This window comes from Nocardia vermiculata NBRC 100427 (assembly GCF_001613265.1).
GTDB classification, from domain to species: domain Bacteria; phylum Actinomycetota; class Actinomycetes; order Mycobacteriales; family Mycobacteriaceae; genus Nocardia; species Nocardia vermiculata.
This window is the reverse complement of the sequence record NZ_BDCA01000005.1, coordinates 287,561-333,794: the sequence shown is the minus strand read 5'-3', so window position 1 is coordinate 333,794 and position 46,234 is coordinate 287,561. Positions and strand designations below refer to the sequence as shown.

The following is a 46,234-nucleotide window of genomic DNA, read 5'->3' as shown; positions in this document are numbered from 1 at the left end:
TGGCCCGTCGTCGGACCGACTAGGTACCACGGTAAACCCTGAATGGGCAAGAGTCTATGTGCCACGCCAAATTTCATGTGGCGTGGCACACGCGCAGCAACCTCGATTGGTTGCTCTCAGCTAACGCTCGAGACTCTTTAGGCCGGTGAAATAGGCTCCGGAATGGTGATCGGTTTCCAAGCCGGCCTTGTCTTTTCGAACTGCCCGATCGCGTCGGCGCGCCGAAGTGTCAGTCCGATGTCGTCCAGGCCTTCCAGTAGCCGCCACCTGGTGTAGTCGTCAATATCGAAGGGCAACACGGTGGTTCCAGCGGCCACAGTGCGCGCCTCGAGATCGACGATCAATTCCAGCCCAGGGTGTTCTTCGATCAACTTCCAGAGCAATTCGACATCATGTTGTGACATCTGCGCGGCCACCAAGCCACCCTTACCGGCGTTGCCCCGGAAGATGTCGGCGAAGCGTGAAGAGATCACCACGCGGAAGCCATAGTCCATCAACGCCCAAACGGCGTGCTCTCGTGACGATCCGGTACCGAAATCCGGGCCTGCCACCAGTACCGAACCCCGGTCGAACGGGCTGGTGTTCAGAATGAACGACGGATCCGAGCGCCAGGCCGCGAACAGGCCGTCCTCGAATCCCGTTCTGGTCACCCGCTTGAGATAGACGGCGGGGATGATCTGGTCGGTATCGACATTCGACCGGCGCAACGGCACGCCGATCCCCTTGTGCACCTTGAAGGCTTCCATGTCTGCTCCTGTGGTCCCTGTTGGTCGTGTGTACGGATATTTCCGGCCGGTCAGTTCAGGTCGGCCGGCGCCGACAAAGTGCCGCGGACCGCGGTCGCGGCCGCCACCAGCGGCGAAACCAGGTGGGTGCGGCCGCCTTTACCCTGCCGCCCCTCGAAGTTGCGATTCGACGTCGAGGCACACCGCTGACCGGGAGAAAGCTGATCCGGGTTCATCCCCAGGCACATCGAACAGCCGGCCTGACGCCATTCCGCGCCCGCCGCCGTGAAAATCTCGCCCAACCCCTCGGATTCGGCCTGTGCGCGCACCCGCATGGAACCGGGCACAATCAGCATCCGCACCCCATCGGCGACCTTACGGCCGTCCAGCACCTCCGCCACGGCGCGCAAATCCTCGATTCGACCATTGGTGCACGAACCCACGAAAACCGTGTCCACGGCGACGTCGCGCAGTGGAGTTCCCGCCTCCAATCCCATATAACTCAGCGCCTTCTCGGCGGACGCACGCTTGGTCTCGTCGAGGATCTCGGCCGGATTCGGCACCGAATCGCCCAGCGGGGCGCCCTGCCCCGGATTCGTGCCCCAGGTGACGAAGGGGGTCAGGGTGGAGGCATCGATATGCACCTCGGCATCGAATTCCGCACCGGGATCGGTCCGCAGCGCATCCCAGGCCGCCACGGCCGCATCCCACTGCTCAGCCTGCGGCGCATGCGGGCGCCCCTTCAGGAATTCGTAGGTGATCTCGTCGGGCGCCACCATGCCCGCCCGCGCACCGGCCTCGATCGACATGTTGCACATCGTCATCCGGGCCTCCATCGACATGGAGCGCACGGCCTCACCGCGGTATTCGAGGACATAGCCCTGACCGCCACCGGTGCCGATCTGCGCAATGACCGCCAGGATCACATCCTTGCTCGTCACGCCGGCGGGCAACGCACCGTCGATATTGATCGCCATCGTCTTGAACGGCCGCAGCGACAGCGTCTGAGTGGCCAGCACGTGCTCGACCTCGCTGGTGCCGATCCCCATCGCCAGCGCACCGAATGCGCCATGGGTCGAGGTGTGCGAATCACCGCATACGACGGTCGTACCCGGCTGCGTCAGGCCCAGCTGCGGACCCACCACATGCACAATGCCCTGCTCGATATCGCCCATCGGATACAACCGCACCCCGAATTCGGCGCAATTGCGACGCAGCGTTTCCACCTGAGTGCGCGAGACCGGATCCGCGATCGGTTTATCGATGTCGACGGTCGGCACATTGTGGTCCTCGGTCGCGATCGTGAGATCGGGCCGGCGCACCGGACGACCCGCAGCCCGCAGCCCGTCGAACGCCTGCGGACTCGTCACCTCGTGCACCAGATGCAGGTCGATGTAGATGAGATCGGGCTCGCGCTGCGCCCCCTCACCCTCACCTCGCACGACGACATGCTGGTCCCACACCTTCTCCGCCAGCGTGCGTGGCCGTTCAGCCATTGCTGTACTCCTTAACTTCGGCGGCGGCTTCGCCACCGCGGGTTTGCGGCCCCCTGGGCCTCGATTTTTCACTCCTCCGCTCAGTCGCTGCGCTACCTCGCTCCGTCGCTGCAAAATCGAGGCGGGCCGCAAACCTTGGGGGTGGGCTGACTACGAGTCCAGTGGCTGTGGGGCCGGGGTTGTGACACCCGGGTTGTTGTGCAGTGTTGTGCGAACGTCCGCCTCGTCGGCTACCGGGTTGCAACTTGCGTTTCCCACTATGCGAGACGCTAATATCGTTCTATGAGACAGCATAGCGGTATCGGAGTGCTCGACAAAGCCATGGCGGTCCTGCACGCGGTCGCCGAACAGCCCTGTGGCCTCAATGAGCTGTGCGCACGTACCGGACTGCCGCGGGCTACCGCCCACCGCTTGGCCGTCGGCCTGGAGACCCATCGGATGCTCGCGCGCGATCCCGCCGGATCCTGGCGCCCCGGACCGGCACTGTCGGAACTCGCCACCACCGCCGTGGATCCACTTCTCGACGCTGCCGCAGTCATCCTGCCCCGGCTACGTGAGATCACCGGGGAGAGTGTGCAGCTCTACCGGCTCGACGGTCACTCCCGCATCTGCGTCGCCGCGCTGGAACCCACCTCGGGTCTGCGCGACACGGTACCGGTCGGCGCCCGGCTGCCGCTCACCGCCGGATCTGCGGCGAAAGTATTGCTGGCCTGGGCAGATACAGAACTGCAGCAGAGCGTCATCAGTGACGCGGTCTTCGGCGAACGCGCACTGGCGGAGGTCCGGCGTCGCGGCTGGGCGCAGAGCGCGGCGGAACGATCGGCCGGTGTGGCCAGTGTCTCCGCACCCGTTCGCGACGGGGCCGCCCAGGTCGTGGCCGCGGTCTCGGTGTCCGGTCCGATCGACCGGATGGGCCGGCGCCCGGGTGCCCGCTGGGCCGCCGATCTCGTCGCAGCCGCGGATGCCCTGCACAAACGGCTCGGAGCACCGGTACCCAGCGAGATGTGATTCCGGCCATACGCCGTAAAGTATCGTGACCCGCATGGGAGTGAACCAACGCGCACAGATCGTGATGTCCGATACGGAGATCACAGAATTCCTGGAACGCAGCCGCATCATCACACTGGCATCGCTGAGCAAGAACGGCACACCGCACCTGACCGCCATGTGGTACGGCCTGATCGACGGTGAGATCTGGTTCGAGACCAAGGCCAAATCCCAGAAGGCCGTGAATCTACGGCGCGATCCCCGCATCACCGTCCTGGTCGAGGCCGGCGACACCTACGACCAGCTGCGTGGCGTCTCCATCGAGGGCCGCGCGGAGATCGTCGACGACGCCGAGGCGCTGTTCAAGGTGGGTGTCAGCGTCTGGGAGCGCTACACCGGGCCCTACACCGAGGAAATGCGGCCGATGGTGGAGACGATGCTGGCCAAGCGCATCGCGATCCGCGTCGTGCCCGAACGAGTCCGCAGCTGGGACCACCGCAAGCTGGGGATGCCGGAAATGCCGCCCGGTGGCTCGACCTGGCCTGTCCAGGACTGACAGCCGCACAGAAAAAGAGCCCTCCAGCTGTTGCCGGAGGGCTCTTCACGTTGTAGCCCCGACGGGATTTGAACCCGCGCTACCGCCTTGAGAGGGCGGCGTCCTAGGCCGCTAGACGACGGGGCCAGAGGACACGCTCATCTGCTTCCACCGAGCGATCGAACGACCAGTGGAAGCAGAATCGACATTCTCCGCTGGGGTACCAGGACTCGAACCTAGAATGGCTGAACCAGAATCAGCTGTGTTGCCAATTACACCATACCCCAATGACCTGGGCTTTCGTCCTCTCCCCTCGCGGTTCGAGGCCCTCGTTCCCGGCCGAGAAGAAGAGTACCAAACCTCTACTGTATTTATACAAATCGGCTGGTCAGACGGGGTAAAGTGCGGGTTTTCCGGGCGCCGTGGCGAATCCGGGACCCGCACGCGGTCGGCGGCGGCCCCGGCATGCACCGAAACCATCCGCCGACCGGCCGAGTCACGCCAGGGCCGCGCGCAGCCGCCGCATGGTCACCGAACGCCCGAGCAGCGCCAGCGACTCGTACAACGGTGGGCTGATATGCGACCCGGTCACCGCCACCCTTACCGGACCGAACGCCTTACGCGGTTTGAGCCCCAGATCGTCCACCAGAGCCTTTTTCAGCGCCTCCTCGAGCGCCTCCGGCGTCCACTCCGAAACACCGTCCAGCGCCGCCACGGCGGCCTGCAGTACCGGAGCCGATTCCGGCCCCAGGTTCTTTGCCGCCGCGGCCTCGTCGACAACGAACTCCGAATCCGGAATGAACAGAAACTTCAATAGGCCCCACGCATCACCGAGTACGACGATGCGCGTCTGCACCAACTCCGCCGCAGAAGCGAATACTCGCTCATCCACTTCCGCACCGATGTGACCGTGCGCCGTCAGGAACTCCCGCAACCTATGGGCGAAATCTCCGGGCTCCAGCAATCGAATGTGTTCGGCGTTGATCGCATCCGCCTTCTTCTGGTCGAAGCGGGCCGGATTCGAATTTACTTTCGATATGTCGAAGGTCTCCACCATCTCTGCCATCGAGAAGACATCACGATCGTCGGTGAGGCTCCATCCGAGCAAAGCAAGATAATTCAGCAAACCTTCAGGAATGAACCCGCGATCCCGGTGAACGAACAGATTCGACTCCGGATCACGTTTCGACAACTTCTTGTTGCCCTGCCCCATCACGAACGGCAGATGACCGAACTCAGGAGTGAAATCGGCCACCCCGATCCGTTGCAGTGCCGCATAGAGCGCAAGTTGCCGTGGAGTAGAGGAAAGCAGATCCTCACCGCGCAACACATGTGTGATTTTCATCAATGCGTCGTCGACCGGATTCACCAGCGTATAGAGGGGATCGCCGGTGCCGCGGGTGAGTGCGAAGTCGGGCACCGTACCCGCCTTCGCGACGATTTCGCCGCGCACCAGATCGTTCCAGACCAGATCCTGATCCGGCATCCGCAGCCGCACCACGGCGCCGCGTCCCTCGGCCTTGTGGGCGGCAATCTGCTCGGCGGTCAGCTCACGATCGAAGTTGTCGTAACCGAGCTTCGGATCGCGCCCGGCGGCCCGGTGACGGGCCTCGACTTCGTCTGGCGTGGAGAAGGACTCGTAGGCTTCTCCCGCCTCCAGCAACCGCGCGACGACATCGAGATGAAGTTCGCGACGCTGCGACTGGCGGTACGGTTCATAGGGCCCACCGACCTCCGGCCCCTCGTCCCAGGTAAGTCCCAGCCACCGCAATGCATCCAGGATTGCTTGGTAGGAATCCTCGGAATCGCGTGCGGCATCGGTGTCTTCGATACGGAAGACGAAGGTGCCACCCTGGTGGCGAGCGAACGCCCAGTTGAACAGTGCGGTCCGAATCAGGCCGACATGCGGCGTACCGGTGGGTGACGGACAGAAGCGGACCCGTACGTCAGTCATTTTCCTTCTCTCGATCAGCGTTTGGCGGCAACGGGATTGGTGAGGGTGCCGATACCCTGGACCGTCACCGATACGGTTTGCCCATCGGTCATCGGTCCTACACCCTCGGGCGTACCGGTGAGAATGACATCGCCAGGCAACAGTGTCATCACCCGGGTGACCCATTCGATCACCTTCGGAATATCGTGCAGCAGAAGTGAAGTCCGGCTGCGTTGCCGCACCTCACCGTCGAGCTCGGTCGTGATCTCGAGGTCGCCCGGATCGAGCTCGGTCTCGATCCACGGCCCCAGCGGGCAGAAGGTGTCGTACCCCTTGGCTCGGGTCCACTGACCGTCGTGGCGTTGTTCGTCGCGGGCGGTGACATCGTTGGCGATGGTGTAGCCCAGCACGACGTCGGCGGCCCGGGCGGCAGGAACGTCCTTGCACGGCCGGCCGATCACGATTGCCAGTTCGCCCTCGTACTCGACCTGTGAAGAGCTGGGCGGCAACATGATCGGCAGGTTGGGGCCGACGATCGAAGTATTCGGCTTGAGGAAGATCACCGGATCCTCGGGCGCCTCCCCGCCCATCTCCGCGGCGTGCGCGGCGTAGTTCTTGCCGACACACACGACCTTGCTGGCGAGAATCGGAGCCAGCAGTCGCACATCGGCCAGTGGCCACGTGCGGCCGGTGAATGTCGGTGTTCCGAACGGATGCTCGGCGATCTCACGAGCGATCTCGGCGGAACCCTCGGTTTCGATGCTCACGAACGCGACCCCATCGGGGCTGGCAACACGACCTAGACGCATGGATGGAGTCTATCCACCCACCGACACCCGGCCGACCACCCGGTCTGCGACCGGCAGCTGTGACCCATTCCGCGTTGCGGTGACCTCGCATCCTGGGTGTACGGTACAAATCTGTTCACAGAATAAGATTTGTGTCCCAATATATGAGATCGAGGTGAGGGAGATGGCCACCATGACACAGCGGCGCACGCCCCGGCGGTGGACCATGCTCGGCCTCGGAGTGTTCGCACAGAGTTCCTGTGCCGTCATGGTGCACGGCACGCCTTTCCTGCTGCCCGCCCTGACCGGCCGCGGCATGCCGCTGCCCACCGCGGGCCTGTTGGTGGCCATGCCGACCGTCGGCATGGTCTGCACGCTGATCGCTTGGGGCTATCTGATGGACCGCATCGGGGAACGTGCGGTTCTGGTGGCCGGCCCGGCGCTGATGTGCGCCGCGGGTGTGGCAGCGGCCACCGTGACCGATTACGCCGTACTGGGATTGCTGTTGTTCCTGGCCGGAATCGGCGCCGCCAGCACGAACGGTGCCAGCGGACGCGTCATCGTGGGCTGGTTCCCGCCGCAGCAGCGCGGGCTCGCGATGGGTATCCGCCAGGCCGCCCAGCCGCTCGGGGTCGCGATCGCGGCGCTGTCCATCCCGGCAGTTGCTGCAGCACACGGGTTTTCCACCGCGATTCTGGTACCGGCCGTCATGGCCGGCGGGGCGGCCCTGGGGTGTCTGATCGGCATCGTCGACCCGCCGCGAACGGCCGGCGCCGGTCCGCATCCGGACAACCCCTACCGGGGCGAGTCCACCTTGTGGCGTATTCACGGGGTGTCGATCCTGCTGGTGATTCCGCAAGCCACGCTGTGGACCTTCGCGCTGCTGTGGCTGAACCGCGACGCCGGGCTGTCGCTGCCGGTCGCCGGCGCAATAGTGACATGTACGCAGCTGCTGGGTATCGCCGCCCGGATCGGCGCCGGAAGCTGGTCCGACCGGGTCGGCAGCCGGCTACGCCCGCTGCACACCGTCGCGATCGCGGCCGTGATCTCGATGACGGCCCTGGCCGGCGCGGCCTGGTTGCACTGGTGGTGGGCGGCGATCCCGATCCTGTTCGCCGCATCGGCCATCACGGTCGCCGACAACGGCCTGGCCTTCACCGCCGTCGCCGAGATCGCGGGACCGTACTGGAGCGGACGTGGCCTGGGTATCCAGAACACCGGTCAGCATCTCGCATCCGCCGCTGTCGCACCGGTTTTCGGCGCCTTGGTCGCCGCGGCCGGATTTCCGATCACCTACATGGTGGCAGCGGTGACCGCCGCGGTAGCGATCCCGCTGGTGCCGGTGCGCAGCGGGCGCTGACGCCCCGGTCATGCGACGGAAGCTATTACTCACTGAGGCAATTAGACGGAATCTGCGTATTATTTGCGCGATCGGCTTTCCGTTCGATCAGAAGAATTTTTCCTGAAGAAGGACGAACCGTGTCAGTTTCGATTTCTACCCTCGGCCGCAGCATCGCTGTAGCCACGATCACCGCGGGCGCCGTGCTCATCGGCTCCGCGACGGCCGGTGCCGCGCCGGCCCCGGCTCCGGCGCCCGCCGCCCAGTCGCAGGTCACCACGACCACCGATGCGGACGCGCACTCGCTCACCGCCACTCTGGCGTCCGGACACTTCGTCGCCAACGAGGTCGCGCGGTCGATCGACATCACCGATGCCGCCGGTCAGGTCACCGAGTCGATCCCGCTGACCGCCGACGGCAGCGAGGTTCCCGTAGCCGCCGACATCAGCTCGGACGGCACCTCGGTGACGTTGAAGCAGATCGCCTTCACCGACACCGCCAACGCGCTGGTCAACCAGTGGGTGTGGGGCGTGCAGCACGGCGGAGCGGTCGGCGCCATCCTGGGCTGCCTGCTCGGCTTCTGGTTCTTCGTCGTCCCCGGTTGCGCGATCGGCGCGGCCATCGGTGGTGCCGTCGGCAGCCCGAACAGCGGCGAGATCAACGCCACTTTCTTCCGCCTGCTCAGCGGAAACTGATCGGCGAACAACACAACAGCCGCCGCAGCACCCGGTTCGGGGCTGCGGCGGCTGTGTGCGTATCGAGTGCTACGCGACGCGGGCGTACTCGGGTGCGACGCGGGCTTGCGGGTCCGGCGCCGGGCCGGAGCGGGCGACGCTCAGACCGCGGCGGCGATCCGGTCGCCGATCTCGACCGTGGACGCGGTGCCGGTGCGCGCTGCGAGATCCTTGGCGATCGCAGCCTCGATCCGTGCGGCCTCGTCGGTCTTGCCGAGGTGGTTGAGCAACAACGACACCGACAGGATCGCGGCGGTCGGATCGGCCTTGGACTGGCCGGCGATATCGGGAGCGCTACCGTGCACCGGTTCGAACATGCTGGGGTTGGTGCCGGAGGCGTCGATATTGCCGGAGGCGGCCAGGCCGATTCCGCCGGACACCGCGGCAGCCAGGTCGGTGATGATGTCGCCGAACAGGTTGTCGGTGACGATGACGTCGAAACGCCCCGGATCGGTGACCATGTGGATGGTCGCGGCGTCTATGTGCTGATAGGCGGTCTCGACGTCGGAGTATTCGGCACCGACCTCGTCGACCGTGCGCTTCCACAGCGAACCGGCGTAGGCCAGCACGTTGTTCTTGTGTACCAGGGTGAGATGTTTGCGGCGGCTGCGCGCGGTCTCGAAGGCGTAGCGCACGACACGTTCGATCCCGAAGCGGGTGTTGGTGGAGACCTCGGTGGCGACCTCGTGCGGGGTGTTCACTCGAATCGCACCGCCGGTGCCGGTGTAGGGGCCCTCGGTGCCTTCGCGTACCACGACGAAGTCGATCTCCGGCTCACCGGCCAGCGGGCTGGTGACGCCCGGGAACAGCTTCGACGGGCGCAGGTTGACGTGATGGTCGAGTTCGAATCGGGTCCGCAGCAGCAGCCCGCGCTCGAGTACGCCACTGGGCACGGACGGGTCACCGATCGCGCCGAGCAGGATCGCGTCGTGCTGCTTCAGTTCGGGTAGCACGGTGTCGGGCAGGATCTCGCCGGTGGCATGGAATCGCTTGGCTCCCAGGTCGTATTCGGTCTTCTCGACGCCCGGGACCACCACATCGAGCACTTTGAGCGCCTCGGCGATGACCTCGGCACCGATACCGTCGCCAGGGATGACAGCGAGTTTCATGACAACAAAGCTCCGTTCGCAATGGGGGTCGGCGCCACGATAGCCGGTGCCCGCACAGCCCCTGCCACCAGGGCGAACGACTCCCAGCACGTGAGACGGGGCGAGCGCACCGGTAGTTTCGGGGCATGTTCGACAACCACCGACTCGAACGCAGGATCAACCGTCTCGAGCGCAAGCTGGACGCGATCATCGACCATCTCGGAATAGCCGAAGGCGGTGCGCTGCCCGGTTTTCCGGAGATCGACTACCGGCGGATCGACCAACTCCTCGTGCAGGGCAAGAAGATCCAGGCGATCAAGGTCTATCGGGAGCAGGTTCCGGAGGCGAGCCTGGTGGAGGCGAAACGGGTGGTCGAAGCACGGGAGGGCTGAACGAGCCCGACCGACACGACGCGCCGCCCTCCACACCTCTCGGAGATGCGGACGGCGGCGCAACAGTCGTGTGCCGCAACAGCTCCCGGAGACCGTCATGGCTCCGGGAAGCCGGTCAGCTCAGGTCGACCTGGACCACCTTCGCCGCGCCGACCGCCTCGGCGATCGCGGAGCGCACATCGTCGGCGACGGCTTCGCTGACCCGCAGGATGACGGTGGCACCTTCCTGGTCGACGTCCTGGCTCAACTGCGCGGCCTGGATATCGACACCCGCTTCGCCGAGCTTGGTGCCGACCTTGCCGAGCGCGCCCGGACGGTCGTCGTAGTTCAGTACGGCCAGGTTCTGGCCCTCCGCCCGCATGTCGTAGTTGCGGCCATTGATATTGACGATCTTCTGTACCTGCTGCGGCTCGGTCAGGGTGCCTGCCACGTTCAGGGTGCGACCGTCGCCGAATACGGCCCGCAGGTCGACGACGCTGCGGTGGCTGGGGCTCTCGGGCACGGTGGTGACCGACGCCTCGATACCGCGCTCCTTCGCCAGCTGCGGTGCGTTGACAAAGGTGACCGGATCCTCGATCAATGCCGAGAAGATGCCGCGCAGAGCCGAGAGCTCCAGCACCGCAACCTGTTCGGAGGACAGCTCACCGCGCACCTGCACCTCGAGACTGACCGGCAGCTCGGAGGCCAGCGCACCCAGCAGCACACCCTGCTTACGCACGATCTCGAGCCACGGGGCGACCTCTTCGCCGACGGCACCGCCGGTGACGTTCACCGCTCCGGGGACGAACTCGCCGGCCAGGGCCAGCAGGACCGACTTCGCGACATCGGTGCCGGCGCGGTCCTGCGCCTCGGAGGTGGAGGCACCCAGGTGCGGGGTCACCACGACCTGCGGCAGCTCGAACAGCGGGCTGTCGGTGCACGGCTCGGTCTCGAACACGTCGAGTCCGGCGGCGCGCACCTGGCCGGAATTGATGGCGTCGGCGAGTGCCTGCTCGTCGACCAGTCCACCGCGGGCGGCGTTGACGATGATGACGCCGGGCTTGGTCAGCGCCAGCTTCTCCTTCGACAGCAGCCCCTTGGTCTCGGGTGTCTTGGGCAGGTGCACCGAGATCAGATCGGCACGGCCCAGCAGCTCGTCCAGGCTCAGCAGCTCGATACCCAGTTGGGCGGCGCGAGCCGGAGAGACATACGGGTCGTAGGCGACGATCTTGGTCTCGAAGGCCGCCAGGCGCGCCGCGAACAGCTGGCCGATGCGGCCCAGGCCGATGACGCCCACGGTCTTGCCGAAGATTTCCACGCCGTTGAACTTGCTCCGCTGCCACGTGTGCTCACGCAGGGTGGCGTCGGCGGCCGGGATCTGACGGGCCGCGGCCAGCATCAGGGTGACCGCGTGCTCGGCAGCAGTGTGGATGTTGGAGGTCGGCGCGTTGACGACCATGACACCGCGCTCGGTGGCGGCCGGTACGTCGACGTTGTCGAGTCCGACGCCGGCGCGGGCGACGATCTTGAGGTTCTTACCGGCGTCGAGCACCTCGGCATCGACAGTGGTGGCCGAGCGGACCAGGATCGCGTCGGCCTCGGGCACAGCGGCCAGCAGCTCGGGACGATTAGGGCCGTCGACCCAGCGAACCTCGACACCGTCACCGAGCGCATCGACGGTCGACTGGGCGAGCTTGTCGGCGATCAGAACAACAGGACGGCCATTTTGGCTCACGATTGGGCACTCCTGGAGGGAAAGGGTCGACATTTACCGCGCTCCAGCTTAATGGGCCCGGTTCCGCGCTGATGTACCGCCCGGTAGGCAGCTGCCCTCACACCGGCACCGGCCCTACCGCCACCGGACACACAGAAGGGCCCCGCACCTCGAAGGTGCGGGGCCCCAATGTAAGTCGTGATGTCAGGACGTTCAGAGAACGTTGACGCCCTGGGCCTGCGGGCCCTTCTGGCCCTGCCCGATCTCGAACTCCACGCGCTGTCCCTCTTCGAGAGAGCGGAACCCGCTGCCGTTCACAGCCGAGTAGTGCACGAACACATCCGGACCACCGTCATCTTGAGCGATGAAACCGAAGCCCTTCTCGCTGTTGAACCACTTCACTACGCCTTGCGCCATTTCATACCTTCTGTAGACGAGCCACGTCGACCAACTTGACGGTCGCCGCAGTCTCGTTGCTCCAGAGTGCCATGCCTCGGGGCCGTGCGCCACTGCCGTGTGACCGGCACCGCATCCACCGACCCGAACAGAGCGAAAATACACGTTTTCCGACCACCCGGCCGTGATAATTCCGTGATTGACGTCACCGCACTCGCGGCGACTTTTCCGAGCACGGCAGGAATCGGCCCGCACAATTCGGACACCGGAAAACGAGGCGACCCCGGACGCCATCGCCCGGGGTCGCCTCGAGGTCGTGTCACACGACCGAAGTCAGTGGTCAGCCACCGAAAGAGCCGGTCCACAGGGTGTCGACCAGGCCGTGGAAGGCTGCGCCGAAGGTGTGGAACAGTCCGCCCAGGGCAGCGCTACCGGTGTCGATGATCACGGGAATCATGAATTACCTCTTCGCATTCTTGTCTGTCGTTTCAATGACAACCGGCTTATCGACGATCCACGCCGGCGCGTTAGCTCGGAAATACCCGAAAGTGATGCGCACTACAGCTGCGGCGTCACTGTGCCACGGCACACAGTTACCATCGCGGCGTGGTTCGCGCACCGGCCGCTTCGGGCCCGGCCTTGGTATGGCAAACCTCGAACTCCACCCGCTGCCCCTGCTCCAATTGCCGGAAACCTTCGCCCTGAAGGGCGGTGTATTCGACGAAGACCTCCGGCCCACCACCGTCGGGGATTATGAAACCGAAGCCTTTCTGAATGTCGAACCACTTCACCGTGCCACGCAGCTCTACTCACCTACTTCTCGATGTCGGAAAGAGCCGAGGGTAGCCCGGGCCGCGCCGGAGCCCGCGACCGCCTCATTCCGGCTCGGAGCGGCGCAATTCGTGCTGCAACGCTTCCAGTTCCGCACCACCGGCCATCTGCCGGGTCAGCTCGGCCAGATCGATCTCGTCCTTGGCATAGCTGCCCAGCGCCGCACCACGGCGCAACAGCAGGAACCGATCACCGACGGGGTAGGCGTGATGCGGATTGTGCGTGATCAATACGACGCCCAGCCCACGGTCGCGCGCCTGCGCGACATAGCGCAGCACCACCCCGGACTGTTTCACGCCGAGCGCGGCGGTCGGCTCGTCGAGAATCAGCACTTTCGCGCCGTAGTGGACCGCGCGGGCGATGGCCACGCACTGCCGCTGACCACCCGACAACGTGCCCACCGGCTGCTCCAGGTCACGAATATCGATCCCCATATCCGACAGCGCCGCGCGCGTGATCCGCCGCGCGGTGCTGCGGTCCAGCAGCCGCAGCGGTCCCGCCCCGATCGTGGGCTCGGATCCGAGAACGAAATTGCGCCAGACGCTCATCAGGGGCACTACCGCGAGATCCTGGTACACGGTGGCGATACCGCGGTCCAGCGCCGCACGTGGTGAAGGGAACCTGGTCGGCTCCCCCTCGATCCGCAATTCCCCCGTATCGTGCTGATGCACCCCGGCCAGGATCTTGATCAGGGTCGATTTACCGGCGCCGTTGTCGCCGAGCACACAGACAACCCGACCCGGCTCGACGGTCATGGAAATATCGCGCAGGGCGACCACACCGCCGTAACTCTTTCCGATACCGACGGTCTCGATCAGTGCGGTCATCGGCGCAACCTTTCCGCTCGTCTCGCGAACGCGTTGTTCACCAGCACCGCGGCCAGCAGCAGGACACCCAGAAACAGCATGAACCAGTCGCTGTCCCAGCGCGCGAACACGATGCCCTGCCGGGCCATCCCGAAGATCAGTGCACCGATGGCCGCGCCGAGAACCGAGCCGAAACCACCGGTGAGCAGGCAACCACCGACCACCGCCGCGATGATGTACTGAAACTCCAGGCCCACGCCCTGATTGGCCTGCACGCTCGCGAAGCGCAGCAGATTGCAGGAGCCGACGATCCAGCCGGCGAAGGCGGTGCCCATGAACAGCAGGATCTTGGTACGGGCCGCGGGCACACCCACCGCACGGGCGCTGGGCAGCGAACCACCCACCGCGTAGATCCAGTTGCCGAACCGGGTGCGCACCAGCACCAGCACGGCCACCGCGGTGACCGCGATCCACCACAGCACCGAGGCCTGGATCCGGGCCTCTCCCAGATCGGTGGTGGCGGCGAATACCCATCCGGCCGATTCGTATCCGGACGCGGCACGGATACCCGACACCTGAACCGTTCCGGTGACCAGTCGCGTCACTCCCAGGTTGAGTCCCTGCAGGGCGAGAAAGGTTCCCAGCGTGACGATGAAGCTGGGCAGCCCGGTGCGCATCACTACCCAGCCGTTGAGCGCACCGACCGCGAGCGCGAAGACCAGCGAGACCGCCAGCGCCGCCCACACGTTCCAGCCCGCGTGCACCGCGAGCAGGGCCGTGACCAGGGCAGTGGACGCGGTCATCACACCGGCCGACAGATCGAACTCACCGCCGATCATCAACAACGCCACCGCAACCGCCATGATGCCGAGCGTGGAGGCGTCGTCGAGCCAGGTCGCCACGCCGAGCGCGCTGAGGAAGCGGTCGGTGATCATCGCGAAGAAGACGAATACCACCAGTGCGCCCAGCCCGGCCCCGAGCTCGGGCCGTGCGATCAGTCGCCGAAACATCGCATCGGGCGCCCGAGAGGAAGCCGTCGAGTCGGAAGTGACTGTGGTATTGCTCTTTTCACTCATCGCAGGCACTCCTACCGCGTCCCGCGGGCCACGAGTTCGGCGATCGCGTCGACGTTGTTCCGATCCACGAATGCGGGCCCGGTCTGCACGGGGGCGCCACCGCCCACCGTGTTGAGATTGCGCCGGTACAGCTGCAGCATCACCACCGGCAGATACCCCTGTTCGTACTGCTGCTGATCGACGGCGAACAGCAGCGAGCCGTTGCGAATCGCCTCCACCACATCGGGATTCAGGTCGAAGGTCGCGACCGATGCCCGCGCATGCGCTTCCCGGACTCCGTCCACGGCACGCGCCGCGATCTGCGAATTCAAGGTCAGCACCGCATCTATCGAATGATCTGCTTCCAGCGCGCCCTTGATCCGCGATTGCGCATCCGTCGGGTTGTTGATGTCGACCTGCAAGGTGGTGGCTCGGCCCGCGAACCCGTCGGTCGCGCCGGCGCAGCGCTGGTTGGCGCCGATATTGCCCGCTTCGTGGATGACGCAGAGCATCGTGGTCTTCCCGGCGTCGTGCAGCCGCCGCCCCGCCGCGGCGCCCGCCTGACGTTCGCTCTGCCCGACATGCCCGATCGCTCCGACCGCCGCCGACTCCGCCTCGCCGGAGTTTATGGTGACGACCGGAATCCCCGACGCCACAGCGTTTTCGACCGAGCGGCGCAGCGCCTGCGGATTGGCCATCGACACCACCAGTCCGTCGACATGCTGGGCCACCGCGTTGTCCACGAGTTTCGCCTGCTCCCCCGGATCGCCGGAGGAGTTGTATTCCACGGCGACGCCGAGATCCGCACCGGCCGCCTCCGCGCCGTTCTTCACGACATTCCAGAAGGCGTCACCGGGACTGCCGTGGGTGACGACCGCGACCGATTTCAAGGGTGTCGCCGCGACCGGTGCAGCGGTGGGTGATTCCCCCAGGTCGGCGCTCGGGCCGCTACATGCAGCGAAGGCGGCCGTCGCCGCCACGAGTATCGCGATACGGCCCATTCGACTCCGCCGCATGCGCGCGACAGGTGGAATTCGGGCCGGCGGGGCGGTCATCATGCCTCCGGACAGTCGACGGTGAAAGCCGGCGCTCGCCTGTTCGGCACAGCTGCGGCGCTCCCGATATTGAACACCACCCCGCTGTGCGCATGCGGGCAATATCCGGCCGCGTCGCGACGATGCGCACTCCGGCCGTGGCGTAGATGCGACGTCGGTGCGGACTTCTCAGTACTGGGCCCACCACCGCAATGCCGTCGGCGGGACAATCGATCAGGGTGGTGGACATGCGAGGCACCAGGGGCAGTGCGGTTCCGCGATCGTCGAATGCCGTTCCGGGACAACCCTGAGACTCCGTCAGCCCTGGGGTCGATTATTCCCTGAACCTCGTGCTCACCCCCGTGACGCGGTACCCGATCCGGGAGACACTGCGTACGGTGTAATCGATCGAAAGGATTCACAGTGATTTCCAGAACTGAAAAGGGCAGCAAGCGGACCGCGATGCGGCTCGCCGTGGCCGGCGTGATCGTCGCCGCGCCACTGGCCGTGCTGGCCGTTCCGGCGCAGGCCGAGACCGCCGCCACCCCGGCAGCGACCGAGGTCGCCCATCCCCGCGGCGGCCACCACGGCCACGGCAACTGGGACCGGCGCGGCGACCGTGGCCGCCACGGCAACTGGGACCGGCACCGCGGGTGGGACCGCCACGATCGCGGGCCGTGGGATCGCGGCTGGAACGGCTTCCGCCACATGGTTCCCCCGGGCGCCTTCGGCAGCAGCTAGTCCGCACCGCAGCTGATCGGCCCGATTCCCACACCGGTTTCGGGCCGTTCGCCGCGGTGGCCCGCTGGTCACCGCGAGGGCCGGCTCGCTAGTCTCGTCGACATGGTTGCCGGATCACACGGCGGTGCGCTCGACAGCCCCGGTTTCGAACTGCCACTGCTGCTGTTCGCCGGGTTCCGATCGCTGATCGACGAACTACATGCCGAGCTCGCCGTGCGCGGCCATCGGCAGCTGCGCCCCGCCTACGGATTCGCCATGCAGGCGATCGGTCCCGACGGTGCCACCGCCAGCGAGATCGGCCGCAGCCTGGGCATATCCAAGCAGGCGGCCGGTAAGACGGTGGACAAGCTCACCACACTGGGATATGCCGAGCGCGGTGCGGATCCGCGCGATGCCCGCCGCAAAGTTGTTCGCCTGACCCCACACGGGATGGACGCACTCCGGCAATCGGCCGAGATCTTCGACCACCTTCGTATGCGCTGGATGAACGAGCTCGGCGCCCAGCAGGTGCGCGATATGGAGTACGGCCTGCGCAGGATGGTTCCGCCGGAGTCGTTCCGACTCGACGTCGCCGGCTGGTTCGGCGACTGAACAGCACTCCCTGAAGTAGCCCGGAACAAGCAGGCGCCATGGTTGCCATACAAGACAACCCGGTTTACCTTAATAGACAACTTGGTTGTCTATTAGAACGGCTCCCCATGCACTTCCCGGTCCATACCATCGACTCCGCACCCGCCGACGCCCGCCGAGCAATGACGGCAAGCGCCGCCCGCCTCGGCCACCTCCCCGACGCCGTCGCACAGATGGCGACCTCACCCCGGCTGCTCGACGGATTCCTGAAGATGAGCGCCCTGTTCGAGACGGCCACGCTGGACCAACTGTCTCGCGAGGTGCTGATCATGACGGTCGCGACCCGTAACGAATGCCATATCTGTATCGCCATGCACACCGCGAAACTCACGGACCTGCGCGCCGATCCCGAGGTGATCAGTGCGTTGCGCGACCAGCGCCCGCTGCCCGACCCGCGATTGGCCGCACTGCAGGAATTCACCCTGGCCGTCCTGGATACCGCGGGCGGCGTGTCCGACGAGCAGCTGGACGCATTCCACCGGCACGGCTACACCGCGGAGCAGGCGCTCGAGGTCGTCCTGGGAATCGGCACGTACACCCTGTCCACCCTCGGTAATCGCCTCACCCGAGCACCTCTCGACCCCGCCCTCGGCGGCCCGTAGGGCAGCCCACGACGAACAGCCTTGACCTCGAGTCGACTTCAGGTTCTACGCTGACCCGCATGACCTTCACCCCAGCCGAAAGCGCTTATCTGGCATCCCAACACCTGGGCCGATTGGCCACCGTCACCGCGGACGGCAAGCCACAGATCGTCACGGTGGGGTTCCGGATCAACGAGGACGCAACCATCGATATCGGCGGTCCGACCCCGACCCTTCAGCGATACCGCAATGTCCGCGCGAACCCCCACGTGAGCCTGGTGATCGACGACATGACACCGAACGACCCCAACGAGCTGAAACCCGGCTGGGGTCGCGGCGTGGAAATTCGCGGAACCGGCGAGATTCTCGAGGTGGAGACACCACCGGTGAATCCGGAGTGGTTCTCGCACACAGTTATTCGGGTGCACGCGAACCGCATCCGAAGCTGGCACATCGATCCCGCCGATCCGGACGGGGGCGCCCGGGACGTGTCCTGACCACTCACCCGGCCGCCGCGGCAACAGCCGCCGCCACACCGTCGAGTACCAGTTCCAGCCCGAAGGCGATATCTCCGTCCGGATCGGCCGCGGGATCGATGTCGTCGAACAGGCCGGACGCCAGCAGTGCGGCCATCTCGGGCATCCGCTCCGGATCCACGAGGACACGAAGCGTGCGACCGTACTCACGCAGCAACTCGGCCTCGTTCATATTCGCCGCCGCCCTGCCTTGTTCGAGTTGCCGGCTGGTGACGAATGCCTCGCGCACGTAGCCACCGACCACCATGATGGCACCGACCTTCTCCTCCCAGCCCAGTGCCGTATCAGCCAGCGCGGCCAGGCCGGCATCCATCCAGGCCACACTGTTGGGACCACTGGGCGGTCCGGAGATCGGCAACTGCACGAGCCAGGGGCGGGCGCGATGTACCGCGAGCTGAGCCATCGCCCACGAGCGCAACGCCGGACGCCATAAGCCGGAGGAGCTTTCGGGTGGTGTTCCCAGCCCGGCGTCGGCCATCAGCACGAGCAGTTCCTCTTTGGATCCGATATGGCGGTACAGCGACATCGGCGTAACCCCCAGGGCTGCCGCGATCTTCGGCAGTGTCGCTCCCGCCAGGCCGTTGCGGTCGGCCAGCTGGACGGCCGTGCCCACTACCCGGTCGACATCGAGCGCAGCCGGACGGCCCAGCTTGGCGTCCGCGGGCAACCGCCACAGTCGAGCCAGGTGATCGGGGACCTTCCGGTCGGTCATGGTGGACATCCTGTCGTCGACGAATCAGCCTTCCGCAGTTTAGTATGGCGTTTATAGTATAAATGATATACTAACCATTGGCCTGGAAGGACATCGCGTGGATACCCCTACACTCCGCCGCACCGCCGGAATCGCGGCTACCGTCGGCGCCGCCCTCACTCTGGTCGAACTACCGCTCTACTTCGTCTACGAGGGTCCTCCGCCGGACTCGAACATCCTCGTCCGCGGCTATCTGGGCGTCCTCGGGATTCTCGGATTCGTCGTCTTCCTGTCCGCATTCGGCCACCTCATCAAGAGCGCCGACCGCCGATACGAATGGCTCGCCTCTCTGACCAGCACGGCCGGGCTGATGTGGACGACGATCGCCTTCGTCTCGATGGGCCTCGAGATCGGCGCCACGATCCAGGCACCCGATCCGATCGACCCGACCATCACGGTCTCGGGTACCTACGTCCTCTACGGCACCATCAGCAGACTGCTGACCGCGCTGTTCATGGCGACGGCGGCGATCGCGATCCTGCGCACCCACATTCTGCCGGTATGGGCCGGACGTACGGCCGCGGTACTCGCGGTCGTGAATATCGCGTTCACACCGTCGATGTTCTTCGGCAATACGCCGGCGAACTTCTACGCCGCCAACGGCTGGGGCACCACCGCGACCGCATCGGGTCTGATGATTCTGTGGTTGCTCGCGGTGGGAATCGCACTGCTGCGCCGACCGGCTCCGGACACCGGCACCCCGGCCATCGAGGAACAGACGCGAGCCGTGGCCGCACCGTAACCCGGTGCAGCCACGGAATCCCCCGTCGCGCGGATGTCAGACCTTCTTGCCGACCGCGCCGTAGAGCGACACCTGCTTGTCGTGACCTGCGGGGTGCTCGATGCCCTCGTTACGCCAGCGGTGGATGACCCGGACGCCGGGGTCGACCAGTTCCAGCCCGTCGAAGAACTTCTCGACCTCGGCCCGGGTGCGCGGGCGCACGGGGATCCCGCGGTCGATGTAGACCTGCAGCAGACGCGCCATCCCCTCGGGATCGTCGGGACCGTCGTCGAATTCGGTGGTCACATGCGACATCGCCAGGTACGAGCCCGGTGCGAGCGGTTCCATCAGCGTCCGAACCACCTCGTATACGTCGCCGGGTACGAAGTGCAGCAGTGCCATCAGCGACACCGCCACCGGCTGGGACAGATCCAGTGTCTCCAGCAGTTCCGGCGCCGAGAGAATGTCCGCCGGCTTCCCCGCATCGGCCTGGACGTAGGCCGTACGCCCCTCCGGGGAGCTCACCAGCAGCGCCCGCGCATGCGAGAGCACGATCGGATCGTTGTCGACGTAGACGACCCGCGCCTCCGGAGCCAGTTCCTGGGCGACCTGGTGCAGATTCGGTTCGGTCGGAATGCCCGTGCCGATATCGAGGAACTGGCGGACCCCCTGGCCGGCCAGGTAGCGGGTGGCATGGCGCATGAAGTCGCGGTTGGTGCGGGCGGTGACGCGGACTGCCGGGAACTCCTGCAGCGCCTTGTCACCGGCCTGACGATCCGCTTCGTAGTTGTCTCTGCCGCCGAGAAAGTAGTCGTACATCCGGGCCGAGTGCGGCACATCGGTGCGGAGGTCGATCGGACCGGACACGCAGATTCTCCTTGCAGATCGAAGTCGGTGAAGCCTCCCTACGAAGATATGCGGTAACCGGCGAGTACGCACCGAATCCATCGGAAAACCATTGCCACAGACCGGTTCTCCGACCTCCCGCACGGCCGTGCGACGCAGCGCGATCCAGTCGGGGATCAGGCCCGATCGGCGGCAGTCGCCCGCTCTCCCAGTCGATTCGGCGACCAGCCCGGTGGCGCGAAGACATAGCCCAGCCTGGCGCGGACACCGCGCGCACCCCGCACATCGCGAATGATGTTGCCGAACTCGTGATACTGCAACGTGAGCATGTTGTAGGTGCCGACCTGCTTGGTGAGCCCGTAGGTCGGGCGGTGCAACTCGGCCTGGAACGTGCCGAACAGGCGATCCCAGATGATCAGGATTCCGGCGTAGTTCTTGTCCAGATACTCCGGATCGCTCCCGTGGTGCACCCGATGATGCGAGGGAGTGTTGAAGATGTACTCGACCGGCCGCGGCAGCCTGCCGATCGCCTCGGTGTGGGTGAAGAATTGGTAGATCTGATTCAGCATGAACGCCACGTAGATCGTCCACGGCGAGAACCCCAGCAGTGCCAGCGGCGCCCAGAACAGCGCCTCCGACCATGGATTCCACTTCTGGCGCAGCGCGGTACCGAAGTTGAAGTACTCACTCGAATGATGGGCCTGATGCGCCACCCACCCGATCCGCACCCGGTGCGAGAACCGGTGGTTGCAGTACCAGGCGAGGTCGATCGCCACCATCAGCAGCAGCCAGCTCCACCAGGTGTCGGCGGGCAGATGCCAGGGCGCGGCGTAATGCCAGAGGAAGACGAACACCACCAGTGTCAGCACCTTGAACACCAGGGTGAACGCGAGCGAGATCAACCCCATCCCGATGCTGGTACGGGTGTCGCGAGCGAGATACCCCTTGGATTCGCCGTCGCCGCGCAGCGCGAAGATCTCGACGACGATCGACAGCACGAATACGGGAATCGCGTACAACACGGGGGTGTTGATCTGATGCCACACCTGCGACAGCATCGAGCCTCCTCGGAGCCTGATCCACATATTCCGGACCAAGCGGTCTCACTCGATGAGAAGATACCCGCGCGTAGCCGCATCCGGGAATTCGCAGATCTCCGGCAACCGCCCTGATCGGCCGCGCTGCGCCGTAAGCTCGAAACATGAATGCCGAGGTGCCACCGGCTGACCTCGCCGAGGCCGTCGCGGAGTTCGATCTCGCCTACCTCGTCACCGTGAGCGCGGAGACACTCCCGCACGTGGTGACGGTCGCGCCGGTGGCCAGCACCGGCACCCTCCAGGTCGCAGCACCCGGCCGTCACACCCGCCGCAATGTCGCCACCCACCCCGTGGTCACGCTGATATTCGCCGCACCCCGCCCGGCGGACTACTCACTGATCGTCGACGGCCGCGGCGTCCTCACCGACGACCACCTGATCATCACCCCCACCCGAGCGATCCTGCACCGGCCCGCGACACCGGCCCGCATCCCCGCCGCGGACGAGTGCGCCAACGACTGCCGCGAGATGCCATTGTGAGAACCCCGGCCGGTCCTATCGATCCGGCTGCGCCAGGGCTGCCACACACGCGGCGAGATCGGCCCGCAATCGCTGCTCGCGGGCGGCACCGAACCCGCCGAGCATCTGCCGTTCGACCTCGGCCACGGCACGACTGGCGGCCCGCAGTGCCCGCTCACCGTCAGCGGTGAGCCGGCTGGGCAGCGCACGCCCCCGCGTGGTCACCGACGGCCGCTCCAGCAACCCGCGCTCCTGCAATCCACGCAGCACCTGATTCATGGCCTGCCGGCTGACGAATGCGCCACGCGCCAACTCTGCGCTCGACAGCCCTTGTCGCTGACCGAGCAGCTCGAGACAGGCATATTGCGGCACAGTCAATTCCATGGGGCGCAGGACCGCGTCCATCCGCCCGCGTAACGCGGAGGCGGCCTGCTTGAGCGCATACCCCACCGACAGATCGACATCTCCGACGCCCTCTTGACCCATGTCAACATCTTGACATATCGTACCTATGTCAATGTCTTGACATGAAAGGATCCACGCCGATGACCGTCACCGGACCCGACTTCCTCGCCCTGCAGGTGCGCGATCTGAACCGCTCTGCCGACTTCTACCGAACCCACCTCGGCCTGCGTCAAGCTCCGAGCGGCCCGCCCGGCGCAGTCGTCTTCACCACCACCCCGATTCCCTTCGCGGTGCGCGAACCACTCCCCGGTGTCGATCTCGATTCCGCCGCACCGCGCCCCGGCACCGGCGTAGCGCTGTGGTTACACACCGACGACGCCCGCGCACTTCACGACCGGCTCGTTGCGGCGGATGTGCCGATCCTCACCCCGCCGGCACCGACCCCGTTCGGGCTCGCCTTCACCTTCTCCGATCCGGACGGATACGCGGTGACCGTGCACGACAATCCCTGACGCCGAATCATCTCGAGGGTCAGCGGCACCGCAGAGTTCCCCGGCTGCCGGCACCGAGAGAGTCATCAGGGTGAACAGCCTGCCGCTTATTCGGGCCGTGACGCTCGTGGCACCAGTCGTCGAAGGACCGTGCGCTCGAGCACCCGGGCGGCGTGCAGCGGATCGGCACGGTCGGTGGCACGCGAATGACGCGGTGCCGTCACATATTCCGCCACCACGTCGAGACCGGCACCGGCGATGCGGGCCAGGAGTTCCGCGCGCGTACGCAGGCCGAGATGTTCGGCCAGATCCGACAGGATCAGCCACCCTTCGCCGCCCGGCGTGAGATGGTCGGTGAGCCCGGTGAGGAAGCGATTGAGCACGTCGGACGCGGGGTCGTAGATGCCGAGTTCCAGGGTCGAGGTCGGCCGGCCCGGCAGCCAGGGCGGATTGCACACGATCAGGTCGGCGCGGCGGGTGGTATCGGGCCAGAGATCGGCCTGCACGGCTCGGACTCGATCGCCGAGGTCCAACCGGCGCATGTTCTCCTGCGCGCACCGCACGGCACGTGGGTTGATGTCGGTCGCCAGCACTTCCCGGGCACCGCGCCGGGCCAGCACGGCCGCGAGCACCCCGGTGCCGGTGCCGATATCGAAGACGACCGGGTGATCGTTCCCGTCCGGAAAGGGCGTGCGGGCGACGAGGTCGATGTACTCGTCGCGGGTGGGCGCGAAGACGGTGTACTCCGGGTACAGCCGGGCTCCCAGTTCGGCGATGTAGATCCCCTCGCGGTGCCACTCGTACGCGCCGACCACGCCGAGGATCTCGGGCAGCGAGACGAGCGAAACCCCCTGCGCCGGAGTGCCGTACGCATGCTCGCAGGCCGCACGGACGTCGGGTGCCCGGCGGAGGCGGATCGAGTGATCGGATTCCAGTACGATGACGATTTTCCCGAGCAACGCCGCGCGTTCCGACCGAGCCTGCCGATGGGCGTGAAAGAGCGCACCGAGGTCGCCGTCTTCCGGGTCCCGCAGCGCGCGCCGCCGTAGACGGCGGTCGATGGCTCGCGACAGTTGCCGCGCATTGTGGAAATCGCCGCTCCAGAGCAGCGTCGCGCCGGACCGGATCGACCGCAGCGCACCAGGTGCGGATATGCGGTCGTCGACCACCTCGATCCGGGCCGGTGCGGGTGTCGCGTTCGCCGAGCGCCAGAAGGCGTTGCGCCGGGTGCCGTTCTCGGTCCAGCTGACGGTATCCATGTCGTGCTCCCATGAAGGTCGAAGGGGTTTGTTTACCTACGACGCTTCGAAGGGGAGCAGGCCTGCTACCCGACGATCACATAGAAGGCAGCACGGCTCACTCCCGTGCCGAAGCGCGGGAGCAGCGGTCACCGACGACCATGCCCATATTCATGACAGGTCAGCTCCTTCCGATGCGGTACGCGGGCCAATCCTCGCACGACAGTCCGGGGCGGACTCTCTTCGAGGGGTACATCGTCCGCTGCGGAACACTCCCCGAACCGTCACAAAAGGTGCAATCGGTCGGTTGACCAGCATTTATGTCGATCATTGGGGTGTGCCACATAGGGGGATGCCGCTAGTATTCGAACATGCATTCGATGGGCGGGGAGCTTGCAGAGCCGGTTACCAGGCCACTACCGGCCGTGGTCACTGCGCTACTCGAACGCCCCCTCACTCCCCTGTCCGACGACGAGGTCGTGTCGATGCTGCGGGAAGTGGAAACCTGTACGCGGCAGTTGGCCGCCGTGCAGCATCGGCTGCTGATCGAAGCCGAGGAGCGTGCACTGCCCGCACGAGCGGGCCTGAAGACGGTGAAACTATTCTTGATGGAGACGCTGCGCTTGTCGAGCGCCGACGCCGGGAGCCGGGTGAACGCCGCGAAATGGGTCGGAACGTTCCACGACTTCGACGGGGAGCTGCGCGATGCCGAATTGCCTTGCACTGCTGATCTATTGAGCCTCGGCGAGGTATCCGTAGACCATGTGCGCGGTATCGCGAACGTGATGAACCGGGTGCCTCGCGGCGTGCCCGACGCCGATCGCGAAGCGGCCGAACAACTTCTGGCCGAGTTCGCGCGGTCGGGCTCCCCCGACGACATCGGCAAGGTCGGCGACCGGATCCTCGCCCACCTGGATCCCGACGGCCGCCTCACCACCGAACTCGACCGGGCACGCATGCGCGGCGTCGTCATCGGCAAACAGCGCCCCGACGGGATGTCACCACTGCGCGGCGATATCGACCCGGTACTGCGGGCATTGCTGGATCCACTCCTGGCGAAATACACACGGCCCGGCGTCTGCAACCTGGAAGATCCGAACAGCCCCACCGCGGACAGTGACTGGGTTGATCCCGCGGTACTGAAAGAGGCAGCCCGAGTCGACCACCGCAGTCCCGCCCAGCGCAACCACGACGCCCTGACCGCGATCCTGCAATCCGGTCTCGTCGCCGAGCGCCTGGGCCGGCATCGCGGGATGCCGGTCAGCACCGTACTCACCATCAAACTCGACGACCTCGACCGCGAGTCGGGCACCGCGACCACGGCCACCGGCGGTGTCGTACCGCTCCGCGAGGCCCTGAAACTGGCCGAACGGTCCCGCCCCTACCTGGCCGTATTCGACCACAACGGACTCCCGCTACATCTGGGGCGGATGAAACGCCTCGCCTCCCCCGCGCAACGCCTGGCGTTGATCGCTGCCCTGCGCGGCTGCTCTCGCCCCGGCTGCGATGCACCAGCCTCCCGCTGCGCAGTCCATCACGTCCGCGACTACGCCAAGGGCGGCCGCACCGACCTCGACAACCTCGTCCTCGCCTGCGACGCCTGCCACGCCCTGATCCACGACGGCCCCGGCGGCTGGAGCACGGTAACCGAAGACGGCCACGCCGCCTTCCCGGGCCGCACTGCCTGGGTCGCGCCCGAACACATCGATCCCAGTCGAACTCCCAAAGTCAACCACCGCCACCACGCCGACGAACTCCTCGCGGCGGTACTCACGCGGATCCATGCCCGCAACGAGAACGAACGCCGACAACGCCGGCGCGAGCACCATCGACCTCGGGCGCATTCCGTACCGCGGCCAGCCGACACAGGTGTGCCACGAACCCGAGCCTGCAACCAATCGCCGCGAACCAGCGGAAGCGGAAAACTCACCGCCAGTGAGGATGTCGATTCTGGCTGAGATACGCACCCCACTTCACGCCCTGTTCATATATTCTCATCACTGGGAATACCTGCACATGGCCGATTCTCGCGCACATAAGAAGAGAAGTAATTTCAGGTCACATAAATACGCGTCCCGCACACCGAATTCAACGGGGCGAGAGACCTGCCAATATCCGGGAATTACACGCTACTCAAGCCGGCCGGTGAGCCGGTCGTGAAAGCTGCTCTACCCCAGCCTCTCTCACGCTAAACACCGGAGGTCGCGATTGACAATAATCGCCGTAACCCTCAAGGATAATTCCGTGCAAAACAACCAATTCGTGTGGAAATCACTCGTTTCTAAGATTGTGACGGTTGCGGCCTTCGCAGCGGCCGGCATCGGCGTCGCGACCGGCACCGCGTCAGCGGAAAGAGGTGTCGACGATTGCATCGCCTACTCGTACGAGAAGGGCATCATGCACACCACGGTCTATTTCCACAATCGCTGCAATACAACACAGGGGGTCACCGTCTATCCCGACGAGAACGGCTGCGGCAACTGGACAACCCAGCTCGCGCCCGACCAGAAGAGTAAGCACGAGTTCGGCCGATGCGGAGTATCGGCCGTGAGCAACGTGGACGGCTGACCGAACACCAATCGTCACGTCAGCCACCCGGGTCGACCACGCTTACCACATTCGGATTCCGGCCGTCCCAGGGCAGTTCCCGAATGTCGGCTCGGCTGCGCCGCTTCCGTGTGGCTGGTACCGCGACGGCGCCGCCGGCACCACCAAAGGGTTTACCCACCCTTCGTCGGGTGCGTACCCACCACCCCGCTCGTGGGTGTGTCCGGCCTCGAGATCATGAATGTCGGTGAGACCAGCTAACTCCGGCGGAAGGCGCCCCCGCAGATGCGCGATCCCCGGCACGATCAACAATTCGACCTTCGCCGCCGCAACCTGCTCGAGCAGCTCCTCCGGCACGACCAGACTGCAACTCGTGGTCAGCCCAATGTATTCATAGCCGAAACGCGCGCAAATCCGCCGCACCTGAAGATCCAGCCCCACAACGGTTTCGACCAAATCGATGCATACGTAACCCATCGCACACGGCGGCATCTCCTCAACCACGCCGGTCTCCAGCCGACCGGCGACCCCGACCCAGTTCTCCCTCCAACCGACGCCGAACCCCCGCAACAGAGCGCTCGGGTGGAATCCGCTGCGGCCAGTAAGCGATGGCACAGTAGACGACAACAGCGAGGATCAGGCAAGCTGGAAACAAGACGATCACTGAGCACCTCCGAATACGTTGTGGCACTGTCGGCTTGGTAGGCACCCGCCGCCGAGGTCTGCGGCACCCGGCGGCGGGGCTGGTTCGAGCATTCCGCGCGCCCTTCCACGCCGGCCACGTAGTAATTCCGCAGTATTTCCGCAACTCGAATTACCTGGTCAGACGATCGAGTGACTGCTTCGGCGGGGAGGTGTACCTTGCAGGAAACACCGCGCTCGCAGGGGAGTTGGGCCGATGATCGTTCTGGGTTGGACGGGTATCGAGATCAAGGCGTTGCGCACCGCCATGCAACTGTCGATCGAAGAATTCGCTCGAGCAGCTGCGGTGTCGACGCGAAGTGTCGACGCCTGGGAGTCTGCGGGTGCCGCTGCATCCCTGCGTCCTTCGAGCAAACGACAGCTCGATCATGTTCTCGGATCGGCATCCAGCACCGTCGCTGCGAGGTTTGCGGCTCTGCTCGGTGCCTCTGCAGTCGACTGCGGAGACGCCACGCACACGTCCCCAACTCCGGCTAAGCTGGCCAACGACGTCCTGGGGCAGGCGGCCGTACTGGGCGCGGATGAAGCCGATCTGGTTTGGGTTCCGGCCCGAACCGCCGCCGGAGAGGTCCTGCTCGTGTCACTCCCACGTCGAGCGGTTGTCGCCGGGGTCGGGGTGAGTGCGCTGGCGATGGCCACGGGCGCGAAACCTGCTGCAGTGCTGGCGAACAGTCCGGATACCGACCGTCTCGAACACTTTCGGAATCTGCGTTTATCCCTGATCGAGAGCGACAACTTGCACGGGGCGCGCGATGTCATTCCCTTGGTCGAGCAGAGCATCGAGAGAATCGGACAACTGCACACTGCGGGATACGGCGATCCGGCAGGTACGCAGCGGGTCCGGGTGCTGTATTCGGAATTCGCGGCATGGCTACATCAGGATTGTCGTAACTTCCTTCGCGCCCAGTACTGGACCGATCGTGGCCTCACCTGGTCTCATCAGTTGGGCGATCCATTTTCGGTAGCTGTGGTGCTGTCGCGCAAAGCTCAGATTGCCAACGATATGGGCGATGGGCTGGAAGCCAGGGAACTCGCCGAGGCCGCCGCACGCGCGGCACCGCCCGAGACTCGCTTCAGTGCTGTAGCGCATACATTCGCAGGCCACGGCAGTGCTCTAGTTGGCGATAGAGCACGCAGTGAGGCAGCTTTCGACCGCGCTCGCGAGTTGACTGAGCAGCCCGACACGGGGTCCTCCTGGGGATCGTTCCTCGACCAGGCTTATATCGATGCGCACCAGGCGCACAGTCGTACCGAGCTCGGCGACCATCATGGAGCTATCGATCAGTTCGGGCGAGCGATTGCGCACATGCAATCCGGGCAGACTCGCGACCATGGGGTGTACCTGGCTCGCCGCGCGCTGGCGTGCGCTCGCGCAGGCGAAGCCGAAGCCGCCGCACAACTAGCAACGGCCGTGCTCGAGGTGGGAGTGAGTACCGGCTCCGAACGCATATTGCATTGTCTACGCACTGTGCACGCCATGCTCGACCCGCACAGTACGGAAACCGAGATCGTCGAATTTTGCGCCGCAGCGCAGAAGTGGAGCCTTACGTGAGTCGGCCCTACGTCCTCCTCTCCGTCGCCACGAGTATCGACGGCTACCTGGACGACATCACGTCCGAACGCCTGCTGTTGTCGAACGAAGCCGACTTCGACAGAGTCGATCACGAGCGCTCCCGGTCCGACGCGATCCTCGTCGGGGCCGAAACCATTCGGCGCGACAATCCGCGTTTGATCGTGAAAGACCCGCGTCGTCGCGCCGAGAGAGTCGCAGCAGGCAAGACCGTCTCCCCCCGGAAGGTAACTGTCAGCGCGAGCGGAAATCTGGATCCCGCCTCGAAGTTCTGGCACCACGACGTCGACGAGACGCCACTTGTGTACACGACGGCCGCAGGCAAGAAGAATCTGGCCGGCCGCTTCGAAAGCCTGGCCGAGATCGTCTCACTCGGGGATGGAGTAGATTTCGCCTCCCTCGTCGACGACCTGGGAGCGCGGGGTATCAACCACCTGATGGTCGAGGGCGGCGGTCGTATTCACACCGCATTCCTTTCCGCTGGGCTCGCGGATGAGCTGTTGCTCGCGGTCGGCCCGGTCCTCGTAGGTAACGACAATGCACCGCGGTTCCTCCATCCAGCGGCATACCCGGGAGGAACGACCCGTCGACTGCGACTGGACAGCGTCACGCAAATCGACGACATCGCTCTGCTTCGTTACTTGCCCAAAGAGGCCTCCTAAGAGTTCCGGATGGCATCGAAGCAGCGAGCCGGGAAGGCGCCATGCATCACCCCGTCGGCCTGTTGCCATCAGAACACCACCCCTAGCCGATCAAGCGCCGGAACGACCTCCGGGCATGGCTTCAGCAGGCAGCCACGACACCTAGCCGGCTTCAGAATCGTGGAAGCACTTCGCGGGCCCTGCGTTCCGCAGCTTCCCGCAGATATCCCTTGCTGATTAAGAGGCCGACTATCGTCTCGCGAGCTACTGCGCGGAGTTCGGTGTCGAGCGCAAAGTCGTCGAGCGCCTCATAGACGAGGAATGGGTCGAGTCGAAGCAGACGTTTTAGGAAGTCCCGGAGTATGTCGCGGTCGGAGAGTTCGCGAATTTCGATCTCCCTCCACACCCGCAGGATGGACTTGATCAGCTGCGGGCGGCCACCCAATGTCGTTCGCCGCGCGTAGATCTGGTCGAACTCGGATTCCCCCAGAACCGACAGGGCCGCATACGGATCGGGCTCTTCCGGCGAGTAGACGAAGTGCGCTCGCCACCACATTCGGCCGAAGACATGCCGGGTGAGGTCACCGCCGAGAAATCGATCGCGCAAAACTCCCTCGCTGGACGGCGGGTATCGCCAGTACGCGACGTCCGGAAGCAGGATGACGGCGAGGAATGCCCAGACGTCGCCGGATGCGGCCTCGGCGGGAGCGATGTCCATCTGGCTGTGCAGCAGCCTTGCCAACCGTAAATCGAATGCGGTCCTTTGGTCCTTCGCCGGCGGCCCCGGAAATCCCGATTCCTTGGCCAGATCGACAACCATGTCGCGAAGCACCTGCAGCCGGCTCGACTCCAGACGGGTGCCGCCGGTAGCGACGTACACGGCGGATTCGTCGCTCGTCGCCGCGCGGGACTGCAGGTCCAGGATCGACAGTTCGCGGTACTGCTTGGCTAGACTCAAGGCATTCGGACGTAGCAGGCGTGGGTACAGGAAGGTCATATCGCACCTCCGAACAGATTGACAGCAGCCTGTAATTCGGCCTCGAATCGGCTCGGCGAGTTGTCGGCGAGCAGACGGATGTCCTCGATCGAACGGGCCGGAAACAGCCGACCGATCAGTTCCTGAAGGGTGGCGCCGAGGGTATCGTCCTCGTAATCGATTTCGTCACTGAACTCGCTGTCATGCAGCGCGTGGTTCACCATCGCGCGGGCGATATCGGCCTCCAGCGCCTCCATGACGAGGCGATCTTGAATCCGCGAGTTCGTGACTCGCTTGACGGCGTCAGCAACGGCCGTGTTCTTCTCGTTCACCAACAGCAGGATCGTGCCCATGGTCGCGGCTTCCAGGTTCGAGCCGATTTCCAGATACCAGGCAGCATTCGCGGGGTAGGGCGTCGTGGTGAAGTCGACGATCGCGATCGGGAATTGAGTGGCGTCGCCTTGCAACCGGATTGCGTGCCGGTCACTCCACAACACCGATCCCGCACGCCGCGCGGCGATCGGACGGTCAGTGTCCATTCGCCGGTTGGCCAGTACCAACGCCGTATCGAGTTCCACGATTCCGCCGAGGTCTGCCCCTCGAAGCACGGCGGCCAACTCGACCACTCCGGATTCCGGAACGGGCTGCCGCATCGGGCACCCTTTGAGCTTGGATCCGTCCGCGCGCCAGGTGGCCGCCAGGGTGAGTGCGGTGTGCGGAGCCAATCCGGACTCCTCGCGGGCGCGCACGACGTCTACGGTGACTCTTCGCCGCAGATTCAGATCGGTTTGATAATCCCAATGCGGAAATGCCTCGGGCAGCGGAAGTTCCTCGCCGTCGACCGTCAGTATCCAGTCCTCGGCGCCGACGACATTCGACTGCGGAATTTTGTAGGGCAGTGCGCGCGACATCAGATTTCCACCGCCTCTACCTGCAATCGGATATTCGTCATCGTGTCGGCGGCGGGCTTGACAACCGCCTGCCAGGTGTTCGCACCGCCATGGACCACTCGCGTGTCACCGCTGTGCAACTCGCCCGTCGAATCACGCCATCCGATGAGAAGCGGCATGTCAGCTCCGGCGGGCGGATCGAGTTCGAGCCCGGTGTCATTGCTGAGTGCGACTGCCAGATCGGCGGTGATGCGTTGTGGCCCGGTCACCGGCAGTCGGAACTGTTGCACCAGAACGGCCGCACCCTGGAATTCCTCGAGGAATGGATCGCCAACGTATTCGATTCGGGGCCGGCGTCGAGCAGGCTTCTGTTTCGGGGCCCCTGCCCCGACGTCCGCGGAGTAGCCGTTGCCGCCATCAGGTCGAGCGCTGTCGCCGAAGTCGACATCGTGCCCTCTGTCTGCGGCATCGACTACGGGTTGTCTCCCCTTCTTGGGTCGCTTCACCACGCGTCGGGGCGTGCGTGAGCGAGTATCGCCCGGCTTCCCGTAGTCAGTCGCCGAACCGACACCCCATGTTCCACCGATCAGCGGGGAAAGTCGCTCGGCGGCGGCACCCAGCGACACCTGAGCCACCTCGAATTGCCCAGAGTTTCTGGTGCCGAGTATCTTCTCGACGGACTCCTTCAATCGTGTGAAAGTTGTCTTCACATAGGAGCTTTCGGGGTGCTCGAGGGAGTGATAATTCCAACTGTCATGCGTCGGCGGTTCTGCGGCCGCGTAGGCGCTGTCGAGTTCCACGTCCGCCCGGAATACGCCGGCATAGGCCGTGAATTCGGTCGTCGGCTTCGGGCCCGGCCAATACGTCACGACCAATTCGGCAGGTCGCACCAGACAGATGTGATGGAGCAGGCCATCGTCGAAACCCGCGACGTGCGCCGCGTCGCTGGGCTCGAATTTCTGGAACATGAAGCGATGTAGTCCCAGGTAGCCCAGAAGTCTCTTCTTGTACCACCGCAGCTCTTCGCGGGACTCGGGATCGTTCATCCGTCGGTAGGCAGCAACGAACGGCCGCAGTGGCTTGAGCGACTCCGGGTCGGGCACCGGATGCTCGATTCCGTCACAGGTCACGGAGAAACGCATCGGCCGCCGGCCCGAGTAGGTCGGCAACATCTTCGGCCACAGATGCCAGGCAACGGTTTCGGCGAGATACTGCGCGGTGTCGACCGGCTCGCGCTCATCGAGAATCGGATCGACGATCGCAATCGTCGTCCCGGTCTCCGCATCTCCGAAACCTCGGAGCCCGAGTCGGTTGGCCATCACGTCGGCGTCGACACCGATCAGGGGCTCGACCACATTGTCGGAAATCGCACCCCACCAGTGCCGTCCGGTGTATCGGCGCGGACCTGACGACTCCTCGGCCTGGTAACTCTGCCACAGCGAGGCACCCATCAGCCTGGACTCGATTCGCCCCTGATAGCGGCATCGGGTGTACACGAGAATCGTTCCGCATCGCGACAACAGATACAGAATGCCTTTGCCGAAACCGTATGTCCCACCGCCGAGCTTCTGATCGCGTGGTTCACCGATATTGCGCAGGAAAGCGACGAAATCTCGAGTCTCATCGGAGACTTCGTCGGCGCGGGTCGGTCCACCCAGACCCCGGGTTCCGCGATCGGAGATGGACAGCAGCCTAATGGTCGACCTCTGTAGCGAGTCACGCAGCGGCAGATAGTCCTTCCTCGGCGCACGGCGTTGGAAATGCTCACGCCAGGCCGAACTGTGTGCCGCGCTGACCGTCAGCAGATCGATCCGGAAATCGACTGAGGTCTCGTCGTCGCAGCGCGCATCCCAGCTGTTCTGTGCCGACTCTCGAACCAGCACGGTGAGGTTGTCCAACTGAGGTTTGCCCAGCTGATTTCGGATGCCTTCCGCAGCACTCGCCCCTTCGGCCGGGAACGGCTGGGACATCCACGCGGGCTCGTTCACCTCAGCTCCTCGGCTATCGCGGTGAGTTGTGACTTGATGCTGTCGTCGTCCATCGGTTCCGGTGTTTCTCCGGCCAGCGATATCGAATAGTCGATTCCGAAAACTGATTCCGATACCCCGGCAGCAGCGGTATGCGCCGAGGTCAACCTGGGAAACTCGTCATCGACTCGATACCACCGTTCTTCGTTCAGACCGAATCGAATGTGCCGATAGTGATCGTCGTGCGCGACGCGATATCCGATCGCCGCCAGCGCTATGATCACCGCACCCTCGTCATCACACAATCTGAGGACTTCGTCGATGAGTTCTTTCACACCGGTCCCGCCGACCACCGCCGCCTCGAGACGCAACCAGACCAGCGCGAGGGTGCCGCCCAACGGCGGCTCGAGCTGGCTCAGCCCGTGGATTCGGATCTCTCTGCTTTCGGCCGCCATCGAAGTCTTGACTTCTATCGCGTTAAGCTCGGCCGAGAAATCGTGTCGATGTCCTACTGGGCCACGCCAGAGCCGATGAGCACTCGGGTCGAGTTCCAATAACCGCCGCAATACCACCAACTCACCGAACAGCCCGGCAATCTGCTTGGCTCCCAACGGGGTCCCGGGATTCTGGAACAGCGCCTTCCAGTGATCCAACACCCGGTTCAATATCTTCACAGGCTGCGCGGGCGCGGTCTCGACGGCCAGGAGAACATCCGCGCACAGGACCGCGAAGACATCATTGAGATCCGATCGCAGACATCCGAGATCAGCGAATGTCGACCGGACGTGTTCGTCCTCGAGAATTCGGCGCCGAAGTTCGAGCACCGGTCCGTTCAAACCGCGCCGCACACTGTGGTGCGGGTCCACGGGGACGAGCAGATGCCGGTGACCGTCCGAGTCGACAGCAGCCAGCAGCGGACCGGCAGATGTCACAACCGGAAGCGGTGCGGTCTGCAGAGCGTGTCCGGAACTCGGCCGGTCACGTTCGAGTCGATCCCAGTAGTCGTCGAGGATGGTTCGAAGGGCGGGGTCGGTCATCCTTCGTCTGCCTCGAGGATGCTCAGATCTTCTTCCTCGTCTTCGATTCCGGACAGGTCGGCCGACACGTAGGTGGCTTCCCATTCGACGGTGGTGTCGGCATCGTGTGGCGTCGGAAAGACGAGAGCCACGCCGATCGCATGCTCGGGCGCCTCGAGCGGCAGACGGGTCTCCTCACGAGCCGGGCTCGGCGCCGAATCCTGGTCGATCGGGTACAACATCAGCAGCCCGGATTCGGGGAACTGTTTGCGACGCTCTGCTTCGATCTGCTTCTCATTGAGGTTCGATGCCACGTCCACCAGGTCCGCGCCGATATCGCGACGGCTGATCAGGGTCTTGATGTCGGCGACATCAGCGGTCGAGGTCTTCAGGCGCGAACGCACGATCCGACCGACCGATACCCCTGGTGCGAACTCGAACCGACCGGCAGCTTCCTTGCCCGGCGTCCCGATGATGGCGATGTTCCACTGACGCAGGGTGTGTGCCTTGCGGTTTCGCTTGTCGATGTAGTCGATCATCAGACCGCTGTCGCATTCTTTCGAGTTCTCATGGAACTGATACTCGCGCAGGAAGTCGATCACCAACTCGCTCGGCACGTCCCGGATCAGGTACCGCCCCTCGTCGCTGCGCTCCTCGGCCCGCCCACGTGCCACAGCCTCGGTCACGAGTATCCGCGCTGCCTTCTGATTGCGCAGCAGCCAATCGGATTCCCTTCGGAAATACCGGGTTTGGACGCGCCTACCGCCGTAGGAAGAAGCGGCAGTCACGGCGGACTTCATTTTGGCCGGTGCGGTCACCCGCAGCGACGGATGCGTGCGCAACCGCACCGCGAAGGTGCGTGGAGTCTTGTCCTCGGTCAGATAGAGATCGATATCGCGCCGCATCTCGGTCTCGACGGTCGCCAGATGACGGAACGAGTCCTCGAGATCGGTCGTCATCCAGATGCGCGGCAGATCGGCGTAGCCATTGCGGAATCCGAACCATCGCCCCATCTGCAGCAGGGTGTCGTAGGTGGAGGCCGAACGAACGAAGAAGCTGACCGACAGACCTTCCAATGTCAATCCGCGCGACAGCGTGTTGCCGCCGACCGCGATGGCCACCACCGGGCCGCTCTCGTAATCCAATCGGTCGACACTCTCGGAGTTGTCCATGATGACCCGGCACTCCCGGACCACCTTCGGCAACTGCTCCAGAACGGTCTCGAAAGGGACTGTCTGTTCACCGAAGCCGGCGGCCGGGACCCTCGCGGTCTCCTCCTGCCAGAGCGCACGCAACCGCTCCACTCCGACTCCGGCGTCCAGATCGCGAATCATCCGGCCCCGCAGGACCTCGAGCGGTTCCCGGAAACTGTTGTGAACCGATGTCCGCACACTGGTGTGAATCAGCATGGTGCTGTGCGGATTACCGCTCCCGCGGGCACGACGCGCTGCCGTACACATCCAGAAGTAGTGGACGGCATCGCGGAGAGCGTCGGTGATCGTCGGAACGAACCCCTCGGTGTCCGCCTTGCTCTTGGGCCGAACACATTCCACGTCCTCATCGGGGATGATGCGAATCATGTCGTGACCGTCATCGACGTCATTGGGATCCTCGCCGTCGAGCGCATAACGCCCGAACAGCACCTCGGTTCCGAAGTGTCCGTCGGGTTTGGGGAGGTTGACGACGAAGTGTTCGGGATACAGATCCTCGGCAGCCGGATCGATCAGCAGATTGGCGAACGGCGAGGCCGTGTATCCGACATAGGCGGACTTCGGCAGCGTGTTCAAGATTTGCCGGATCAGCGGATTGATCGAACGGGTAGCGACCGTGGCCTGGTCGGCCTCGTCGTCGATGATCAGAGCCGGGCAATCAGCAAGGTACTCCTGCGCGTGGCTGAGCCAGCTCACCAGCTTGTCCAGCACCGTGGCGTTCTTCTTGACCACACACAGCACATGCGTCTTGTTGGACTTGCCGAAGAGGCTCGCGGGATTATCCCTCGGACGGAAGTCGGCGTCGAGATCGGTGATCTGGGACCACTGACTCGGGTTAGGTTCGACGAGTTGTTGTATCAGGCGAGCCTGGGTCTGACGGCGCAGGCCGTTGTGGATTCCGGCCAACACTATGAACAGTTTGTATCCCCGGTCGGCGGCCTTGGCCATGACGGCCGTGAAGTTGGTCGTCTTTCCGGACTGCACATAGCCGACGACCAGGCCGCGGGTGGCGAACGTTCGCTCCCGTGGGTGGCTGAGCAGCGAGACGATGCGGGTGGACGAGGCGTCCAGGCTGTCGATCGCCGGTGTCTGCTGCCAACCGTCACGGCGCAGGATATCGGTGAGTGCGGGCCACAGCCGATCGTCCGGATGCGGACCGGCATACCAGGTCTCATAGTTGTCGATGACGACCGCTTGCGGTTCCTGGAGCTCCTTGATCCGGATCATGTCGGCTTCGTACCGTTCCAGGATTCGTTTGATCACGTCCTCGGATGCCAGCAACTTCAGCTTTTTCACCGCTTCCGCCGGCGTGTACTTGTCCAAGATCGACTTGAACACGTCGTACTGATCCTCGATCAGATCGTCCACCCGACACTCCCTGCCACTCACGCCACACCGCACCCCACAGCACGACCCGCTCGCCCCGGGGAGCCCGGCGCGGTATGTATGTCAGTGCGCTTTCAACGGAAGATAGTACTAACAAAGGATTGCGTTACAGTCTCTCTCACCAACCGGACGCAGCAGTGCCCTCCACTCCTCGAAATCGCCACGTCCCACCAGTTCAAAGCCAATTTTCGAGCAGCTCCCAGCCTCGCGTTCAGAGAGCCCCACTCGGCCCCGACGGGTGACCCGCGCACGATCCCCGCCTACCGAGCCTGCCTCGAAACGGACATCGTCACAGAAACAGCCCACTATCCTGAGTCTCAGTGCGTCCTACACGCGGAAGGGGGTCCCGATGGTAAACGCCGCGCAGCGCCTCAGCTCACTGGAGATTTGTGCCGGTGCCGGTGGGATGGCCCTCGGTCTGGAACAGGCCGGATTCGACCCGGTTACTTTGATCGAAAAGAAGTCGGAGGCCTGCTCTACCCTCCGGGCCAACCGGCCGAAGTGGCACGTCGTCAACCGCGATCTCTTGAAAATCGACCCGCCAAAGGACTTGCCCTTGGTCGACGACCTCGATCTGTTGTCAGCGGGGCTCCCGCGGGTGCGATCGGCCGCGACAGCCTCACGTACCCGCGGTGACAACATAGAACTTGAACTGCTCGAAACCACTGGTCGGTGGATATCGGAGCTGCGGCCACGAGCTGTGGTGTTGGAGAATGTTCCCGATCTCGTCTCCCGCGAGGGGTACGCCGAAAGCCGCTCGTATGTGGAGAAGTACCTGGACGCCGCTGGTTACGAGTTCAATTGGCGCGTAGTGAACGCTTGCAACTTCGGTGTACCGCAACAGCGACAGCTCGGGATTCTCGTCGCTTTCCGGGACGGAGGGCTCAGTCGATTCGACGATGCATTGGCAACCATTGTGCCGTCGCCGAATCTGACGGTCGGCGCGGTCCTCCGCACTTCCATTGCCGCCCGGGGATGGTTACAAGCCGACGAATGGGCGGCTTACGCCAACCGTCTGGCCCCGACGATCGTCGGCGGTTCGTGGGAGCGCGGTGGTGCAGACCTGGGTCCTGCGGGCTCACAACGTGCTTGGGCACGATTGGGCGTCGAAGGGAAGTCGTTGTGGGACACCCCTCCTGCTGTCGACTTCCGGTGGGACCCCGATATCCCGGAGGGGAGGGTGCGTCTCACTGTCGACCAGATTGCCGAACTGCAAGCGTTCCCCAGCCACTGGGAGATCTGCGGCGGCAAAACGGCCCGCTACCGTCAGATCGGTAATGCGACCCCGCCGCCCGCAGCGCAGGCACTGGGACGAGCGGTACGCGCCGGTTTGAATTGCTGAGCTCGGCTATCCACGCTCCGCCGGCTATGCTCCATGGGTGCCGAGCGAGGACCGTACCGTTTCCAAAGAACACGCCGACACCGTCGACCTGTTCGCGGGCCCCGGCGGTCTGGACGTTGCCGCGCGATGGCTGGGCCGCAAGGTGTACGGCCTCGAATGGGATGCCGACGCGTGCAAGACACGGGAGGCCGCGGGGCTGAACTTCGAGCGCCACGACGTACGCGAGCTCGGTCCGGAAGACTTCCCCTCCGCAACGATGTTGATGGGCGGGCCCCCGTGTCAGACCTTCACCGTCGCAGGGCACGGCGCCGGCCGACGAGCCCTCGACACGGTGTTGAAATTCATCATCGCGATGGCAGCGGGCGAATCCGTGCAGGACGAGCTGACACAGCTGGAGGACGAGCGCACCGGCCTTGTTTTGGAACCGCTGCGCTGGGCGTTGCAAGCAGCCGAACTCGGCCGGCCCTACCGAACCATCGTGCTCGAACAGGTACCAGCAGTTCTGCCAGTGTGGGAGGCGATGGGCGTGGTGCTCCATGACAAACTGCGCTACCACGTCCGGACCAAGGTGCTACGCACCGAGCAATACGGGGTGCCCCAGACTCGTCGGCGAGCTGTCCTCATCGCCTCACTCGACGGTGCGCGCCCTATCCCGGCGCCGACCCATCAGATCTACCGCAAGCCCAAGTCGGCGTTACGGCGGAACAACGACGATCACCTGGCGGAGTACAAGACCATGGCCGATGCCCTGCCCGGCCGAAAAGAGCACTTCCACGTCGTCTCGAACTACGGCACCGGAGGTGACCCCAAGGCACGGGGAAAACGAGAGTCGACACAACCGTCCGCCACGATCACCGGCAAAGTCTCCAGGAACAGGGTCGTGACAGACGGACAGGAAGGTCGTTTCCTCGACAAGGAAGCCGGTCGGCTCCAAAGCTTTCCGATGGACTACCCGTGGAGTGGCGGCGCGATAGCGCAACAGATCGGGAACGCGGTTCCACCGATTCTCGGTCTCCATGTCCTCTCTACGGCACTCGGACGCCAGGTCACCCGCGCGCTCGCAGATAAGGTGTTCGAGGAACTGGAGTGGGCGCACGTGCAGAACGAGGAAGTGAACGGTGTGTGCGCAGTCCTGGCCGAACTTCGTGAACATGTAGGAGCCGCTCCGGCGCGTGATCAGGACGACCCAACCAACCCGAACACTGTATGCGCACCGGCACTTCTATTTTGATTCCACGCGATTCGCCACGAATACCAGCGACGCGGACGAATTAGGCTCTTCCTCAGCGGATAGATGGACAAATGCGGTCGTTATGCGTTCAGCACATATTCGGTGCGCAGCTGGACGCCAGGCAGGTAGGTCCGCGGGTGCCGAGCGGCCTACGGCCGCAGCACCACGATCCCCGGCACGGTCTCCAGGTACTCCCCCAACGGCGTATCCACCACCTTGTTGTTCTCCGCCAGTGACGACGCGTTCCGGAAAACCGGGCCGTTCGGCGTCGCGACGATGATTCCGACGTGGGTGACATCCAGCCCAGGTGCATCGGTGTAGGCGCCGACGAAATCTCCGGTGTGTAGGCCGTTCATGACGTTGTCGTTGACTGCTTCGCTGGGGATGTAGGTGACGGCTCGGTCGACTACGGGGATGCCGGGGAGGTAGAGGGTGCCGTCGGGCTTGGCGTTGAGGTGTTTGGGGATGGTGAGGGCGGCGGGTGAGAGGGTGGCGGTGATGTCGGTGGCTACCGGGTTTGCTACCTGGGCCCAGTCGGTGAAGAAGTGTTTGCGGTGGGCGAAGTCGACGTGGTCGGCGGCGTAGCGGGTGTCGATCAGGTTGGCTTCGAACTGGTTTCGGTCGGTGGTTCGGCTCAGGGCTTCGACGTAGTCGAGGAAGGTGAAGCAGTCCACCTGGCGGAAGTCGGCGACCAGTTGTTCGGGCTCGGTGGCGGAGCCGATGAGTGTGTCCGCGGCGTAGGGAGTGCCGAGGAATTGTGCGGACAGGAGGTTCAGGAGGTCCCCGGTGCTTGCTCCGGCTGCCTGGTCGCGCAGGGCTACCAGTTCGTCGATGCGGTGCGAAGTGGTGTCGTCGATGACGGTGTCGGCGCTCGCCTGCGCGGGGAGTAGCAGGGCCGCGGCGAATACGGCGAGCAGGACCGGCAGCAGGCGGGTGGTGGGGCGCACGGTCTCCACCGTAGTGCAGCCGGTCCGCGGCGAAGCGGGAACAGCGACGCGTAGGTCCGGGCTGGTCGAGGGCGCGTAACTTGTCGGTGGCCGCCGATAGGGTCCGCGCATGACATTGAGGATCGAGATGGTGACGATCGATTGCGAAGATCCGCGGCGGCTGGCCGAGTTCTGGGCTCCCGCGCTCGAGCTGGATGTGTTGGCAGATTACGGCGGCGAATTCGTGCTACTCGGCCGGCCCGGCGAGTCACCCAACGTGGGCCTGCAGAAGGTTCCGGAGCCTCGGGTGGGCAAGAATCGCGTGCACTTCGACCTGCACGGGGAGCCGCGGGCTGCTGCCGCCGAACGAATGGTCGGCCTCGGCGCGAAGATCTTGACCGAGCACACCATGCCGGGGCTGGCCTGGATCGTTCTCGCCGATCCGGAGGGCAACGAGTTCTGTATCGGTGAGCACACGGACTGAGGTCGCCCACGTTCGATCGAGAGCCTCGCACCGGTAGTGTGGGCGCGAGCTCGCACGGGGCACACGGCCGAGGCGTCAGTCGGTATACACCCGAAAGTGGTTAGGTGCGGCGTCTTCCGGAACCGCTGCGGCCGGGGTGAAACCTTCCACCAACGCACGCAGGGCGATCAGATGCCGGGCGTGTTGGTCGAGAGCGCGGTCTTCTTCCGACACCGGTACCCACTGCCGGATCGAACGTGCCTTGGCGTCGCGATCGAGTGCCACCACGACGGCCAAGCCGTGAGCTGCCAGCTCCGGCTGGTCGGAGTGGGCGTCGCATGCGGTGACATGGACGCTGATATGCATGCTGCGCGGGCCGGTGTGGATCAGTCTTGCCGTCGCTTCCACTGCGTGCCCGATGACTATCGGACGGTAGAAGCGGATGCCGCCGAAATAAGACGTGATCACCTGCTGTCCGGCCCAATTCGCCCCACATACGTAGGCCGCTTCATCGATCCATTGCATGGTGCGCCCGCCGTGCACCTTGCCGCCCCAGTTGATATCGGAGGGCGCGGCGAGAAAGCGCAGGGTGGCACTGGGAGCCGTGCCGGCGGCGGTGTAGCGCTGCGCGGACATCGCGGCCTCGATATCCTTGCGCACGGCTATCCTCGCCCGAGCTTGGCGATGACGCTGCAATTCCAAGATGGTCGCCGGTTTCCATTGCGGCACCTCGACCCCGCGACGGTGGTCGTCGACGGCGACGAACACCGTCAGGCATTGAGCGCTCTGCACCGGCTTCACCCGTGTCGGATCGGTGGAGTAGACGGTCACGAGAATGTGCATGCTGGTGCGGCCGGTGTGTACCAGGTTGGCGTGCAATTCGACCAGCTCGCCGGCTTCGATCGGGCAGTCCAGATGAATATTGCCGACATATGCAGTCACGCAGTAGTGGCCGCTCCATTGGGCGGCACCCGCGTAGGCGACCTTGTCAATCCATTCGAGCAGTTTGCCGCCGTCGACCGATCCGATGATGCCGACGTCGGAGGGTTTGACCAGAAAGCGATGGACGACTTCGGATCGACCGGTCGCAGTGGGGGCAGGTGCGGCGGATGTCAGCGTTTTCGGCACGGCTGGAGTTCCGTTCGGTGGGAGTGTGGATGTGCGCTGACACCGTTGTCGCCGAGGACGATAGGCGGCTCGTCCGTTACGGGCGAGTAGGCGAATACCCACGAATGGCGAGGTCGACAACCATCCTCCGTTTGCGAGCACATCCGGATATGTCCGGGCGTGGATGGCACGGTCGGTCGTCGATGGGTAGATCACCCACGAAACGCCGGGGCGAGGTAGCTGCGGATCATCAGCTGTTCGGTGTCGCTGTCTCGAGCGGGCCATTGTGCGAAGGACATGACCACCCGCACGATCCACTGTGCCGCGTGCGGGTCGTCATCGGTGAGTCCGGTGAGCTCCGCGGCCAGTCGGCTCAGTAGCGGTGAGGTGTGCAGTCGGCCCGGTGCCGTTGACCGGGGGTTGAACATCTCGGCTCGGAGCGGGTGCGATCGGATCTGTTCCAGTGCCACCGTGACAGCGGTGACGACCCGCTCCGCGCCGGCCAGGCCCTCGACCGCGCGGCGGACCTTCTCGACGACGTCCGAGGCCAAGCGCATCAGCACCGCGTCACGGATCTCGGCTTTGCCGCCCGCGTAGCGGTAGATGGTGGCTCTCGAGCAGTGCACGCGTGCCGCGAGGCTGTCGATGTCGAAGGCGTCCAGACCGCGGGTGACGATGAGTTCCGCGGCCGCGGCATAGATGCGCTCGGCCGCGGCGTCGCGGCGGTTTCGCCCGACCAGCCAATCGTCGCGAGCCATCCGCGCCACCTCCGTGAATCAATATCCGCCCGAGTCTCAAATCTGAGACGTTATGCCCAGTTTGTTTCACCATTCTCGCAGGTGAAGGTCATAGCGATGAGACGGGTACGCAACCGGGCCCACCCGGCGGATCGCAGCTTCTGCGCAGGTCGTTGACGTGATGTGCGCTCTCCGTTCACCGTTGGAATATGACTCCGCTCGATGGCCGGCTCGGTCTCGCACTGTTCGACGACGACAACATCCAGAATCCGCACCCGCTCTACGAGCGCATGCATCGGGCCGGGCCGGTGCATCGGATCGGTGACTCGGACTTCTATGCGGTCAGCGGGTGGGATGCGGTGAACGACGCGATCGCCCGTCGGGACGACTTCTCCTCCAATTTGACCGCCACCATGGTGTATCGGGCCGGAGAGGGCATCGTCCCGTTCCGGATCGGTGAGTTCGGCGGTGCCACCCAAGCGTTGGCGACCGCCGACGAGCCGTTCCATTCGGTACATCGCAAGGCGGTGCTGCCACATCTGACGGCCAAGCGCATCCGGGCCGTCGAACCGTTCATCACCCGGACCGCCGAGCATCTGTGGGATCTGGCTGCCGGTGACGGTGATGTCGAGTGGATGGCGGCGCTGGCCGACCAGCTGCCGATGATGATCGTCGCGCGGATCATCGGTGTGCCCGATGTGGATGTGCAGGAACTGATCCGGTGGGGATACTCCGCTACCCAACTGCTCGAGGGGCTGGTCAGCGACGACCGGCTCGGGGCCGCGGGCGTCGCGGTGACCGAACTGGCCGGCTATATCGACGGGCAGTTCCGGCGCGCCACCGCCGATCCGCGCGAGGATCTGCTGGGTGACCTCGCCGCCGCCTGCGCCGCCGGGAACATCGACGAGACCGCGGCACTGACCATGATGATCACCCTGTTCAGCGCGGGCGGCGAATCCACCGCCGCGCTGATCGGTACCGCGGCGTGGATTCTCGCGACCCGACCCGAGATCCAGCACCGAGTCCGGGAACAGCCCGAACTCCTCGGAACCTTCCTCGAGGAGGTCCTACGCTACGACCCGCCCTTCCGCGGGCATTACCGGCACGTCGTCGGCGATACCCAGCTGGGCGGGGTTCGGTTGCCGGCCGGCTCGCGACTGCTCCTGCTGTGGGGTGCCGCCAACCGGGATCCGGCGTATGTCGAGGATCCCGGCGAATTCCGGCTCGACCGGGCGGCGCCGAAGAACCATCTGGGATTCGGCAGAGGTCCGCATTTCTGTGTCGGCGCCGCCCTGGCCAGACTCGAAGCCCGGATCGTGCTCGGCCTGCTGCTGGAACGCACCACCTTCGTGCGTGCCGTCGATACCGGTCCGTGGCTGCCGAGCCTGCTCGTCAGGCGCCTGAGCCGTCTGCAGCTGCGAACGAGCTAGTGGGCCGCGCGGGCGGCTCGGGCTCGTTCGGCTGACGTCTCGGGTCGGTCCGGTCCCGGCAGGTCCACCCGCACCTGGTGCAGTCGGCCGGTGAACGCGAACCGGCCGACGATCTCCTCGCTCACTGGGCTGCCGCGGTTGAGTCCGATGTCGAGTTGTTCGTTCATACTGAAGATCGCGCGGTTGGTGGCCTCGATCCGGCCGCGCGCTACTTCGACCTCGTTCACCGACAGGATTGCGGTGCCGCCCAAGCCGATTCCGCCGCCGTCGTAGCTGAACTCGATGCTCACGGTGCGAGTGTCGGCGGTCAGTTCGGTGTCGGATCGGAGGAAGGTGCGGCCGCCGCCGCTGAAGTTGTAGCAGAACACCGGTTTCGACTCCACGACGTACAGCGCGAGACCGCCGAAACGCCCACCGACACTGGCCAATACGCCCTGACTGGGTGCAGCGCCGGTGTCGAGCGTGGCGGTGATGACGTAAGAGCGGCTGAAGAACGGCGGCGCCGCCTTCTCCGGCAGACCGTTCATGTGGGGGTACAGCGTGATGGATGTGCGGCCGCGCAGCGGGTGCGGCGGCCGGTCCTTCGGCGCCGCATTCCTGGTGATCGTTCGATCGTCCAGCGGCAGAACCTGGTAGCGCGCCGCTTCGACGAGGAACTTCTGCTGCAGTTCCGCGAGTTTTTCGGGGAATTCCGCCGCCACATCACGCGCTTGGGACCAGTCGGAGTCGGTGTCGTAGAGCTCCCACCGGTCCTCGTCGAATGCCGGCAGGGTGAGGCCGGGAGTGGCCATCAGCCACGGCGCCCGGTGCATGGTGACCGCGGTCCAGCCGTTGTCGTAGATGCCGCGGTTGCCGTAGATCTCGAAATATTGCGTGGTGTGCTGATCCGGGGCGTCGGCGTCGGTGAACGTGTAGTTCATGGCAACCCCCTCCAGCGGCTTCTGGGGGACGCCGTCGACCGTATCGGGTGCCGGGATACCTGCCGCGGCGAGGATGGTGGGCGCGATGTCCACGCAGTGGTGCCACTGGTTGCGCACCCGGCCCGTATCGGTGATGCCCTTCGGCCAGTGCGCGATCAGCCCGTTGCGGGTGCCGCCGTAGTGCGAAGCAGCCTGCTTGGTCCACTGATAGGGGGTGTCGAGCGCCATCGCCCACGAGGCCGGATGGTGTGGATAGCTTGTCGGCGTGCCCAATTCGTCGAACCGTTGCAGCGATTCGGCGGCGGTCTGCGGATATCCGTTGAGGCCGGCGATGTAGTTGAACGAGCCTTCCATACCGCCCTCGGCGGAGGCGCCGTTGTCGCCGAGCATGTACAGCACCAGGGTGTCGTCCAGAGCGCCGAGCTCTTGCAGGCGGTCGACGAGCCGGCCCACCTGGACGTCGGTGTGCTCCAGGAATGCCGCATACAGTTCCATCAGCCGGGCCGATACCTTCTGCTGATCGGCATTCAGTTCGTCCCAATGCGGCAGTCCGGGTGCCCACGGTGCGAGCTCGGTCTCCGGCGGCACGATCCCGAGTCGCTTCTGCTCCGCTAGGGTGATCTCGCGCTGCCGATCCCAGCCGTGATCGAACGCTCCGCGGTATTTGTCCAGGTAGTCGTCCGGCACCTGCAACGGCGCATGACATGCCCCGAACGGCAGATAACAGAACCACGGCTTGTCGGGGTCCATGGTGCTGACCGATTCGATCCATTCGATCGCGTTGTCCACCAGGTCTTCCGACATGTGATAGCCCTCTTCGGGCGAGCGGGGCGGTTCGACGACGG

Annotated in this window: 46 protein-coding genes and 2 tRNA genes (1 of these 48 only partly in view); 20 read left to right on the top strand and 28 right to left on the bottom strand. The window is 64.9% G+C overall.

Features of this window, described 5'->3' with window-relative positions:
* Positions 1-137: 137 nt before the first annotated feature.
* Together leuD and leuC are read right to left on the bottom strand one after the other, a co-directional pair.
* Positions 138-746 (bottom strand): 3-isopropylmalate dehydratase small subunit, encoded by a 609-nt coding sequence (gene leuD, locus NV2_RS09600; protein WP_067871179.1) that lies wholly within the window; start codon positions 744-746, stop codon positions 138-140.
* 50 nt (positions 747-796) lie between these two features.
* Entirely contained in the window at positions 797-2,221 is a 1,425-nt protein-coding gene (leuC, locus tag NV2_RS09595) for a 3-isopropylmalate dehydratase large subunit (protein ID WP_067871178.1), read from the bottom strand.
* A 282-nt stretch (positions 2,222-2,503) separates the two neighbouring features.
* On the opposite strand from leuC, the gene NV2_RS09590 reads away from it, so the two are divergent.
* Together NV2_RS09590 and NV2_RS09585 are read left to right on the top strand one after the other, a co-directional pair.
* Positions 2,504-3,229, top strand: coding sequence for an IclR family transcriptional regulator (locus NV2_RS09590; RefSeq protein WP_067871177.1), 726 nt, complete (start codon positions 2,504-2,506; stop codon positions 3,227-3,229).
* A gap of 34 nt (positions 3,230-3,263) precedes the next feature.
* The gene (locus NV2_RS09585) at positions 3,264-3,764 is read left to right on the top strand and encodes a pyridoxamine 5'-phosphate oxidase family protein (RefSeq protein ID WP_067871176.1); all 501 of its coding nucleotides are present in this window, start codon (positions 3,264-3,266) and stop codon (positions 3,762-3,764) included.
* Positions 3,765-3,817: 53 nt separating this feature from the next.
* On the opposite strand, the gene NV2_RS09580 is transcribed toward NV2_RS09585, so the two are convergent.
* The 4 genes from NV2_RS09580 to NV2_RS09565 form a co-directional block, all read right to left on the bottom strand.
* Positions 3,818-3,890, bottom strand: a tRNA-Glu gene (locus tag NV2_RS09580).
* A 68-nt stretch (positions 3,891-3,958) separates the two neighbouring features.
* A tRNA-Gln gene (locus tag NV2_RS09575) sits at positions 3,959-4,030 on the bottom strand.
* Between the two features lie 209 nt (positions 4,031-4,239).
* Positions 4,240-5,697 (bottom strand): glutamate--tRNA ligase, encoded by a 1,458-nt coding sequence (gene gltX / locus NV2_RS09570; protein ID WP_067871175.1) that lies wholly within the window; start codon positions 5,695-5,697, stop codon positions 4,240-4,242.
* A gap of 14 nt (positions 5,698-5,711) precedes the next feature.
* Positions 5,712-6,485 carry a fumarylacetoacetate hydrolase family protein gene (locus NV2_RS09565; RefSeq protein ID WP_067871174.1) on the bottom strand — a complete coding sequence of 258 codons (774 nt, stop codon included), beginning with the start codon at positions 6,483-6,485 and terminating at the stop codon, positions 5,712-5,714.
* A gap of 163 nt (positions 6,486-6,648) precedes the next feature.
* Here NV2_RS09565 and NV2_RS09560 point away from each other — a divergent pair, with 163 nt between their 5' ends.
* A complete protein-coding gene (locus tag NV2_RS09560) occupies positions 6,649-7,824 on the top strand; it encodes an MFS transporter (protein WP_067871173.1) in 1,176 nt (391 codons plus the stop codon).
* A 119-nt stretch (positions 7,825-7,943) separates the two neighbouring features.
* Entirely contained in the window at positions 7,944-8,498 is a 555-nt protein-coding gene (locus NV2_RS09555; RefSeq protein WP_067871172.1) for a DUF8020 domain-containing protein, read from the top strand.
* A gap of 140 nt (positions 8,499-8,638) precedes the next feature.
* Here NV2_RS09555 and NV2_RS09550 read toward each other — a convergent pair whose 3' ends face one another.
* Complete coding sequence (locus NV2_RS09550; RefSeq protein WP_067871171.1) at positions 8,639-9,646, bottom strand: 3-isopropylmalate dehydrogenase; 1,008 nt, start codon at positions 9,644-9,646, stop codon at positions 8,639-8,641.
* Positions 9,647-9,771: 125 nt separating this feature from the next.
* On the opposite strand from NV2_RS09550, the gene NV2_RS09545 reads away from it, so the two are divergent.
* Entirely contained in the window at positions 9,772-10,017 is a 246-nt protein-coding gene (locus tag NV2_RS09545) for a hypothetical protein (protein ID WP_067871170.1), read from the top strand.
* A gap of 115 nt (positions 10,018-10,132) precedes the next feature.
* Here the strand turns inward: NV2_RS09545 and serA are convergent, their stop codons facing one another.
* The 6 genes from serA to NV2_RS09515 form a co-directional block, all read right to left on the bottom strand.
* On the bottom strand, positions 10,133-11,731 hold the full coding sequence (gene serA, locus NV2_RS09540) for a phosphoglycerate dehydrogenase (protein WP_067871169.1): 1,599 nt from the start codon (positions 11,729-11,731) through the stop codon (positions 10,133-10,135).
* A gap of 192 nt (positions 11,732-11,923) precedes the next feature.
* Entirely contained in the window at positions 11,924-12,127 is a 204-nt protein-coding gene (locus tag NV2_RS09535; RefSeq protein WP_067871168.1) for a cold-shock protein, read from the bottom strand.
* A gap of 572 nt (positions 12,128-12,699) precedes the next feature.
* Positions 12,700-12,909 carry a cold shock domain-containing protein gene (locus tag NV2_RS09530; protein ID WP_067871167.1) on the bottom strand — a complete coding sequence of 70 codons (210 nt, stop codon included), beginning with the start codon at positions 12,907-12,909 and terminating at the stop codon, positions 12,700-12,702.
* 72 nt (positions 12,910-12,981) lie between these two features.
* The gene (locus NV2_RS09525; RefSeq protein ID WP_067871166.1) at positions 12,982-13,764 is read right to left on the bottom strand and encodes an ATP-binding cassette domain-containing protein; all 783 of its coding nucleotides are present in this window, start codon (positions 13,762-13,764) and stop codon (positions 12,982-12,984) included.
* A complete protein-coding gene (locus tag NV2_RS09520; protein ID WP_210749393.1) occupies positions 13,761-14,819 on the bottom strand; it encodes an ABC transporter permease in 1,059 nt (352 codons plus the stop codon). The genes NV2_RS09525 and NV2_RS09520 overlap by 4 nt, the downstream gene beginning before the upstream one ends.
* An 11-nt stretch (positions 14,820-14,830) precedes the next feature.
* Positions 14,831-15,799, bottom strand: coding sequence for a sugar ABC transporter substrate-binding protein (locus NV2_RS09515; protein WP_245662524.1), 969 nt, complete (start codon positions 15,797-15,799; stop codon positions 14,831-14,833).
* Between the two features lie 456 nt (positions 15,800-16,255).
* Here NV2_RS09515 and NV2_RS09510 point away from each other — a divergent pair, with 456 nt between their 5' ends.
* The 4 genes from NV2_RS09510 to NV2_RS09495 all read left to right on the top strand — a co-directional run bounded on the left by NV2_RS09510 (position 16,256) and on the right by NV2_RS09495 (position 18,281).
* The gene (locus NV2_RS09510; RefSeq protein WP_067871164.1) at positions 16,256-16,573 is read left to right on the top strand and encodes a hypothetical protein; all 318 of its coding nucleotides are present in this window, start codon (positions 16,256-16,258) and stop codon (positions 16,571-16,573) included.
* A gap of 102 nt (positions 16,574-16,675) precedes the next feature.
* Positions 16,676-17,164, top strand: coding sequence for a MarR family winged helix-turn-helix transcriptional regulator (locus NV2_RS09505; RefSeq protein WP_067871163.1), 489 nt, complete (start codon positions 16,676-16,678; stop codon positions 17,162-17,164).
* Positions 17,165-17,271: 107 nt separating this feature from the next.
* Positions 17,272-17,805, top strand: a complete 534-nt coding sequence (locus NV2_RS09500; RefSeq protein ID WP_084474229.1) for a carboxymuconolactone decarboxylase family protein — start codon at positions 17,272-17,274, stop codon at positions 17,803-17,805.
* A 59-nt stretch (positions 17,806-17,864) separates the two neighbouring features.
* Positions 17,865-18,281 carry a PPOX class F420-dependent oxidoreductase gene (locus tag NV2_RS09495; RefSeq protein ID WP_067871161.1) on the top strand — a complete coding sequence of 139 codons (417 nt, stop codon included), beginning with the start codon at positions 17,865-17,867 and terminating at the stop codon, positions 18,279-18,281.
* Between the two features lie 4 nt (positions 18,282-18,285).
* Here NV2_RS09495 and NV2_RS09490 read toward each other — a convergent pair whose 3' ends face one another.
* Complete coding sequence (locus NV2_RS09490) at positions 18,286-19,032, bottom strand: TetR/AcrR family transcriptional regulator (protein WP_067871226.1); 747 nt, start codon at positions 19,030-19,032, stop codon at positions 18,286-18,288.
* Between the two features lie 97 nt (positions 19,033-19,129).
* Between NV2_RS09490 and NV2_RS09485 the strand changes: the two genes are divergently transcribed.
* Positions 19,130-19,813 (top strand): hypothetical protein, encoded by a 684-nt coding sequence (locus NV2_RS09485; RefSeq protein WP_067871160.1) that lies wholly within the window; start codon positions 19,130-19,132, stop codon positions 19,811-19,813.
* Positions 19,814-19,849: 36 nt separating this feature from the next.
* Here NV2_RS09485 and NV2_RS09480 read toward each other — a convergent pair whose 3' ends face one another.
* Both NV2_RS09480 and NV2_RS09475 read right to left on the bottom strand, forming a co-directional pair.
* A complete protein-coding gene (locus NV2_RS09480) occupies positions 19,850-20,659 on the bottom strand; it encodes an SAM-dependent methyltransferase (protein ID WP_245662523.1) in 810 nt (269 codons plus the stop codon).
* A gap of 155 nt (positions 20,660-20,814) precedes the next feature.
* Positions 20,815-21,696, bottom strand: coding sequence for a sterol desaturase family protein (locus NV2_RS09475; RefSeq protein ID WP_084474225.1), 882 nt, complete (start codon positions 21,694-21,696; stop codon positions 20,815-20,817).
* A gap of 143 nt (positions 21,697-21,839) precedes the next feature.
* Between NV2_RS09475 and NV2_RS09470 the strand changes: the two genes are divergently transcribed.
* Positions 21,840-22,214 (top strand): pyridoxamine 5'-phosphate oxidase family protein, encoded by a 375-nt coding sequence (locus NV2_RS09470; protein ID WP_067871158.1) that lies wholly within the window; start codon positions 21,840-21,842, stop codon positions 22,212-22,214.
* A 15-nt stretch (positions 22,215-22,229) separates the two neighbouring features.
* Here the strand turns inward: NV2_RS09470 and NV2_RS09465 are convergent, their stop codons facing one another.
* Positions 22,230-22,679 carry a MarR family winged helix-turn-helix transcriptional regulator gene (locus NV2_RS09465; RefSeq protein WP_067871157.1) on the bottom strand — a complete coding sequence of 150 codons (450 nt, stop codon included), beginning with the start codon at positions 22,677-22,679 and terminating at the stop codon, positions 22,230-22,232.
* 59 nt (positions 22,680-22,738) lie between these two features.
* Between NV2_RS09465 and NV2_RS09460 the strand changes: the two genes are divergently transcribed.
* Complete coding sequence (locus NV2_RS09460; protein WP_067871224.1) at positions 22,739-23,110, top strand: VOC family protein; 372 nt, start codon at positions 22,739-22,741, stop codon at positions 23,108-23,110.
* Between the two features lie 86 nt (positions 23,111-23,196).
* Here NV2_RS09460 and NV2_RS09455 read toward each other — a convergent pair whose 3' ends face one another.
* On the bottom strand, positions 23,197-24,348 hold the full coding sequence (locus NV2_RS09455; protein ID WP_067871156.1) for a methyltransferase: 1,152 nt from the start codon (positions 24,346-24,348) through the stop codon (positions 23,197-23,199).
* Between the two features lie 350 nt (positions 24,349-24,698).
* Between NV2_RS09455 and NV2_RS09450 the strand changes: the two genes are divergently transcribed.
* Both NV2_RS09450 and NV2_RS09445 read left to right on the top strand, forming a co-directional pair.
* Entirely contained in the window at positions 24,699-26,285 is a 1,587-nt protein-coding gene (locus NV2_RS09450; RefSeq protein WP_084474223.1) for an HNH endonuclease signature motif containing protein, read from the top strand.
* 286 nt (positions 26,286-26,571) lie between these two features.
* The gene (locus tag NV2_RS09445) at positions 26,572-26,895 is read left to right on the top strand and encodes a hypothetical protein (protein WP_157102821.1); all 324 of its coding nucleotides are present in this window, start codon (positions 26,572-26,574) and stop codon (positions 26,893-26,895) included.
* A gap of 42 nt (positions 26,896-26,937) precedes the next feature.
* Here NV2_RS09445 and NV2_RS09440 read toward each other — a convergent pair whose 3' ends face one another.
* Positions 26,938-27,378 carry a hypothetical protein gene (locus tag NV2_RS09440; protein WP_157102820.1) on the bottom strand — a complete coding sequence of 147 codons (441 nt, stop codon included), beginning with the start codon at positions 27,376-27,378 and terminating at the stop codon, positions 26,938-26,940.
* A 394-nt stretch (positions 27,379-27,772) separates the two neighbouring features.
* Between NV2_RS09440 and NV2_RS09435 the strand changes: the two genes are divergently transcribed.
* Positions 27,773-29,128, top strand: a complete 1,356-nt coding sequence (locus NV2_RS09435; protein WP_067871152.1) for a helix-turn-helix domain-containing protein — start codon at positions 27,773-27,775, stop codon at positions 29,126-29,128.
* Positions 29,095-29,808 carry a RibD family protein gene (locus NV2_RS09430; RefSeq protein ID WP_210749392.1) on the top strand — a complete coding sequence of 238 codons (714 nt, stop codon included), beginning with the start codon at positions 29,095-29,097 and terminating at the stop codon, positions 29,806-29,808. Before NV2_RS09435 ends, NV2_RS09430 begins: the two co-directional genes overlap by 34 nt.
* A 151-nt stretch (positions 29,809-29,959) precedes the next feature.
* Here NV2_RS09430 and NV2_RS09425 read toward each other — a convergent pair whose 3' ends face one another.
* Genes NV2_RS09425 through NV2_RS09405 form a run of 5 tightly spaced genes read right to left on the bottom strand, consistent with a single transcriptional unit; the run spans position 29,960 to position 37,215 of the window.
* Positions 29,960-30,784, bottom strand: coding sequence for a DUF6339 family protein (locus tag NV2_RS09425; protein ID WP_067871150.1), 825 nt, complete (start codon positions 30,782-30,784; stop codon positions 29,960-29,962).
* Positions 30,781-31,674, bottom strand: coding sequence for a hypothetical protein (locus tag NV2_RS09420; RefSeq protein ID WP_067871149.1), 894 nt, complete (start codon positions 31,672-31,674; stop codon positions 30,781-30,783). The genes NV2_RS09425 and NV2_RS09420 overlap by 4 nt, the downstream gene beginning before the upstream one ends.
* Positions 31,674-33,641, bottom strand: a complete 1,968-nt coding sequence (locus NV2_RS09415) for a hypothetical protein (protein ID WP_067871148.1) — start codon at positions 33,639-33,641, stop codon at positions 31,674-31,676. Before NV2_RS09415 ends, NV2_RS09420 begins: the two co-directional genes overlap by 1 nt.
* Entirely contained in the window at positions 33,638-34,657 is a 1,020-nt protein-coding gene (locus NV2_RS09410; RefSeq protein WP_084474221.1) for a PD-(D/E)XK motif protein, read from the bottom strand. The genes NV2_RS09415 and NV2_RS09410 overlap by 4 nt, the downstream gene beginning before the upstream one ends.
* Positions 34,654-37,215 (bottom strand): Z1 domain-containing protein, encoded by a 2,562-nt coding sequence (locus NV2_RS09405; protein WP_067871147.1) that lies wholly within the window; start codon positions 37,213-37,215, stop codon positions 34,654-34,656. Before NV2_RS09405 ends, NV2_RS09410 begins: the two co-directional genes overlap by 4 nt.
* 367 nt (positions 37,216-37,582) lie before the next feature.
* Between NV2_RS09405 and NV2_RS09400 the strand changes: the two genes are divergently transcribed.
* Together NV2_RS09400 and NV2_RS09395 are read left to right on the top strand one after the other, a co-directional pair.
* Complete coding sequence (locus NV2_RS09400; protein ID WP_067871146.1) at positions 37,583-38,575, top strand: DNA cytosine methyltransferase; 993 nt, start codon at positions 37,583-37,585, stop codon at positions 38,573-38,575.
* Positions 38,576-38,612: 37 nt separating this feature from the next.
* Positions 38,613-39,806 (top strand): DNA cytosine methyltransferase, encoded by a 1,194-nt coding sequence (locus NV2_RS09395; RefSeq protein ID WP_084474219.1) that lies wholly within the window; start codon positions 38,613-38,615, stop codon positions 39,804-39,806.
* A gap of 149 nt (positions 39,807-39,955) precedes the next feature.
* On the opposite strand, the gene NV2_RS09390 is transcribed toward NV2_RS09395, so the two are convergent.
* A complete protein-coding gene (locus NV2_RS09390; RefSeq protein ID WP_067871222.1) occupies positions 39,956-40,753 on the bottom strand; it encodes a DUF1460 domain-containing protein in 798 nt (265 codons plus the stop codon).
* Positions 40,754-40,862: 109 nt separating this feature from the next.
* Between NV2_RS09390 and NV2_RS09385 the strand changes: the two genes are divergently transcribed.
* Positions 40,863-41,216 carry a VOC family protein gene (locus tag NV2_RS09385; protein WP_067871145.1) on the top strand — a complete coding sequence of 118 codons (354 nt, stop codon included), beginning with the start codon at positions 40,863-40,865 and terminating at the stop codon, positions 41,214-41,216.
* 75 nt (positions 41,217-41,291) lie between these two features.
* Here the strand turns inward: NV2_RS09385 and NV2_RS09380 are convergent, their stop codons facing one another.
* Positions 41,292-42,311: an acyl-CoA thioesterase gene (locus NV2_RS09380; protein WP_245662529.1), complete on the bottom strand. Its 1,020-nt coding sequence runs from the start codon at positions 42,309-42,311 to the stop codon at positions 41,292-41,294.
* A gap of 203 nt (positions 42,312-42,514) precedes the next feature.
* Entirely contained in the window at positions 42,515-43,060 is a 546-nt protein-coding gene (locus tag NV2_RS09375; protein WP_067871144.1) for a TetR/AcrR family transcriptional regulator, read from the bottom strand.
* Positions 43,061-43,248: 188 nt separating this feature from the next.
* On the opposite strand from NV2_RS09375, the gene NV2_RS09370 reads away from it, so the two are divergent.
* A complete protein-coding gene (locus NV2_RS09370; RefSeq protein WP_067871143.1) occupies positions 43,249-44,469 on the top strand; it encodes a cytochrome P450 in 1,221 nt (406 codons plus the stop codon).
* Here NV2_RS09370 and NV2_RS09365 read toward each other — a convergent pair.
* On the bottom strand, positions 44,466-46,234 hold the 3' portion of the coding sequence (locus NV2_RS09365; RefSeq protein WP_067871142.1) for an arylsulfatase. The gene runs 574 nt beyond the window's last position; 1,769 of the gene's 2,343 nt are visible here — the last part of the coding sequence; the start codon falls outside the window, past its right edge — the gene reads right to left on this strand; it ends in the stop codon at positions 44,466-44,468. The genes NV2_RS09370 and NV2_RS09365 overlap by 4 nt on opposite strands.

Bases quoted from the DNA above. Each gene is read 5' to 3' on its own strand.
- leuD (WP_067871179.1), bottom strand. From the start codon at position 746: ATGGAAGCCTTCAAGGTGCACAAGGGGATCGGCGTGCCGTTGCGCCGG.
- leuC (WP_067871178.1), bottom strand. From the start codon at position 2,221: ATGGCTGAACGGCCACGCACGCTGGCGGAGAAGGTGTGGGACCAGCAT.
- NV2_RS09590 (WP_067871177.1), top strand. From the start codon at position 2,504: ATGAGACAGCATAGCGGTATCGGAGTGCTCGACAAAGCCATGGCGGTC.
- NV2_RS09585 (WP_067871176.1), top strand. From the start codon at position 3,264: ATGGGAGTGAACCAACGCGCACAGATCGTGATGTCCGATACGGAGATC.
- gltX (WP_067871175.1), bottom strand. From the start codon at position 5,697: ATGACTGACGTACGGGTCCGCTTCTGTCCGTCACCCACCGGTACGCCG.
- NV2_RS09565 (WP_067871174.1), bottom strand. From the start codon at position 6,485: ATGCGTCTAGGTCGTGTTGCCAGCCCCGATGGGGTCGCGTTCGTGAGC.
- NV2_RS09560 (WP_067871173.1), top strand. From the start codon at position 6,649: ATGGCCACCATGACACAGCGGCGCACGCCCCGGCGGTGGACCATGCTC.
- NV2_RS09550 (WP_067871171.1), bottom strand. From the start codon at position 9,646: ATGAAACTCGCTGTCATCCCTGGCGACGGTATCGGTGCCGAGGTCATC.
- NV2_RS09545 (WP_067871170.1), top strand. From the start codon at position 9,772: ATGTTCGACAACCACCGACTCGAACGCAGGATCAACCGTCTCGAGCGC.
- NV2_RS09535 (WP_067871168.1), bottom strand. From the start codon at position 12,127: ATGGCGCAAGGCGTAGTGAAGTGGTTCAACAGCGAGAAGGGCTTCGGT.
- NV2_RS09525 (WP_067871166.1), bottom strand. From the start codon at position 13,764: ATGACCGCACTGATCGAGACCGTCGGTATCGGAAAGAGTTACGGCGGT.
- NV2_RS09520 (WP_210749393.1), bottom strand. From the start codon at position 14,819: ATGAGTGAAAAGAGCAATACCACAGTCACTTCCGACTCGACGGCTTCC.
- NV2_RS09515 (WP_245662524.1), bottom strand. From the start codon at position 15,799: ATGGGCCGTATCGCGATACTCGTGGCGGCGACGGCCGCCTTCGCTGCA.
- NV2_RS09505 (WP_067871163.1), top strand. From the start codon at position 16,676: ATGGTTGCCGGATCACACGGCGGTGCGCTCGACAGCCCCGGTTTCGAA.
- NV2_RS09500 (WP_084474229.1), top strand. From the start codon at position 17,272: ATGCACTTCCCGGTCCATACCATCGACTCCGCACCCGCCGACGCCCGC.
- NV2_RS09495 (WP_067871161.1), top strand. From the start codon at position 17,865: ATGACCTTCACCCCAGCCGAAAGCGCTTATCTGGCATCCCAACACCTG.
- NV2_RS09490 (WP_067871226.1), bottom strand. From the start codon at position 19,032: ATGACCGACCGGAAGGTCCCCGATCACCTGGCTCGACTGTGGCGGTTG.
- NV2_RS09475 (WP_084474225.1), bottom strand. From the start codon at position 21,696: ATGCTGTCGCAGGTGTGGCATCAGATCAACACCCCCGTGTTGTACGCG.
- NV2_RS09470 (WP_067871158.1), top strand. From the start codon at position 21,840: ATGAATGCCGAGGTGCCACCGGCTGACCTCGCCGAGGCCGTCGCGGAG.
- NV2_RS09465 (WP_067871157.1), bottom strand. From the start codon at position 22,679: ATGGGTCAAGAGGGCGTCGGAGATGTCGATCTGTCGGTGGGGTATGCG.
- NV2_RS09460 (WP_067871224.1), top strand. From the start codon at position 22,739: ATGACCGTCACCGGACCCGACTTCCTCGCCCTGCAGGTGCGCGATCTG.
- NV2_RS09455 (WP_067871156.1), bottom strand. From the start codon at position 24,348: ATGGATACCGTCAGCTGGACCGAGAACGGCACCCGGCGCAACGCCTTC.
- NV2_RS09450 (WP_084474223.1), top strand. From the start codon at position 24,699: ATGCATTCGATGGGCGGGGAGCTTGCAGAGCCGGTTACCAGGCCACTA.
- NV2_RS09435 (WP_067871152.1), top strand. From the start codon at position 27,773: ATGATCGTTCTGGGTTGGACGGGTATCGAGATCAAGGCGTTGCGCACC.
- NV2_RS09425 (WP_067871150.1), bottom strand. From the start codon at position 30,784: ATGACCTTCCTGTACCCACGCCTGCTACGTCCGAATGCCTTGAGTCTA.
- NV2_RS09420 (WP_067871149.1), bottom strand. From the start codon at position 31,674: ATGTCGCGCGCACTGCCCTACAAAATTCCGCAGTCGAATGTCGTCGGC.
- NV2_RS09410 (WP_084474221.1), bottom strand. From the start codon at position 34,657: ATGACCGACCCCGCCCTTCGAACCATCCTCGACGACTACTGGGATCGA.
- NV2_RS09400 (WP_067871146.1), top strand. From the start codon at position 37,583: ATGGTAAACGCCGCGCAGCGCCTCAGCTCACTGGAGATTTGTGCCGGT.
- NV2_RS09385 (WP_067871145.1), top strand. From the start codon at position 40,863: ATGACATTGAGGATCGAGATGGTGACGATCGATTGCGAAGATCCGCGG.
- NV2_RS09375 (WP_067871144.1), bottom strand. From the start codon at position 43,060: ATGGCTCGCGACGATTGGCTGGTCGGGCGAAACCGCCGCGACGCCGCG.
- NV2_RS09370 (WP_067871143.1), top strand. From the start codon at position 43,249: ATGACTCCGCTCGATGGCCGGCTCGGTCTCGCACTGTTCGACGACGAC.